This window comes from Rhodococcus pseudokoreensis (assembly GCF_017068395.1).
Lineage (GTDB): Bacteria > Actinomycetota > Actinomycetes > Mycobacteriales > Mycobacteriaceae > Rhodococcus_F > Rhodococcus_F pseudokoreensis.
In genome coordinates, this window is the sequence record NZ_CP070614.1 from 344411 (window position 1) to 401752 (window position 57342).

Below are 57342 nucleotides of genomic sequence, written 5' to 3' on the forward strand. Positions count from 1 at the left end.
GGCATCGGTCAGATCGGACGGATACGGCGTCCGCTTGCGACGTTTCCTGCGAGCAACGACGGACCTAATCATGCCGCCACCGGGCCGGTCCGCCGCGCCCGAATCGAAAACTTTCAAAACACTCTCTGAGTATCGCGAGAGTCCTAGCCGTTGGTATCGAACCGACCTAATCATGGCCGCGAAGGGGCGTGCAAGGCTTGTTCGTATCCAGCAGCTGCTCAAGGGAGTCTCCAGAATCGGACTGTTCGGGCGACCATGACTTCGGCGCAGTTGGTGCCTGACAAGCTGCGGCGCTGATCATGAGTGGGCGCTTCTGACCTCAGGCGCGATCACGACCATATTGGTTGCCGTAAGGAATTCCAGCCGGGTGGGCAGGTCAACAGGCGAGCCCCCACAGATCGTCAAGAAGCGCAGAGAAGATTGGCCGGAGCTGACGCGATCGGCGAGCTCGCGGCTCATCTCGACGATGTGAACAGCGAAGGACACCATCGGCAAGGTCACCGACACGGTCGTCACCTAGGTCCGCCATCGGGTCCTGTGCAGCGGAGTCGGCGCTCCGGGCGCTCGCCCGCAAGGCACTCGAACGCCGACATCGGTACACGCTGGTGGATCTCGCAAACCTGATCCGCCCGACCACGTGGCTGTAGTACGAGCACCCGAACTCGTGTCACAGCACCCCGAATCCGATGTGCTCGCGGCCCCGCATTCCACGCCATCACCTGCATGCGGTGATCACGGCTGCGCACTGTTTCGGCCAGCTGGCTAATGAGTTCGATGATTCGGCGCCGGGCATCCTCCAGTTCCGTTGCCAAGCGCTCTTCCTCCATCGACCTTGCGGCGCGGTTTCTGCCCTACATGGTCGAGCTTCCCAGTCCCACAAGCATTCCGAGGCGTTCATGCGGTCCGCTGACAACTCCTACCGTACGGTCTCGACACCCCCGCCGCGGCAGTGTCCTCGCAGCGGAAACATGGAGCAGGTCCGTCGATCCATCGGACCGGCGGGTTCCGTAGTTTTCCCGGATGTTCGCCGATGAGATCTGGATCACTATGGATGCCAGCGAGTGAGCACGGCGAATGGATCGGAAGTTTTTCCGTCGGGCCGTGGTTCACCGTCGGCGACGTAGCCGAAGGCATTTACGACGCAGACCTGAGTTCCATTGAACGCACTAACGACCGTACAAGTGTGATTTGCCGACGAGAAAGGAAAGCCGCATGACTGACGTGCAATGTGAACCCGCGCTTGCGGGGAGAAAGCCCAAGTGGGCCGACGCGGACATCGCTGAACTCGTAGACGAAAGGACCGGCCGGCTAGACCCGCGGATCTACACCGACGAGGCGCTGTACGAACAGGAACTGGAGCGGATCTTCGGTCGCTCGTGGTTGCTGATGGGCCACGAGACGCAGATTCCGAAGGCCGGCGACTTCATGACGAACTACATGGGCGAGGATCCCGTGATGGTCGTTCGTCAGAAGAACGGGGAGATCCGCGTCTTCCTCAACCAGTGTCGCCACCGCGGAATGCGGATCTGCCGCGCGGACGGGGGCAATGCCAAGTCATTCACCTGCAGCTATCACGGCTGGGCCTACGATACGGGCGGCAACTTGGTGAGTGTGCCTTTCGAGGAGCAGGCCTTCCCCGGGCTGAGGAAAGAAGATTGGGGCCCGCTACAGGCTCGCGTCGAGACCTACAAGGGCCTGATTTTCGCAAACTGGGACGCTGACGCCCCGGACCTGGACACCTATCTGGGTGAAGCGAAGTTCTACATGGACCACATGTTGGATAGAACCGAAGCGGGCACCGAAGCGATCCCGGGGATTCAGAAGTGGGTCATTCCCTGCAACTGGAAGTTCGCAGCGGAGCAATTCTGCAGCGACATGTACCACGCGGGCACCACATCCCATCTTTCCGGCATTCTCGCGGGCCTGCCTGATGGCGTCGATCTGTCGGAGCTCGCGCCCCCCACGGAAGGCATCCAGTACCGCGCAACCTGGGGCGGGCACGGTAGCGGCTTCTACATCGGCGATCCCAACCTGTTGCTCGCCATCATGGGGCCGAAGGTCACCGAGTACTGGACTCAGGGCACTGCCGCAGAGAAGGCTTCCGAGCGCCTGGGAAGCACAGAGCGTGGCCAGCAACTAATGGCGCAGCACATGACCATCTTCCCAACCTGTTCGTTCCTGCCAGGCATCAACACCATCCGAGCGTGGCACCCTCGCGGGCCGAACGAGATCGAGGTCTGGGCCTTCACCGTCGTTGATGCCGACGCACCCGAGGAGATGAAAGAGGAATACCGCCAGCAGACACTGCGAACCTTCTCGGCAGGTGGTGTCTTCGAGCAGGACGACGGCGAGAACTGGGTTGAGATCCAGCAGGTGCTGCGCGGACACAAGGCCCGCAGTCGGCCGTTCAACGCGGAGATGGGACTCGGCCAGACCGACACGGACAATCCCGATTACCCCGGCACGATCAGCTACGTCTACAGCGAAGAAGCGGCGCGTGGGCTGTATACGCAATGGGTCCGGATGATGACTTCGCCGGACTGGGCTGCACTGGACGCCACCCGACCCGCAGTGTCCGAGTCGACCCACACGTGACCGCGGCGGGGCGAGCGGACCGCGGTGGAACCATCGCCGGGTCTCCACCTGAACAGAACTCCCGACTGATTAGGAAGAATTATGATTGACGCCGAATCGCCAACCACGGCATTTCGAACAAAACCCGCACCAGTAGACCCCAGCCTGCAGCACGAGATCGAGCAGTTCTACTACTGGGAGGCGAAACTTCTCAATGACCGCCGCTTCCAAGAATGGTTCGATCTGTTGGCCGAAGATATTCATTACTTCATGCCAATCCGAACCACGCGTATCATGCGAGAAGCCGAACAGGAGTATTCCGGCGCCCATGAATACGCACATTTCGACGACAATGCGCAGATGATGCGAGGGCGCCTGCGCAAGATCACTTCCGATGTGAGCTGGTCAGAGAACCCGGCCTCGCGCACGCGGCACGTGATTTCCAACGTCATGATCGTCGACGGTGATAACCCTGGTGAATACCACGTCTCGAACGTCTTCATCGTGTACAGAAATCGGCTCGAGCGGCAGCTCGATATCTTCGCTGGGGAGCGGAAGGACATTCTGCGTCGAACTGGTAGCGAAGCGGGTTTCGAACTCGCGAAGCGAACGATCCTGATCGACCAGAGCACAATTCTCGCCAACAACCTCAGCTTCTTCTTCTAGGAGTGACGATGGCCCTCACAAAGATATGCAGCTCCGGCGATTTGGCGCCGGGTGAGATGCTTCGCTTCGAGGAAGGTCCAGAGCCGATTCTGGTCTGTAACGTGGGCGGAGAGTTCTTCGCGACTCAGGACACCTGCAGCCATGCCGATTGGGCACTCTCAGACGGGTATCTCGAGGACGACGTCGTGGAGTGCACACTCCACTGGGCCAAGTTTTGCGTGCGCACTGGCAAGGCGAAGGCGCTCCCGGCCTGTCTGCCGTTGCGGACCTTTGTGGTCAAACTCGAGGGAGACGACGTTCTCGTGGACCTCGAGGGCGGAGTGACGACATGACTTCCGACATCGTGGTCATCGGGGGCGGGGTCGCTGGCGTGAGTGCCGTGCAGTCGCTGCGTTCGGAAGGCTATGACGGGCGTCTGTTCCTGATCGGCAAGGAACGCGAACTCCCATATGACCGCACCTCGCTTTCCAAAGCGGTCTTGGCCGGGGATCTGGCCGATCCCCCGCCGCTGTCACCGGCTGACTGGTACGACGAGCTACAGGTAGAGACGGTGCTCGACAGGACGGTCCTGCAGGTGGATGTCACCCGCAAGGAGGTTCTGCTCGACGGCGGCCGCTCGCTCGAGGTCGATCGTGTTCTCTTGGCGACCGGGGCCAGCGCGCGCGTTCCCTCCTTTTCCGGCGCCGACCTTCCTGGCGTCACCACCCTGCGAACGGTGGACGACGCGCAGCGGCTGCGCCAAGACTGGGAGCCAGGACAACGGCTCGTCGTCGTCGGCGGAGGCTTGATCGGCTGTGAGGTTGCCACCACCGCTCGGAAGCTCGGGCTCGAGGTCAGCATCCTCGAGGCCTCAGACGAGTTGCTACAGCGCGTTCTGGGCCGCCGGATCGGTGGCTGGTGCCGGGCGCGCCTCGAGGAACTCGGGATTTCGGTCATGGTGAACACGGGAGTCGCCGAGTTCGACGGGGTGGACAGGATCACCGCCGTGATCGGCACCGACGGACGGCGTTTCCCGGCAGATAGTGCAATCGTGTGCGTCGGCGCGGAACCCGAGACGGCGATAGCCGAGCAGGCTGGGCTTGCGTGCAGCCGCGGCATCATCGTGAACGATTCCGGCGGCACCGCCGCTGAGGGGGTCTTCGCGGCCGGCGACGCGGCATCATGGCCGCTACGGACGGGCGGCCGGCGGTCGCTCGAGACCTACATCAACAGTCAGAAAGAGGCGACCGCAGTTGCGTCCGCGATGTTAGGGAAAGCCGTTCATGCGCCGCAACTACCGCTGTCGTGGACCGAGATAGCCGGACATCGCATACAGATGATCGGCGACATCGAAGGTTCAGGGGAGTACGTCATGCGAGGCGCTCCCGACGACGGCCCGGCACTGCTCTTCAGGCTCACCGACGGCAAACTGACTGCGGCCCTTTCGGTGGATGCTCCGCGAGAGTTCGCCATGGCGACCCGCCTTGTCGAGAGCGGTGCTCAGGTGGGCCGGGACGTTCTCGCCGACACAAGCGTGGAGTTGCGCGAACTGAATCGGGCGGCACGCGAGAGAACAACAGCGGCATGACAGAGAGCCCTGATCGCGGAGTGATCAGCGGTGCCGCTAGGGCCGATCACTCATCCGCTCCGCCGCGCCACTGGTTCGGCGACGATATGCACCAACGGTCGCCTGCTCTGCTGGATCGAGAACATGTCGAAGACTGGGTAGGACGCCAACGCAGGCACCGCGATCGAGTCGCATCTCCCAACCAGCGGTCAAGTCGGCTCGGGACGCCGGGTGGCCAATCTCCTTCGGCCATCACACACGGCAACAGGAAAGCCATACCCGAGGTCCCTGGGTGATTCACAGCCTGCGGCCGACGGCGCAAATCACACTCCAAGAAAGGTAAGAAATGAGCGTTCAGAGACTTGGTTACATGGGCTTCGAGGTTGCGGATGTGCCCGCATGGCGCGCCTTCATGACGGAAAAACTGGGGGCCATGGAGGCCTCGAGCAGCGAGAATTCGGCGCGGTTCAGGATTGACTCCCGCAGCTGGCGCCTGATGGTCGAAAAGGGACCGTCGGATGACATCTCGCTCTCGGGCTACGAGGTCGAGAGCGAGGACTCGCTACTCGCGATCAAAAAGCGTCTCGAAGCGCATGGAATCGAGGTGACAACAGAGAGCGGCGAGTTGGCGGACGATCGCGGTGTCCTCGGACTGATTTCGTGCACGGACACGGCAAACACCCGGGTCGAGATCTACTATGGCGCGACGGAGCTGTTCGAGAAGCCGTTCATCTCGCCGACCGGGGTCTCGGGCTTCACGACCGGCGACCAGGGGTTCGGCCACTACGTGCTGGCTGTGCCGGATATAGATGCTGCCCTGGATTTCTATGTCAAGGGCCTGGGCTTCCATCTCTCCGACATCATCGACTGGAAGCTCAACGATGAACTGACGGTCAAACTCCACTTCCTGCACTGCAACGGTCGACACCACACCCTGGCGCTCGCCGGTCTCCCGGGAGCAAAGAAGACTCACCACTTCATGCTCGAGACCAAGCATATGGATGACGTGGGCCTTGCCTACGACAAGTTCGATGCGGACGGGACAGTGGTCATGACGCTTGGCCGCCACACCAATGACCACATGCTCTCATTCTACGGCGCGACCCCCTCCGGATTTGCCGTCGAATACGGCTGGGGCGCTCGCCAGGTCGAACCAGGCTGGTCCGTCGTGCGCTACGACAAGATCAGCATCTGGGGTCACAAATTCGTTGCCGAGCGCGACAGGCAAGTGAGCAGCAACGCAATCGAGGATGAATTGATTGACATCGATGCCACGCTGAGCGCCCCGGCGCAAGCGTAAGACGAACCGAACTCACAAGACGAAGAAAGGGATTCAGATGGGTTGGCTGGAAGACAACGTCATGATCGTCACCGGCGGAGGGTCGGGCCTAGGCCGGGCGCTGGTCGAGCGATTCCTGGGAGAAGGAGCCCGGGTGGGTGTCCTGGAGAAGTCGGCGGAGAAGGCTGAGAAGCTTGCCAACGACTTCGGCGAGGATGTCCTCGTGGTCGAAGGCGACGTGCGCAAGTACGACGACAATGCGCGCGTCGTCCAGGAAACGGTTCGCCAGTTCGGTCGCCTCGACACGTTCGTCGCGAACGCCGCGATCTGGGACTTCTCGACGAAGATGGTCGATATCCCGGTGGACCGACTGGACGCCCTCTTCGACGAAATGTTCCACATCAACGTCAAGGGCTACTTGCACGGTGCACGTGCGGCGGTCGAGGAGCTCGCCGCCACCGGAGGCTCGATCATCTACACCGTGTCGAACGCCGGCTTCTACCCCGGCGGCGGCGGCCCGCTCTACACCGCGTCGAAGCACGCGGTAGTCGGGCTGATCAAGGAACTGGCCTTCGAACTCGGCCCCAAGATCCGCGTCAACGGGGTGGCTCCGGGCGCAATGCCCACCGATCTGAGAGGACCTGGTTCGCTCGGAATGGGCGAAACCACCATCACCTCAGTGCCGCTCGGCGATCTGGTCAAACAGTGCACCGTGCTGCAGGAGCTGCCCGAGGCGGCGGACTACACCGGGCACTACGTTCTGCTGGCTTCGAAGGCGAACTCGAGGACGGCAACCGGCGCGATTATCAACTGTGACGGCGGGATGGGGGTGCGCGGCTTGGCCGAGACGGCCGGCGGAAACGACCTGTAAAAAGCAGCCCTCGGAAAGGAAGAAACAACAGCGAACGACACCAGGCCCACTTTCGGTACCCGACGCCCTCGCCGAAACACTCAACAATGACCACGTTTGGCTGAAGAAGGCCGACAAGATGACCTTCGGGGTGACACATGTGTACACCGGGAAGCTAACCCTCGTCGTCCGCATGGACTTCGGCAGGGGCGTCATGTCCGACGTCGTCGAACATGCCAACGCGGACGACGCGCCACCCAGCGAATTCGTGCTCACCGGTGAACAGCGAGAACTGGCGGCGCATGCTGGTGACAGGCGAGCTCACCGTCAACATCGCGCTGGTCACCAAGCAGATCTCGGTGAAGGGGAAGATGGGACCCCTGCTGAAGGACATCCCACAGTTCAAGTACATCATCGTCAAGTTGAGCGAGCTCGGGCCCCGCGCATTGGATCAAGAGGCCACTTGACCTGGCTACCTTCCGAAGTCTCGGGTAGGTCCTTCCCGAACCTCCGGGATAGCAGTCGGTGACCACGGTGCCGGGATCCCCTCCGGGCCCACATTGTGGTTACCCAGCCGCTCATGGCGCGAGTCTGGTTTGTTGGGGAGACTGGACCGTGACAGCGAAGTCGCTGATCTAGGGAACAACATGGAAATCGACACCGTGAGGGTGCTGCGGCAGAGTCCGGGCATCACGACGACTCTGGCCCTGTCGGGCGAGACCCGTGAACGTGTGGTTGTCCGGCGGGTGGATCTATCCATGACGTTCCCATGGAGTTGGCACTGGCTCGAAGGTGAGCTGGAGGCCATGCGCAGGGCGAGGCTGCCACACGTCATCCCCACCCAGATTGCACACAAAGGACCCGACCACGTCGATCTCGTCCGCCCATTCATAGCTGGTCTCGACATTCGAGAATGGTCTGCGCAGGAGTCACCCCAATCGCTCGACGTCCAGCTCCAGCTGATGTGCAACCTGTTCTACGCACTGGCTCGTCTGCACCGAATGGGAATCGCTCACGGCGGGGTGAAGCCAGCGAATATCATGCTCGCGGAGGGCACCAATCAGCTCGTTCTCCTCGACGCCAGCGTGACGCGGACTCAATTGGCTGCCGTGACCCATCCCGTCGAGGGGCCGGAAGGTCGATATCTGCTTCCGGAAAGTCCCGGACTCGCACACCCGGCGGCGGGCTTCACGGCCGACATCTTCGCAGCGGGGTGGGTACTCCTCGAGTCGACCGCGGAGGGAAATCGGACGGCCAGCGCGTTGCGTAGGGCGAACCCTCGTATCGGTACCCACGCAGAGCTGTCACACCTGGTCGATATCGTCGGCCTCCCGGCTACGCTGCGCCCGATATTTCTCAAGCTGCTGAGCCCACGGGCAGCGATCCGCTACGAAAGCGCCGACGAGGTGCTCGCAGCGCTCGAGGCGGTGGTCGCGACCGGCGGTGGGGAGAGCGCTCTCGCGTCTGCTGTCGCGCCGCCCCGGCAGTGCGGATCGCTCGCCTACGTGGAGCCGCCGTTGGTAGGCAGGCATGACGAACTCGCCACCCTCACCGCATGTGCCGACGGCGCGAGCCGATCGTCCGGCGCGGTCACATGCCTGAGCGGTGAGTCAGGAGTCGGCAAGAGCCGCCTGCTCGACGCCGTCGCCACGCACGCCTCGACGGCCGGGGTGACCGTGATGCGTGCCGGCGCGTTCGACCACGCGGCGGCCCGTCCCCTCGGCCTGTTCGCCGGCCCTTTCCGCGACGTGGTCGCCTACTTGACCGCGCACCCGCGCGAGGCCGAGCGGGTGCGCGGAGAAATGGGTGAGCTGCTCCCGGCAGCACTCGAACAGATACCGGAGCTGACCGCTGCCTTCGGCGATCCACCCGCGGCGAAGAACTCCGACAGCGGATTCGGCGATCACGCGGTAGCCGCCGCCCCGACTGCCGTCGCTCGACTTCTTCGCTCCGTCTTCACCAAGGAACAACCTGGACTGATCGTGGTCGACGACTGTCAGTGGGCCGACGATCTCAGCTGGCAGGTGCTCGCCAAACTAGCTTCGACGATAGCGATGGAGGAAACGCGATCCCAGTCGAACGTGTCGTTGATATGTTCGTGCCGAACGGAAGCTGTTGCGCAAGTGAGGGCCTGGGAAATCAGTGATATCGAGTTTCTCGACCTTCAGCCGTTGTCCGCAGCCGATACGGAGGAATTGATCCGGTCGATCGGTGACCGTATCCCCGACGAGATCATCCCCTATGTCACGAAGTACTCCAAAGGCAATCCGCTCGAAACCATGCTGGTTTTCCAGGCGCTCGTCGACTCGTCGGCGTTGACGCGCGAGTCGGGTCGATGGGTGATGGACGAGAATGGGATGGCGTCACTCCCGCTGCCGTCGCAATCCCGCGATTCCGACGCCGCGTCGGGGAGGGACAGTGTGCTCGTCTCGTCACGGCTGAGTCTATTGTCGCCGGACACACAGCAGGCGATACGTCAGGGCGCGGTGCTGGGACGCCGGTTCTCGTCCAGGCTTCTGTACGCGGCACTGGCGGCGAGCCCCACGGACGTCGATCAGCTCCTCCTGGAGGCAACCCAGCACGGAATCGTGCGCGGCATCGCGGACGGCGGCCACGCCGAGTTCGAATTCACGCACGATCGGCTCCGCGAAGCCGTGCTGAGAACCTTGACCGACGACGCCCGGCGCGAGCTGCATCTGCGCGCCGCACAGGCACTCGAAGGCGTCCCTGCGGTTCGGGCCGACTACGACATCGCGTATCACTTCGACCGCTCCGGCCGAGCCGCATCTGCAGTGCCGTACGCCCTACGTGCGGGCGAGGCGGGACTGAGGCACAATGCGCTCGACGTCGCGGAAGGCAACTTCAAGATCGCTGAAACGGGACTGGCCCTGTGCGAGTCGGCCGACGACACCGCGAGATTCCGTGTTCACGAAGGACTCGGCACAGTCCACATGCTCCTTGGGAACTACGATCTGGCCGCGAAGGAACTGGCGTGGGCATACGAGCTGACCCGTGCGCGCTCGGGACTCGACTCTTCACGGGTTGCCACTCTGCTCGGCGAACTCGCGTTCAAGACAGGCCGATTCGATGATGCCGCGGAGTGGATGCGACAGAGCATGCACGACATCGGGCTTCGCTTGCCCCGGAGTTCCATACTCGCCGCCGTATTCGCGGTCGGCGAGGTGGGTCTGCTTACCCTTGGTTGGCTCTCTCGCCGAATCCGGCCGGGCCGAGCCGGAACAGAGCGTGACCGCCTGGCCGCCCGCATCCACAACCGGCTGCTATACGAATGGTGGTTCGTCAGGTCACCGATCTGGCTGGTATTGGCCATCCTCCGTGGCGTGCGTTTCGCGAATGCCGCAGGAAGCACGCGTGAGCGGGCACAGGCATACTCCACCGCTGCCGTGATTTCCGGTGTAGCCCCCGTCCTTGCGCCGCTGGCGTTGCGCCTCGCCGACCGCTCGCTGCGACTGCGCCAGACGGCGGGCGAAGGCTGGGGCATCGCCCAGTCGCACCATTTCCGGGGATTCGTTCTCTACGCTGCCAACCGGTACGACGAGGCGATCGCGGCGTTCGACACCGCAATCGCCGCCTTCGACACTGTCGGGGATCGTTGGGAACAGGTAGCCGCGATGTGGCAAAAGGCGCTGTGTCTGGCTCGACAAGGGAAACTTCACGATGCGGGAGTGCTTGCGCGTGACACCTACTGGGAGGGCAAGCGCAGAGGCGATCGGATCGGCGCGGGGACCGCCCTCGCGATCTGGGTCTGGTGCCTGCCGGGTGAGGTGAGCATGGAGACGATCTCTCGTGAACTGCGGCAGACGAATTCGGGCGACCGCCACACGATGGCGATGTTGCATGCGGCGCGGGCCTGGCGACTTTTCCACGCGGAGCAGGACGTGCAGGCTGTGGACGCGTTTCGGCAGGCAGACGAGCTGATCCGCGGTTCGGGCATCAGGAATCATTTCCTCGCACCGATCCTGACCGCGCACCTGCAGGTCCTTCGCCTCTCGCACGACGCCGCACCTGCCTGGTGGACGGAGGAACGCCGGCTCCAGGCCACGGCCGCACGACGGCAGCTCACTCGTGCCCGGTGGTCGGCCATCGTCTTCTGGGGCGAGCGGCCCGCGGTTCTGCGGGAATGGGCGTTGATGTCGTTTTCGCGGGGACACAAGTGGCGCGGCCGCATGATCTTGGCCGCAGCATCTCGCAGCGCATTCCGATACTCGGCGCAAGGCGAACTCGCCGCATGCGCTCTGGTCGCTACACTGGTGGGGCTCACACCCCGACGAGGGCCGCTCAGCGCGCTGGCGCCGGTGACCGAACTGTGCCGACCGCTGGGTATCCGGGTGGATCGCGGGATCGTCGAGTCGGCGCACTCGCGAGACGCCCTCGTCGGCAGGGGCTCAGCCCGGCACCAGGCCCTGCTCGACGCTGTGAGCAGCATCGTCGCCTCCGAAGACATCGACGAGGTTCTCGACAAGCTCCGAGACGCAACTTTCGCGACGACCACCGCGCGCCGAGTCGAGATCTCGCGCCATACACCGGTGAGCGTCGATGCGATCAGAGTTCCGAACGCGTCTCCAGCGTCGATGCTCGGGGATTCGGGGGCGGCCGGTGAGGCCCGCGAAATGAAGTTGACGGAGCGCATCATCAAGCCGGTCGTCGGGAACGATGTCACCGAAACCGCGGTCGTCGCGGCCTTTCCCCTCGGTGAGAGCGAGCACCACGGGCCGACCATGGAGGTGCTGGCCGCGCTGGCGGGCGCCGTCATCGAGCGGGAGGGCCTTCGGCGAGCGTCCATGGAACGGATAGTGGAAGTGCAGGAGGCCGAGCGCGGGAGAATCGCACGTGATCTGCACGACGAGTTCGGCCACCTCTTCGCGGGCGTGATGGACGGACTCAGTGCTCTACAGAACTCCGAAGACGCCACCACACGCCAGACTGCGACCGATGTCCGCACGATCGTCCGACAAGGGATACAGGTGGCCCGGACTGTCGCGTGGTCATTGCGGCCCTCGGGGCTCGACGATCTAGGGCTCACCGGCTGCATCGAGCAGTACGTGGAAGATTGCCGGCAGATGTACCCGATCCGGATCGAACTCACCGCAACGGGACAGCCGATATCCGTTCCGCCGGCGGTCACGACCGCAGTCTTTCGTATCGTGCAGGAAGCACTGACCAATATCGGCCGACACAGTCGCGCCGGGGAGGCGAGTGTCATGATCGTGTCCTCGGCAGACACCCTGCGGGCCGTGGTCGAGGACAACGGGACCGGATTCGACCTCGACCTGGTCGGACAGCGCAGGTCGCTGGGATTGATCGGAATGCGGGAACGGGCCCGGCTGGTAGGCGGACGGATGTCCGTCGAGTCCCGACCAGGACAAGGTACGACGATAATGGTGGAGGTGCCGATCAGACGATGATCAGCGTTGTGGTGTGTGACGACCATGGCATTATCCGGTCCGGGATCCAGAGGATCCTCGAGACCACGACGGACTTTCACCTGGTGGCGTCCGCACCGACCGGAGAACTTCTCCTGCAAGCAGTGCGAGACTTCGCGCCGGAACTGGTGGTGCTCGACATCCGACTGTCCGACTGCAACGGCCTCGACCTGTTGGAACAGATTTCAGCCATCTCGCCCGAGACCCGTGTCGTGATGCTCAGCATGTACGGCGCCAGGGGGTACGTCGAGAAGGCGAAGACGCGGGGTGCGCGAGGGTACATCACGAAGGAATGCCTCGACGAGGAGCTCGTGTCTGTCCTCTACGCCGTGATGAAGGATGAAGGATTTGTCTCGTTTCGAGCCGACACCACCGAACCCGGCGGCTCCGAAGGCCTGCTCGAGGCCAATATCGACTCTCTTTCTTCAAGGGAGCTCGAGGTAATGAAGCTGATCGCCTCCGGCCTCACCAACACCGAGATCGCGGAGGAACTGACGGTCTCCCCGCGCACCGTCGAGAGCCACCGAGCCAGCATTCAACGCAAGCTGCTGATCCGCACCCGCGCCGAACTGGCCCGAGTAGCCCGGGACGCAGGCCTTTTGGACTAGAGCGTGTCTGCTTAATGTTCGGGAATTGATGCGTGATGCTGGGTATGTGTTGCGCGCCGACGAGATCCCCGATGACCTGTGGGCTGTGATCGAGCCCGTCCTACCCGCACTGGCGGGCCGAAGGGGGCGTCCGTGGAACGACCACCGGTTGACCCTGGAAGGAATCGCCTGGCGGTTCCGAACCGGATCACCGTGGCGCGATCTGCCCGAATACTTCGGCCCGTGGCAGTCGATCTGGGAACGGCATCGCCGCTGGTCGGACGACGGCACCTACATTCGGATGTTCGCCGCGGTGCGGGCGGCAGCCCCCGAACGAGAGGAACAGCTCGAACGTCTGCTGTCGATCGACTCGACGATTGTCCGCGCACACCAACATTCGGCTGGCGCCCTGACCGATGCGCACACAGGGGGCTCGGTCGAATGACAAGAATCTGGCCAACGAACCCGCAGACCACGCACTCGGCCGCTCCCGCGGCGGGCTGAGCACCAAGATCCACGCCCTCACCGATACCTTCTGCTGCCCGCTGACGCTGATGCTCTCGCCGGGACAGGCCGGCGACAACCCCTACCTGGCGCCGCTGCTCGACGCGCACCGCGCCCACGACACCGCAGCGTTCCGCCTGCTGGCCGACAAGGCGTACTCGCACCCGAGCACCCGAAAGAACCTGAGGGAACGCAGAATCTCGCACACCATCCCCGAACGCTGCGACCAGATCCGACGCCGCAAGACGAAAGGATCGGACGGGGGTCGACCGCCGGCGTTCGACAAGGACCGCTACCGCGAACGCAACACCGTCGAGCGTGGTTTCGGGCGTCTCAAGCAGTGGCGTGGCATCGCCACTCGATACGACAAGTACGCCACCACCTTCCTTGGTGGCGTACTCTTCGCTGCGCTCGTCATTCATCATCGTGTCCGTAAATAGCAGACACGCTCTAGAAACTAGACTGTGCCGGACTGCCTGCGTCAATTCACGCCGCGCGTCGACCCTTCCCAATACGGCGCTCGGAGCTTGAACTTCTGGATCTTGCCCGTCGCGGTATGTGGAATCGAGTCACGAAACTCCACCGAAGTCGGCGCCTTGTAGCCCGCCAGGTGCTGCTTGCAGTGTGCGATGATCTCGGCCTCGGAGACTGTGGAGGGACCCGTGGTGACCACCAGCGCCTTGACGGTCTCGCCCCATTTCTCGTCCGGTACGCCGATCACCGCGACCTGGGTCACACCGGGATGGCTGAAGATGCATTCCTCCACCTCAATCGACGACACATTCTCGCCACCGGTGACGATCACATCCTTCTTTCGGTCGGAAATCGTCAGTTGGCCCTCGCCGTCGATCATCCCGCCGTCTCCCGTGTGGAACCAACCATCACGCAGCGCCTCGTCCGTCGCCTCGGGGTTGTTCCAGTATCCGTTCATCACGACGTTCGAACGCGCCAGAACTTCACCCGAGTTGGAGATATGAAGCCGTGCACCGAGGGCGGGAAGTCCGGCGCGGGTCAGTCTGTGCGCTCGTTCCTCAAGATCAAGACCGTCATCCGCAGGCAGCGACCGGTTGAAAGTCAGCAGCGGCGATGTTTCCGTGAGCCCGTAGATCTGCTGCAGTTCCCACCCCAACTCGCTGCTCAGGCGCGCGATGGTACGGCTGGGCGGAGGAGCGCCGGCGCACACCACCCGCACCCGATCGCGACCAGGAATCTCTCCATGCCAGGACCGGGCAGCATCGAGCACCGCGTTCCACACCGCCGGAGCCCCGCACATCAACGTCACACCGTGTTCCTCCACCCGCCGGAGGATTTCGGTGCCGTCGACCTTGCGCAACACGATCTGCTTCGCGCCCAGTCCCGCCATCCCGAACGGCATCCCCCAACCGTTGCAGTGGAACATCGGCAACGTGTGCATGTACACATCGCGTTCCCACGCACGGGTGTGCATCGCGAGTGTGACGGCATTGACCCAAAGATTACGATGAGTCATCTCGACACCCTTCGGGCGCGCGGTGGTGCCGGAGGTGTAGTTGATTGTTGCCGTCGACTCCTCCGTGGGCGACGCCCAGGGGGCCGGCTCCGTATCGAAGCGCATCAGATCCGCGTCTGTGTGCTTCCCGAGTACGAACCGGTGCCGAACCTTGATACCCGACAACGCCTCTTCCAGCTCGGGATCGACAAGAAGCACTGACGCGCCGCAATCTCCGACGATGTAATCGACCTCCGCCGGAGACAGACGGAAATTGATCGGAACACAAATCCGGCCGCTCGCCGGCACCGCGTACAAGAGCTCGAGCAGTCGGGCCGAATTGTGGCTGACGACGGCGACCCGTTCGCCGACCCTGATGCCCAGACGGTCGAATCCTGCTTGCCAGGCACACACGCGGTGGGCGAGTTCCCGAAAAGTCACCTGCCCGACCGACTCGCCCGGTTGTTCCGGCTCGTCGATCACGGCCACGCTGTCAGGGAAACCGGCCGCTCCCCGCTCCAGAAAGTCTGTAACCGTAAATGGGATGCGCATCGGTCCACCTCCACGACAACGTCAACGTCACTGCCACACCGCGTGGCCACACCACACGGTATCGAGCGGCAGCCGAGTTAACTTCCGTAGTTTTCCCGGATGTTCGTGGGCGGCCGTGGATCGTTGAATGGTGGAACACGATCTGTCGCCGCACTGTTGAGCACGCACACGAAGCCGTGTCGAACAGTGGATCGACAGGAACCGGAGGTTGTGATGGTGGTGCCAAACCTCGTTGCGGCAGAAGAGGACACCTACAGCCGCGTGCTGTGCGATCAGCACGACGGAGTGTTGCGCGTGACGTTGAATCGGACCACTGCGCTCAATGCCATCAATGCGACCATGGCCAAGCGGCTACAGCAGCTGTGGTCGCTGGTTCGGGACGACGCGAGCATCCACTCGATCATCGTGTCCGCGGCTGGTGTCGAAGCATTCTGCATGGGGTTCGACGCAGAAGACCCGCCCCAGCCACTTTCCTGCGGCGGCAACGCCCTGGGATGGGAAGCTTTTGCCATCAGCCCGAAGGAATGCGGCGTCGACAAACACCTGATCGTGACCGTGAACGGCATCGCCTGTCGAGAATCATTCCGATTCTTGCGTGATGCCGATGTCGTCGTCGCGTCCAGCAACGCCTCCTTCTTCGAGCCGCCTCGTTTCACCCCTGCAGATGATGTGAGCAACAGGGAGGGTGGATTGCCAGCAGGACTTCGCACGATCTGCGCCACAAACCCGACCGTGCACAACCCTGTGACGGCATTACAAGCGCACCATGCGGGCCTGGTTCACGAAGTGGTCCCGCTGGCGTCGCTGCGAGGTACCGCCGAACGCCTTGCCCACAGGGCATGACCGTCGACTCCTGACCCCTTACTTCCCCAATGACTGCAATCTTCTACGGAAGACACCGCGCATGACTGTCACGACGATAGGGAGTTCCAGCCACACGATCGACGTAGACGGCATCACGACGCACTATCACAAGGCAGGACCCGGCGATCCCGTGTTGCTGTTGCACGGACCCTGGACCGGGGGTGTCAGCTTGGGCGAACTGGCAGCACACGATCCTGCCACTCGCCGCCAACCATCACGTTTTGGCCCCTGATGTTGTCGGGTCGGCGGCCCGTAGCTGACGGACAAGAACCGGGTGTCAGCGACACCTGGCGACCGACGATCCCGCATATCCGCGCGCTATCACGTTCTGTCCGTGCAGTTTGCAATCAATCCGGCCTACCGCCGGAACGTACTGAGAGGTCCACGTCATGCTCGACCGAATCTTCACAACCCTCCTCACTCTGGCTGGCGTCGCGGCCGACGGCAGGTACATCTCGCTCGTCGACAACGACATCGCCGGTACCGCAGACCTGGACGAGACGCCCACTGGTCGGTTGGCGCAGGCCGGACCGCAGAGCACGTTATCGGACAGATAGCGCCAGGCCTGTTTCACGGCGCTCCGATCGTGAAATATGCTGTACACCACACTATTTAGGGCCCAACACGCGGTGATGAACTGCGCATTCGTTATGACCGGAGTGCTGATTGTCGTCGGAGCGATCGGGCGTGAGAGAGTTTGTTCCCATCGCCGACTACGCATTTCCTGGGGGGACGGCTTGACTGTCTCCGAGATCTGGGAATCCCGGGACGTCCACGACAACCCTTCGACGAGGTGATCCGACCGAAGCTACCTCATCAGATCCCTCCGCCCGCCGTCTTCGAGTTGATCAACACGATCACCCGGTAGGGCGCGGAGCGCCCGACCCACCCACGAACTTTGGAGAAGTCGATGTCCATAGCTCTGACGCACGCTGCCGAGGTCCAGCAGTCCGGCGAGAACGGCCGCATCTCGCTCGAACGCAACCACAAACGAATCCGGGTGTACTTCGCAGGTCACGTGATCGCGGACACCACCCGCGCGGTGTACCTGTTCGAGAAGGGGCACCTGCCGGTCTACTACATCCCCCGCGACGACGTGCGCACCGACTCCCTCGAGCCCCTCGACGCCACCACGTGGTGCCCGTGGAAAGGCAAGGCCAGGTACTGGGATCTCGTCGTCGACGATCGGCGGGCCGAGCGGTCGCTGTGGGGTTACGACGAACCGCTGAAGGACTCCCTCGATCTCAGCTGGTATGTCGCTTTCTACTGGCACAAGATGGACGCCTGGTACGAGGAGGATCAGCAGGTGTTCGTGCACCCGCGCGACCCTTACGTCCGCGTCGACGTCCTGCCGTCCTCCCGGCACGTGGAGGTCTTTATCGGCGACACCCTCGTCGCCGACACCACCCATCCACGCTTGCTGTTCGAGACCTCACTACCAGTTCGCTACTACATCCCTCGCATCGACGTCCGCTCCGAGTTCTTCACCGGCTCCGACGCCAAGACCTCCTGCCCGTACAAGGGCACGGCCTCGTACCTGTCGTTCACCGGATCGGACGACAGCGACCCCGTCGAGGACGCCGCCTGGTACTACCCGTTCACGACCGCGGAGGCTTCGGGCATCGGCGACCACGTGTCGTTCTACCCCGACGGCGCCAGGATCGTCGTCGACGGCGCCCCGGTGGAGGGCTGTCCGACGCCTCTGTGAACTTCGTACCTTGACCGGTGTCGCTGCGGCCGGTTCATGGTCGTTTGCTCTGGTTTCGGTCGGGTGGTGCGGGTTTCGCGATGTAGTCCTGGCCCGGCATGATCCCGGAGTTGCCCCGGGCGTCGTAGAAGTTGAGGTGGCGGTCCCCAGCTCGAGACCTGCCATGTCGTAAGTGTCGGGCGTTCCTCCAAGAACTCCGACAGCAGGGGACCGCCGTGAAGAAGAATAGCCAGAACCAGACCGTGCCCGCGATCCCGGAGCGGGTGAGCGTGGCGATGGCCAAGATCGCCGAAACATGCACGAGGGCCGCCGTCGGCGGCCTGCAGGCGATGCAGGCGATGATGGACGCCGAGGTGACCGCCCCGGCCGGGCCGAGAGGCCGTCGCGACCGGCAGCGCACCGCGGGTGCGCCATGGCCGCGAACGCGGCTCGGTGACCCTCAGCGGGCGTCGGATGCCCGTGACCCGGCCGCGGGTGCGGGCCGCCGACAGCGCCGGGGAACGGCCCACCCCGTCGTACGAGCTGGTCACCTCCACCGAGATCCTGGGGAAGATGGCGATGGAGGAGATGCTCGCCGGGCTCTCGACCCGCCGCTACACAGCCGGTCTCGAACCGGTCGGACGGCGAGCCGCCGAGACATTCTCGGCGACAAGCAAGTCCGCCGTCTCACGCAGGTTCGTGAAGTTGACCGAAGCCGCCCTGACTGAGCTGCTCGCCGCGGACCTGTCCGGGCTGGATCTGGTAGCGTTGATGATCGACGGGGTCCACTACGCCGAGTCGTGCTGCATCGTCGCCCTGGGCATCGATATCGACGGGGACAAGCACCCGTTGGCGCTGGTGGAGAGCTCGACGGAGAACGCGACGCTGGTTGCGTAAGGCGGTGGTCGACGTCCTCGATCACCCGGTGATCCAACATTGTCAGCTACACAAGATACGAGACGTGAAAAATCATCTGCCGCGACGACTTCGGAGCAGTGTCGGGCGGAATATGGCGGACACCAACCATGCCGATTCGGCGCTCGAGGCCGAGGCCGCGCTGCGCGCCCTGGCGAAGGAACTCGACCGTACCCATCTCGCGGCGGCCGCGAGCCTGCGCGAGGGACGCGACGGGACACTCACGGTGCTGCGATTGGGTGTGCCGCCCACTCTCGCCCGTACGCTGCGCTCGACCAACGCGACCGTCATGTATCGGAGTCACGAAGGTCAAGTAGAACTTTTCTCGACTCACCGTTCTCGACTGCTTCGTGAGCTAAAGCGATTTCATCTAGCGGGAACGTGAGATGAGGCAGTGGGGTTAGTGCCTGCTCGGCAAGTGCGTCGGTGATGCTCTGCGCGGCGAGGGAGAGGGCTGAACGACTATGTGTATAAAGAAGGAAGAAACGGAGCCCGAGACCTGCAGCCATGCACTCGCGGATAGGGATCGAGAGTTCGCGACCGTCGGTGGCATAGGTGGCGATGCTTGCACCAGGTGCCGCGACAGCTAGGTCGATGTTCCAGTTGTCCACGATGGCGACTTCTACAAAGATGTCCACGCCGTTGGTGAAGGCTGTGATCTGGTCGGCAACGTCGTCGTCGCGGTAATTTACGACGAAGTCTGCGCCTGCCTGTCGTGCGAGTTTAGCTTTGTCGGGCGTGCTCACTGTAGCGATGACAGTGGCACCCGCCCATCGCGCGAGTTCGATCGCGAAGTGGCCTACAGCGCCGGCGCCACCTGCAATCAAGACTTTCTTGTGCGTCACCGGTCCTGCATGCAGTAGGCACTCGTGGGCGGTCATGGCCGGAATTCCCAGACACGCACCCAGTTCGTCGGAAGCTGAGTCGGGCAACGCCACGGCTTGATTCGCGGGAACGAGGGTATATTCGGCGGCCGTACCCCATCTGCTGCCCAGCGCCGCAAGCCAAAGCCATACACGTTGGCCGATACGGCCTTCATGGACTCCTGGTCCCACTGCAACTATCCGACCGCACCCGTCCATATGAGGAATTTGGAAGTCGTCTATCGGGCGCGGAGTCTTGCCGCTGCGGGTCTTTACATCAGAGGGATTCACTGCGGAAAAGGAGACTCGAACGAGAACCTGCCCGGGACCCGGTTCAGGCTTCTCGCATTGGATGATGGAGAGAACATCGGAAGCCTCTCCGGACTTGTGGTACGTCGCTGCGCGCATCTGCATTTCTTAACTGCCGTTCGATCGGGTAGGGATAGAGCCCCGTGAAGTGGTGTAAATCGTTGTGCGCCGGGAACTGTGATGTTGGGGAGTATGCCGTAAGTGTGGTTGTTTCGTCCAGCACCATCGCCTGGGCGGGTGCGTCAGCCGCGATGACTGTCGGCGCAGGCGGGCGGAGCCCGGCAGTGGATTCCTCGGACAGGTAGCGGCGTTGGGATACCTGTCACTCGTCGTGCGCCTCGATCAACACACACCTCGCCAGACGCAGCAGCGCTGCAGGGTTGGGGAAGATACCGACGACGTCGGTTCGACGTTTGACCTCTTTATTCAGGCGCTCGATGATTTGGTCGACCATATCTTGCGCCAGTGTGCCTCCGGGAGGTCCGCGAACGCCGTGGTCTCCTCCTTTGCATTCGTTTAACATCGCTGCCACCGTGGGGAATTGAGATTCCAACATCACTGCGACGGTAGCGACACGATCACGCACCAGCGGCCCCCGTCGGCTGGCTGAAAATGACGCGTACAGCGGCCGCGACCATCTCGGATTGACACTGTCACCGATTCGCGGAACCCGATTTACACCACCCCATGGGACTCACCCTTGGAGTACTCGGTGGACTGACTTCGATGCGTGGGTATTCCGTAGTTTTTACGGATGTCCGGGATTGGGACCAAGCCCACACTGGTCAAAACAGCGCCACGGCAAGCTCGGGAATTACGTCGGAGGGAAAGTTATGAGCACGGAAGTGCCCCCAGAGGATAATTCAATCGTCGCGAACGGTATCAGGACGAACTACCTCGAGGCTGGTAGCGGTCCTCCTGTCGTGCTGATCCACGGGTCGGGTCCGGGGGTCACTGCCTATGCGAACTGGCGGCTCACGATCCCGGCACTCGCGGAACGGTTCCGCGTGCTTGCCCCCGATATGGTCGGGTTCGGTGGGACCGAACGGCCCCCTGGCGTGGTGTATGACCTCAAGACCTGGGCAGACCAGGTGGTGGGTTTCCTTGACGCGCACGGCATTGAGCGGGCGTCCCTGGTTGGCAACAGCTTCGGCGGGGCAATCGCGCTGCGGGTCGCCACGCAGCACCCGGAGCGTGTCGGGCGGCTGGCGCTCATGGGCAGTGCGGGTGTTTCCTTCCCGCTCACCGATGGCCTCGATGCGGCATGGGGTTACCAGCCATCGATTGAGAACATGCGTCGACTGCTCGACATCTTCGCGTACTCGCGCGAGCTCGTGACCGACGAGCTGGCCGAAGTGCGGTACCGCGCGAGCATCGAACCGGGCATTCAGGAGGCATTTTCCACGATGTTTCCCGAACCGCGGCAGAACGGCGTGGATGCACTGGTCACTCCCGAGGAGGACCTGGCACGCCTGCCTCATGAAACGCTCGTCATTCACGGCCGCGAGGACCGCGTCGTACCACTGTCGAGCTCCATTCGACTCATGGAAGTCATCCCCAAGGCCCAGCTACACGTCTTCGGCCGCTCTGGACACTGGACACAGATCGAATGGGCCGAGAAGTTCAACCAGCTACTCAACGACTTCCTCGCCAACTAGCCCAATATCGCATGCCTTGGGTTGCGTGTTCCCGTTCATTCCCGGCCCCCGGGGAGTGCGTGGGCTAGTACTGCAACGGCACTTATGGCAGGTGACCGCGGGTTCGATAGTGGGAGGTGCGGGCCTGGTGTTGTCGGCGTCTCCGCCAGTGTGACCAGGACCAGGTGTGCTCGTCGGGGTGGGTGTGTCGCAGGATCAGTTGCACGAGTAGGCGGCGGATCTCGGGTAGCGTGTACGCGATCATGCCCTGATCTTCGATCCCGATTCCCCTAATGAGAGTTAGCGGGTCCGGCACATGCGGCAGACTCGTTACCGGTAGCGGCGGGCGGGTGAGCACTCGATTCCCCTGGACCTGGAGTCCTGGTAAAAGACAGTGCCCCTGCCCGTCCGCCGGGAGGATGGAATCGCTGATGGGATGTCGTGCCCCCAGTGGAGCACTGATTCATTAGGGCGCTGATGGTTCTCCCGCACGCTGCCACGTATGGCCGGGTCATCGAGGACGGGAGAGGGACAGGTGTTGCTGTTTATCGGAGACGATTGGGCGGAAGCGCATCACGATGTCGAGCTGATGGACGCAGCCGGGCGCAGGCTGAGCAAGGCCCGACTCCCGGAAGGGGTGGCCGGGATCGCCCGGTTGCACGCGATGATCGGTGATCAGCTCGGCGACGAGGCTGACAAGGCGGAGGTGGCGATCGGAATCGAGACCGACCGAGGCCCGTGGGTGGCGGCGTTGGTGGCCGCCGGGTACACGGTATTCGCGGTGAACCCGTTGCAGGCGGCTCGCTTCCGTGAGCGCAGCAGTGTCTCGGGCGCCAAGAGCGACGCCGCCGACGCGCACATCCTCGCTGACATGGTCCGCACCGATTCGCACCAGCTGCGGCCGGTTGCCGGCGACAGCCCCGAAGCCGAGGCGATCAAAGTCGTTGCCCGGGCGCACAAGACATTGATCTGGGAACGCACCCGACACACACAGCGGCTGCGACACGCACTGCGTGAGTACTTCCCGGCGGCCTTGGAAGCGTTCGAGGATCTCGACGCCGCCGACGCTCTCGAGCTGCTCGGGAAGGCCCCCGATCCGGCCTCGGCGGCACGACTGACGCGGGGCCAGATCGCTGCGGCGCTGCGGAAAGCACGCCGTCGTGACATCGAGGCCAAGACCGCACGAATCCAGGCCGCCCTGCGCGGTGAGCAGCTGGGCCGTGCAGCGGTGATCACGACCGCCTACGCGGCCACCACCCGCTCCGCCGTCGCCGTGCTGATCACTCTCAACCAAGAGGTCAAGGCGTTGCATGGGCAGGTCGATGCGCATTTTGGCCGGCACCCGGACGCTGAGATCATCCTGTCCCAGCCCGGGATGGGACCGTCGCTCGGCCCCCGGGTCCTCGGTGAGTTCGGGGACGACCCCGAACGATATGTCACCGCCAAGGCCCGCAAGAACTATGCCGCCACCAGTCCGATCACCCGAGCCTCCGGCAAGAAGAAGGTGGTTGCAGCCCGGTTCGTCCATAACGATCGGCTCGTCGATGCGCTGAACTCTCAGGCGTTCTCGGCCCTGCAAGCGTCTCCCGGCGCCCGCGCCTACTACGACAAACAACGCGACCGCGGTCTCGACCACGGTCCTGCCCTGCGGCAACTGGCCAACCGGCTCGTCGGCATCCTCCACGGATGCCTCAAGACCCGCACCCGCTACGACGAAACGACCGCGTGGTCACATCAAGCCGAAATGCCTGCTGCTTGACACTCCAGCTCCTGGGATGTCTTTTATGGCTCCGGTTTTCGTGCCTGCGAGCCAGGCGAGGGCGAGCATCGACAAGGTGATGTGGGCGTACCAGGCCCGGTAGGTCCGTACCTGGTACTGGTCGAGGCCGGCCTCGTTCTTGGCCTGTTGGAAGCATTCCTCGACCCGCCACCGGGAGCCGGCGATGGTGGCGAGTTCGGTGAGCGTGGTGCGGCGGGGTCCGGCGCAGATGTAGTACGCGATCTCGGTCGGATCGGAGAGGGATCGGCGGGCGAGGAGCCAGTGCCCGCGCCCGGGTGCCCAGGCGATCCGGATCGGGATCCGCACCCAGGAGTATTCGCGCCGGCCGTGCGCGCCGTCGCCGACGGAGATCCGGCGCCACTGCTTCGCCGGGACCGCGGCGATCATCTCGTCGGCGCGACCGGCGCGGCCGTCCGGGGTGAACACATCGTCGTTGCACCGGGTGGCCAACACATACGAGACATCGCGTTCCTCGAGCCAGACCCGCAGGTACTTCACCTGACCGTAGGCCTCGTCCGCGGTGACCCAGGAGAACGGGACCTGTGCGTCGAGGGCGCGTTCGATCATGTGTTGCGCCAGTCTCGGTTTGGTCGCGAACTCGATGTCGTCAGTGATGCCGGCGGCGCGGCACCGGTCGCGGTCGGAGGTCCAGGATTCGGGCAAGTACAGCTCCCGGTCGATCAAGGCGTGGCCGGCGCCGCTGGCGTAGGCGAGGAAGACCCCGATCTGGCAGTTTTCCACCCGTCCGGCGGTGCCCGAGTACTGGCGTTGCACCCCGGCCGAGCGGGTGCCCTTCTTGAGGAATCCGGTGTCGTCGACGATCAGTACACCGGCCGGATCGCCGAGGCGTTCGACCACGTAGTCACGGACGTCGTCGCGGACGCCGTCGACGTCCCAGTCCGCGCGCCGCAGCAACCGTTGCATCCCGTCCGGGCTGATCTCACCGGCTCGCTCGGCGAGGGTCCACCCGTTCTTGCGTTCCAGACCTGCAACCAAACCCGTCACATATTCACGGACCCGGGACCGCGGCTCCGACCGGGCGAACCGACCGGAGATCCGCTCATGCAACGCTTCCAACTCGGCAGCAACCAGATCGAGGACCACACAACCAGTATCGTCTACCTGTCAAGCAAGTGCCGTTGCAGTACTAGAGCGTGTCTGCTTAATGTTTGATGCTTGATGCGTGATGCTGGGTATGTGTTGCGCGCCGATGAGATTTCCGATGACCTGTGGGCTGTGATCGAGCCCGTCCTACCCGCACTGGCGGGCCGAAGGGGGCGTCCGTGGAACGACCACCGGTTGACCCTGGAAGGAATCGCCTGGCGGTTCCGAACCGGATCACCGTGGCGCGATCTGCCCGAATACTTCGGCCCGTGGCAGTCGATCTGGGAACGGCATCGCCGCTGGTCGGACGACGGCACCTACATTCGGATGTTCGCCGCGGTGCGGGCGGCAGCCCCCGAACGAGAGGAACAGCTCGAACGTCTGCTGTCGATCGACTCGACGATTGTCCGCGCACACCAACATTCGGCTGGCGCCCTGACCGATGCGCACACAGGGGGCTCGGTCGAATGACAAGAATCTGGCCAACGAACCCGCAGACCACGCACTCGGCCGCTCCCGCGGCGGGCTGAGCACCAAGATCCACGCCCTCACCGATACCTTCTGCTGCCCGCTGACGCTGATGCTCTCGCCGGGACAGGCCGGCGACAACCCCTACCTGGCGCCGCTGCTCGACGCGCACCGCGCCCACGACACCGCAGCGTTCCGCCTGCTGGCCGACAAGGCGTACTCGCACCCGAGCACCCGAAAGAACCTGAGGGAACGCAGAATCTCGCACACCATCCCCGAACGCTGCGACCAGATCCGACGCCGCAAGACGAAAGGATCGGACGGGGGTCGACCGCCGGCGTTCGACAAGGACCGCTACCGCGAACGCAACACCGTCGAGCGTGGTTTCGGGCGTCTCAAGCAGTGGCGTGGCATCGCCACTCGATACGACAAGTACGCCACCACCTTCCTTGGTGGCGTACTCTTCGCTGCGCTCGTCATTCATCATCGTGTCCGTAAATAGCAGACACGCTCTAGTCCGTGGATGGAACCCGGGCGTCGCTCGAACGACGGCTGACCACCGACCCCGAAATCGAGGACCTGCTCGTCGAGATGTCCCTCGTCCAAGGAGTGAGCGAGCTATTCGCGGACGATGTCAGCCAGCTGGAGATGCGAATTTCCGAATGCCTGTCGCGACCCGAGTCGCTTTGGCCCTTCGTGGTGTCCGCGGCAGCCAACGTCGCGTCGTATCAAGCGATCTACGCGTTCGACTTCGCGTCGGCGCGCCGGTGGCAGGAGTGGGCGCTGCCCTATCACCAGCGCACCACCGGCCCGTTCAGTGTGATGTATGGGTACTGCTTCGCCGGCATCGCCGCGATGGAGCAACTCGACGTCACCGCCGCAGAAGATTACTTCCGCAAGGCTCAGCAGCTCGCCCGCACGATCGCCGGCAATTTGTCCCATGCACATCGGCTGGCCGGGGCCATCCTGGGCGATCTGCTCTACGAACAGGGCCATCTCGTCGAGGCGGAACGCCTCCTGGACGAGAGTCATAAACTCGGGTCCGAGGGTGGCGTCGTCGATTTCATGTTAGTACTGCAACGGCACTTGCTTGACAGGTAAGCGATACTGGTTGGGTGGTTGTCGATCTGGTTTCTGCCGAGTTGGAAGCGTTGCACGAGCGGATCTCCGGCCGGTTCGTCCGGTCGGAGCCGCGGACCCGGGTGCGGGAGTACGTCGCGGGTTTGGTTGCGGGTCTGGAACGCAAGAAACGGGTGGACCCTGGCCGAGCGTGCCGGCGAGGTGAGCCCGGACGGGATGCAACGGTTGCTGCGGCGGGCGGACTGGGACGTCGACGGGGTCCGTGACGATGTCCGTGATTATGTGGTCGAACGGCTCGGTGATCCGGCCGGGGTGTTGATCGTCGACCTATGCCGAGTCGGTAACTATGCCGAGGTGCGGGTGGGGTGATGTGAACTGCCGTGCCGTGGTGGGCTTCTGGCTGACATGGGAGGACTGTGGGTCGGCATTATTACAGGCCTTCCAGGAATGCCAGCAGGGCGTCGTTGGGGCGGTAGCGCCCAGGGGGCGTGGCGGTTTGGGCGGTGAGTTCTAGGGCCCGCTGTTTGATGGTCATGTCGGCGTGGAGATAGACGTTCGTCGAGCGGATGTCGCTGTGGCCGAGCCAGAGCGCGATGACCGCGGTATCCACGCCTGCTCGGAGTAGCGACATGGCGCAGCTGTGGCGCAGAACGTGGGGGTGCAGCTTGTCTGCCCGGATCGAGGGGCATTGTTGGGCGGCGGTGACGGCATGTTCGTGGACGAGACGCTGAACGGCGTCAGTGCTCAGGCGTCGTCCCGTGCGGGTAGGGAATAGTGGCTCGTCGGGTCGACCGGCGCGTTCGGCCATCCAGACGCAAACAACGGATTGGGTGGCCGAGGTCAACGGAATGGCCCGGTGCTTGCGGCCTTTGCCGACGCATCGGACATTCGCGCCGGCGCCGAGAGTGATATCGGCGCAGTCCAGGCCGGTCAGCTCGGAGACTCGAAGGCCGGTCTGGAGGGCCACCAGCAGCAGCGCCCGATCGCGGCGACCTTCCCATCGGCCGCGATCGGGCGCGGCGATGACAGCGTCGATCTCTGCTGCGGTGAGGAACGATACCAGCTGCTTGTCGAACCGCTGGGCGGGGATGGCGAGGACCCGTTGGATCAGCGCGGCGTGCTCGGGGTGGCGCAGTGCCGCGTAGGTGAACAGCGACCGGATCGCGGTCAGTCGCAGGTTGCGGGTTCTCGGGCTGTTGTGCCGCTCGGTTTCGAGGTGATCGAGGAACGCGACGATCGTCTCGGTGTCGAGGTCTTCCCAGCTCAAGGCGCTGGGCTTCTTGCCGGTTGTCTCCTGCACGAACACGAACAGCAGCTTGAGCGAGTCTCGATAGGAGGCGATCGTGCGTGGGCTGACCCGGCGTTGTTTGGCCAGGCGGTCGATGAAGAAGCTCTGCAGGGTGGGAGCGATCGGACTCATCGGCTCATCACCTCCCGCGACAGCTCGAGCCGACCGGCGGCCAGTGCGAGCAGTTCGGGCTGCGCGGACATATACCAGTAGGTGGAGCGCGGATCTCGATGCCCCAAGTAGGTCGACAGGGTCTGCATTCGGGCTTCGACGTCCTCGCCCGCTCTATACCACCCGAGAAGGGTGCGCACCGCGAATGTGTGGCGTAGGTCGTGGATTCGTGGTGGGCGTTCGGCTTCGCCGCCGATTCCGGCGTCGTCGCAGAGCCGCCGGAAGTTCTGCTGGACGAGCTGGTAGATCAGTCTGGTTCCGGCCATCGAGACGAAGAAGCTCGGGGCGGTTGTCGGCGGACAGATCCGATCGCGAGTCCGGGCGTAGTTGTCGAGCGCGGTGAGTGTGGACGCGTGCACGGGAACCAGTCTGTTTTTGCCGAACTTCGACTCTCGGATCGTCAATACCGCATCGGCCCAGTCGATATCGCTGCGATCGAGCCGGATCGCTTCCCCGATCCGCATGCCGGTTACCGCCAGTAGCCCGATCAGGGTTTCGTGGGTGGCCGCGGGTAGCGGCCGACGTAAACGCCGGGCCCCGGCCATCAGAGTGTCGATGTCTGTCGGGCTGTAGATGAACGGCGGACGCCACCGTCGCCGATTCGGGAGAAGCCCCGGTGGCGGCACCTCGGTGCCGGCATCGATTCCGGCCATGTAGCGGGCGAATCCGCGGGCGATGGTCATCCGCCGCGGCCCGATAGTGGTGTTCGGGTCGACGTCGGGGCCCTGCGCCCAGGCGAGGGCCGCCGCGATGGTGACCGTGGGGACGCCTGTGGCATCGAGGTAGTCGACGAACCGGGGCAGCTGGCGGTGGTATGCGGCCAGGTCGTGGCCCAGGCTGTTGCGCAGCCGCAGGTAGTCCCCGGCGGCGTCGGCGAGGGCGCTCATCGCGCTGCTCCGGGCCAGGGTGCGGCGATCGTCCGCAAGGTGTCGAAGTCGACCTTGGCGTAGATGGCCGTCGTGGCAAGATCGCGATGCCGCAACACCTGGCTCACGTCGACGAGTTTGGCTCCCCGCCGCAGCATCTCCGTTGCCAGCGAATGCCGTAGCCGGTGTGCGCCCACTCGGGGCAGGCCGGCACGATCACAGGCGCGGTGGGTGACGTCGCTGACCAGGCCCGGTGTGATGGCACGCGTCGGCGCCTTGCATGTCACGAAGATCTGCCGGAGCCTCGTCTCCGGACGTGCCTGTGACAAGTACGCGGCCAAGGCTTCGCCGACGTCCGTTGGCAAAGGCATTCCGTCTTCGCGAGACGCCTTGCCCCTCAGTACGACTTGCCCGGTCCGCCAGTCGATGTCGCTCAGTCCCAGCCGCGCCACTTCCACCGACCGCAAGCCCAGTCGGGCAACCAAAATGAGCATCGCGAAGTCTCGGATGCCCGTGGGGTCGGTCCGGTCGCAGCTGTCGAGTAGCCACTGCACGTCCGCGGCAGCGATTCCTTTGGGGATACCCGTGTCGTGCCAGCCGGCTACCGGCGGCAAGGCCGTGGCAAGCGGTCGGGGCGTCAGGCCGGCCAGATACAGGAACTTCAGCAGCGACCGTAGCTCCGCCACACGCCCCTTGGTCGAGCCGACGCTGAGGCGACCGCTTTCCCGCAAGAGGAACGCGACAACGTCTGCCCCGGTGAGGCTTCCGACCCAGTCACTGTCCTCGGTTACCCGCTGCGACAAGAACGAAAGCGCCAGCTTCGAGTAACGCACAACCGTCGCATCCGCCAACCCTCGATCGGCGACGAGCCAATTGCGGTAGCGCTCGACCAACTCATCGACCGGTGTCGTCGGCGCTGCGGCCCCGACCAGCACACCCACATGTTCCAGATAATCCAGCAGTGGATCCAACCCACGCGGCCCCGGCACGCAGCGCATTCCGGCGGCGCCGCACGCACTGCGGAACTCTGCGGCCACGACCCGGTCGAGGTCTCCGGGCGCGAGGTCTCGCACATTCATCCACCGGCCGAGATCGCCCGCGATGGCCAGCATGTTCACGACCGTGCCTCGCGTGTATCCCAGCCCCACCAGCCACGCTGTATAGCCCTCGATATAGGGCCCCATCCGGCCGGGCTTCCTTCTCGTAGCGGTCATGACCCGCCTCCATTCCCGGAGCACCGTGCTCCGACAAAAGAAGCGTCAACCCGACGGCGAGACTATGTCGACCCGTTCGAGCATTCACCACCAAAAGCCGCCACCACGCCAAGGCAGTTCACATCACCGCACCCGCACCTCGGCATAGTTACCGACTCGGCATAGGTCGAGCTATGCCGAGATCGGCATAGGTCGACGACACCGGATTCCTCAAGAAGGGCACCCGCTCGGCCGGGGTGCAGCGCCAGTACTCGGGCACCGCGGGGCGGGTGGAAAATTGTCAGATTGGGGTGTTCCTCGCCTACGCGTCCGGTGCCGGGCACGCGCTCATCGACCGAGAGCTGTACCTGCCCGAATCGTGGACCTCCGACCGAGAACGCTGCCGTGCCGCCAGCATCGGTGACGAGGTCGAGTTCGCGACCAAACCCGTGCTGGCGCAGCACATGATCCAACGCGCCCTCGACGCGCACGTGCCGTTCTCCTGGCTCACCGCCGACGAGGCCTACGGTCAAGTGAAGTACCTACGGGTCTGGCTCGAGGAACGCGATATTTCCTACGTGCTGGCCACCCGCCTGGGCGGCGACGTGTTCACCCCGGACGGGCGCACCGGCCGCGCCGACCAGATGATCGCCGCCGTCCCGCCGAAGCAGTGGCGCCGCATCTCCGCCGGCGACGGCGCACACGGACCGCGGGAATACTCCTGGGTGCGGATCCCGATCCGGATCGCCTGGGCACCCGGCCGTGGGCACTGGCTCCTCGCCCGCCGATCACTGTCGGACCCGACCGAAATCGCGTACTACATCTGCGCCGGCCCCCGCCGAACCACGCTCACCGAACTCGCCGCCGTCGCCGGATCACGGTGGCGGGTCGAGGAATGCTTCCAACAGGCCAAGAACGAGGCCGGCCTGGACCAGTACCAGGTGCGCACCTACCGCGCCTGGTACGCCCACACCACCCTGTCGATGCTCGCCCTCGCCTGGCTCGCCGGAACGAAAACCGAAGCAGTAAAGGGGGAATCGGGATCGACGATCAAGGCATGATCGGCTACACGGTACCCGAGATCCGGCGGCTGCTCGTGCATCTGATCCTGCGACACGCCCGCCCCGGCGAGCACGTCTGGTCCTGGTCACACTGGCGACGACGCCGACAGCACCAGGCCAGATCCTGCCACTACCGAACCCGCGGACACGTCCCATAAGTGCCGTTGCAGTACTACCGGGGCTGCGCCCCAGCCCGACGAGTCGTGTGGCGGCGGCTGCGCTCCGGGGGCTCCGGCCGGTCGGGGTGATTGACCCTGGTCGACGACGTCGATCGGGTGTATGAACCGTCGTAGCGGTTGGTTGGCCTACTGGCCGCCCGATCGTCCGGAGCTCATCATGACCATACCGCGCAGCGTCGCCGACGTGTTGACCACGCACACGCTCTTCGAGGTCGAGTGCATCGACCGGATGTACCTCAATGTCTACGTCCCCGGTTTGCAGTACGCCCCAGGTCTGGTCGCCTACGTGCACCAACAGCTCGGGATGCCGGTCGCCTCCACCGCCACCTGCAGCACTTCACCGCGGCCGAGGGAGTGGTGTTCATCGGACGCGCTCAGGAGAAGACCCCGTTGTTCCGCACCGAGAAACGCCGCGACGCCGACGGCAACAGCTACCCGTGGATCGTCAAAACCACCGGCATAGTCAACCACTACTACTTCTACTGCGTCGACGCCGACTTCGGCCCGTTCTTCCTCAAGTTCTGTTCCTACTTCCCCTACAACGCCAAACTCTGCATCAACGGCCACCACTGGGCCCAGCGGCAGGCGGCCAGGGCCGGGCTCGGGTTCACCGCCCTCGACAACGCCTTCGCCGCCGTCGACGACCCCGACGCGCGGCCCAGCGGCAGGCGGCCAGGGCCGGGCTCGGGTTCACCGCCCTCGACAACGCCTTCGCCGCCGTCGACGACCCCGACGCGCTGCAAGCGATCTGCGATCGGCTCACCGGTCCACGGATCGATGCCCTGCTCCGGAAGTGGCTGGCGATTCTGCCGGATCCGTTCACCGACGCCGACCGGGACGCCGGCTACCGCTACGACCTGTCGGTGTTGCAGGCCGAGTTCTCCCTGACTCAGATGCTCGACGCGCCGGTCTCGGGGCGGGTGTTCTTCGAGCAGGTCATCCGCGACAACCTCGACCTCGGTCGCCCCGATCAGGTCACGCTGGTGTTCGACCGGCGGTTGATGCGCCGAGGGCCGCGTGCCACCCCGGGACGATTCCGCACCCGAGTGATCACCGAAGGCGTCGTCCCCAGCCTGCACGTCGACTACAAGCACACCACCATAAAGCAGTACCACAAACAGGGACGCGCCCTGCGCACCGAGACCACCATCAACGACACCCGCGATTTCCACCTCGGGAAACGACTGACACATCTGCCCGCACTGCGGGAGATCGGCTTTCACGCCAACCGACGCCTGCTGCGCGTCCAACGACTCAGCCACGACCCGATCACCGGCGCCGACGCCCTCGCCGCCATCACCGGCCCGGTCACCACCGCCACCGGCACCCACGTCCCGGGCTTGCGGTTCGCCGACCAGCGCAGCCACGCCCTGCTCTCCGCACTGCTGGTCTTCCGGCTGCACCCGAACGGCTTCACCAACAAGGACCTGCGCACCCTCACCGGCGAGCTGCGCGGACTCGACCCGGACACGGTGTCCGCCGGCCAGATGACCTACGACCTGCGCCGGCTGAAAACTCGCAACCTCATCGTCCGGATCGAGGGCACCCACCGGTACCAGGTCACCGACCACGGACTCGACACCGCGAAGTTCCTCACCTGTGTCCACGACCGGGTCTTGCGCACCGGCCTCGCCGAACTCGCCACCCCGACAACCACTCCCGGCCGCCTACGATCGGCCGCCACCACGTATCGCAACGCTGTCGATACCCTCACCGGCACAGCGCAACTCGCAGCATGAAACACCAAGCCGTCGAACGTGACCCGAACACCACAAACTTGACTCCAAAAACCGGCTACGCCATCTCTAGCTACCTAGCCACGTAGGGCACCGGGGCGCCGATCAAAGCCTTACGGGGTGATGTCGAGTCGGCCGAACAGCTACTGCGTGAGGGCGCTGAGATCGCGACCACCTTGTCTCTTGGACGGTTGGCCGCACGAATCGAGAACGAACGCGTCCGCGCCGGACTGATCGGGGAACGCTACCTCGGTGCACAGCGCCCTGCGGCGGATCGTGAGGACGGCGTCGTGATCATCACCGCGGGGTGGGAGACGGAATCGACGATCCGGTTGATCCTCGCGAAAGCCGACTCCGGGGCCGCCGATCCCCGACCCAACCTCGATCTCCCGCGCAACGATTCGCCGACAAGATGACTGACATCGATACCGATCCGTGCTTCAGCCGCCCCCCGGCCATCGAGTTGGAGCACAAGCAGGACTTTTGAGAATTCATACAAGCCCAAGGGCTTACCAGCCGAGCACGAAGTTGGTCGCCGACAGCCGCGCACCCAAACCCTGCCGCAGGGTGCGCACCGCGACGGGCGAGACGAAACCTACTGATGGGGGCGTCCGGCCACTTCGACCCAGCATGCAACCGGTCGATTCCTCCGCTGCGACGCCGTACAGCCTGAAGACTCCAGGACCACCGGTCACCTACGCATCCAAGGCGTCCGTATCAGCCTCACCGCGCTCGTCTGTCTGTGTGCCGAGTGTCAGATGACTTTCCGCGCGGTGAACACGACGCCGTCGAGGTAGTCGCCGGCCACGCCGTCATGGCTGCGTTCGGTGACGACGGGGTCCATCGCCGCCTGCAGTTGCTCGGGGGTACCGAACCGTAGGTGACGCAGCGCGGCATCGCGTTTCACCGGTTCGAGCTGTATGCGCAGCCGCGTCGAATAGCCGAGGGTGCCATAGGAGTTGGGGAGCCCCAGAACAGGTCCGAGTGTTCGCCGTCTGGGGTGGCGGTGATGATCTGGCCGTCGCCGGTCAGGACATCGATCTCTGAGCACCGACTCGTACGGCAGGCCGGCACCGGCGGCCCGCCCGCGCACCATCAAGCTGGCCATCGATGCGAAGCACGCCCACCCCGAGGAGCCGTGGACCGTCAGCGGGCTGGCGGAGCTTGTCGGTGTCAGCGTGCGCACCCCTGCAGGACGATGCGGGGTACGTCGGTCTCTCGCTGATGACCTCTCTCCGAGACATCCGGCTCGAGCGCTCCCACGAGGACCTGATTCTGGCTGATCCGCGCCACGACGCGGTCGCCGATGTGGCCTATCGCTGAGGTTTTCGGCACCTCGGCCGATTTGCCGTCGACTACCGAAGGCGGTGCGGGCAGCCGCCGTCGACAACGTTGACCACGGCGTAGTTGACGAAAAACCCTGTGCTCCGAAAGTTTCTGCGTTATCTGGACAATCCCTGCGCCGTGCGGACCGTCGCCACCGTGTGATGCACCTATCGTTGCAGGCGGGGGCCAGCACCTCTGGGACGCAGCTCCATCCCAGAGGCGCTGCCAATGGGAGGCTGAACCTTGCTGCTCCGATGTCACCGACGGACTCGATCGGCGAGTCCCGCGAACATAGGATGCACGTCGCGATACTGGCGCTGTTCGCCCGGCCGGACGGTGTGGAGGCGCCTGAGCCTCCTACCTGATGGAGATCGACGTCGAGCCGAGCGCGGTGCCCTTCCCGCCGCACGGCTTCTGTTGAATAAGGACCAGCCTGTGAGTTCTCTCTTTTCTTGCAACGATTTGCCCGCCGGCGAACAGTTCGATGCCTGGCGTGAGACGGTCTCCAACGCGTTCGTGCCACTGGACGCGAAGTCCTACACCGTCGGCACGTTCACGGGTGAACTTCTGACCGGAGTGGTCGGTTCGCTGCAGGTTTCCGAGGTCAGCGGAGGGGCTGTGGAGGTGTGCCGGATGCCGGATGCGATCCGGCGCTCGGACCCGGGCTACGTGAAGTTGGGGATGCAGATCCGCGGCTACTGTGTCTTGACCCAGGACGATCGGGAGGCAGCCCTGATTCCGGGGGATTTCAGCATCTACGACACCAGACGGCCGTACCAAGTCTCCTTCGAGGGGGACTTCGCGCAGTTGGTGGTGATGTTCCCCCATGAGTTGATCCATCTGCCGCCGGACGCCCTCAACGACATGATGGCCCGGAGAGTATCCGGTAGGCGCGGGATCGGCGGCCTGGTCTCGAAGCTCCTCGTCGGCATAGCCGAACAGCCGCGGGGCGTCGAAGAGCTGTCGGCAAACCAACAGTTGTCCAACGGGGTGCTCAACCTGCTCGCGGCGGCACTGTTCGAGCAACTCGGCTGCGAATCGAATGTGCAGCCCGAGACGAACCGGGCTGCTTTGCTTTTGCAGATCAAAGCCTTCATCGATGCCCGGCTTTACGACCCGGAGCTCAGTTCGCACCTCATCGCCCGCGCCCACAACATCTCGCCCCGCAATCTGCAGAAGATGTTCGAGGGCGAAGGGACCACCGCAACGGAGTGGATCCGCAGACGGCGTCTCGAACACTGTCGCCGCGATCTTGTCGACCCACGGCTTAGCGTGGATCCGTAGTGAGCGTGACGGCGGGTGAATGACGAAAGATCCTCTCGCAGTGAGCGAATCGAGATTACCGAGATCGCGATTGTCCACATGAGGAAAAGCGCTTTCAGTGCAGTCATCGCACACGCTCACGGCTGGGCCGCGGTGTCCGACGAACGCAATCTCGTGCCGGCGGCAGGGTGTGCCGGTCCTCGAACTCGCCGAACAGGCCGGCCTATCGGAGCTGATCCACACCCATGTCGACCCCGCCTCCACGCGGGTGGTATCGGGAGCGGTGAACCCGGTGGGGAAACTCACCCTCGATCATCGGCGGGATGCTCACCGGAGCCGACAGCATCGACGATGTGGACACCATCCGCGCAGGCGGCACCCCGATTCTCTTCGAGCAGGTGTACGCCCCTCGACGCCTAAGGATCTTCCTGCGCGAGTTCACCTACGGCACACCCTGCAGCTCGGGGCGGTGCTGCGACGACACCTGATCGGCCTCGCACCCCGCTGCTGCCCGGCATCGAGGACCGGGCGTTCCTCGACATCGACTCGCTGCTGCGCCCGGTGTACGGGTGAGCTGGCCGGATTCGGTTCGACACAGCTCCGTGGCCAGGCGCAGGCGGACGCGCTGCGGTGGACGGTCCGTTCCCCTCAACTTTCTTTGTGACTCCGGCGTCCCGAATGCGACGCCATGCTTGGACCCTCAGGGGCAGGACGGAATATAGGACTCGTCTTGCGTGATGACAGGCTGTCGACGGGTTCGATCGGTCGCGGCTGCGAAGGCTCGGGGTAGGCACCTCCTCAAACCTCGACTGTAACCGGCCCGTGTCGATGCACGGACGATCGGCTTTGGCCAGGCGGGTCCGATTGCCCCGAGGTCACCAGCATGAGTACACGCCAGGTTACCGACGAGGACACGTCGAGACCGGGCTGGCCGGTCAGGCGCGGTCGTCAGTCGAGGCCTCGGTGCGCGGCCGAAAAGCCACAGTCGCGGCCCTGAACTCAGGGGTCCCTACCCGCTACCCCGACGGCCAAGGCTTCCAGCTCGGCAATGGTCGCAGTCGCCGGGAAAGACTGGCGCAGCAGCGACTTGGTAGCAGCGAACGCGAACGGAGGGAAGGCAGCGAGTACCTCGGCGCGCCGCGTTGCGGCACCCACGACGTCATCCTCGACGACCTCATGGGCCAGGTGCAGCCGGACCGCTTCATCCGCCGGGACCATCCTGCCCGAATGGAACAGGTCCGTCGCGACGGTCCAGCCGGCCCGACGCTGCACCGTCAAGGTGGCCAGCAGGTCCGGCGGCAACCCGATCGTCAGGAAGCCCATCCCGAGCTTGGCCGAGCCGAGAAGGATCACCTCGTCGCAGAGCAGAGCCAGTGAGAAACCGGCACCGACCGCGGCACCGTTGACGGCAGCGACCGTCGGTTTGGGCATCTCGTGCAGTCGCGCGGCAACCTGTAGGAATCGGCGCTGCCGGACGATCGCACCGGGGACGTCGGCACCGGAGTCGGCGGCGATGTCGCCGCCCGCGCAGAACGCAATGCCAGCGCCGGTCACCAGCACGGCCCGGCACCAGCTCGCCGCTGCGACCTGTCGGAGGGCATAGTCGAGGGCGTCGATGAGCGCGTCGTCGAGAGCATTGCGGCGGTCCGGCCGGTTGAGTACCACTCGGGCGAGCGCACCATTGCGCTCGACGAGCACGAGCCGCGTACTCACCGCGCAGAACCGAACGCGCCGCCGTGGGTATTCGTCATGTGTTCTCACACCTTTCGATCGCGCAGTAATCGTGCACTCGACGACCGATGGCAGCTCATGTGTCGTCCCGGCAGTCTTCACTCTGGGGATGGACGCGCGTCACGGATCAGAGGTCCAAGACGAGCAACCCTGACCGGGCCCGGCCTACGCAGATCATCATCGTGTTGCAGGACGCCCGCTCGGCGTCACTGAGGATCGAGTCGTGGTGCTCGGGCACCCCTTCGAGAACTTTGGTCTCGCACGCGCCGCAGAAACCTTCCTCGCAGGAGGACATCACGCCTGGCACCACATCCCGCACCACCTCAAGCAGGGTCCGGTTCGCGGGTACGCGGAGAACCACGCCGGAGCGGTGTAGCTCGACCTCGAAGGTACCGTCGCCCACCGGTTCGACCGGTGGCTGCTCGGCCAGCGAGGGCGCGGTGAACCGTTCGACGTGGAGCCGGTCGAGAGCGGAGCAGCGTGCGCATGCGGCCTCCACTGCCCGGATCATCGGTTCGGGTCCGCAGCAGTAGATGTGCGTGTCCGGCGGCGTCGCGGCGAGGATATCGTCGAGCGGAATGTGGCCGCGCTCATCCTGGGGGACCAGCTCGACCTGACCGCTCGGTAGGTTCTGGAGTTCGTCGACGAACGCCATCGTGGAGCGTGTGCGCCCGCCGTAGACGAGTCGCCACGGGACGCCGCGTCGGCTGACCTCGCGGGCCATCGCGAGAATGGGCGTAATGCCGATGCCGCCGGCGAGGAACAGGTAGCGCGGAGCGGTGGACAGTGCGAAGTGGTTGCGCGGCCCCCGGATGCCCAGCGTGCACCCGAGGAGCGCGCTGTCGTGGATCTCCCGCGAGCCGCCCCGGCCGCGCGCCTCCCGGAGCACAGCGATCCGGTAGCCGGTGTCGTCCTGAGGGTCACCGCACAACGAGTACTGGCGTAGCAGTCCGGACGGCAGCAGGACATCGAGGTGCGCGCCGGGCGTCCAGTCCGGTAGGCGCTGTCCGTCCGGGTGCACCAGCCGCAGGGAAATGACCCCGTCGGACTCGGGTACCACACGATCGACCCGTAGCGGACAAATAACGTTGTCGCCGTTCATGACCCGTCTTTCTCGAGAAGGTCGCGGGCGTGGGCGATCAGTCCTCGGGTGACCACGGCCAGTTGGTGCTCCTCCGCGGCATCGGGGGGTCCGTAGGCGCCGGCCGCCGACCGCCCTGCTACGCCTTCGAAGTCCACGGCGCTGCGCCATGCCGCGTACGCGAGGTTGACCCGTACGTAGTGTGCGAGCAGGTCCTGACGACTGTGGAAACCGGGCAGGATGGTGGGCGGGTCCAGAAACGGCGTCACGGGGTCGTGGGCCTCGGTCCAGTGGTAGAGGAACACACCAAGGTCCACCATCGGGTCGCCGCGGGTGCATAACTCCCAGTCGAGGACCGCCTGCAGCGAACCCTGGTCGTCGACCAGCGCGTCGACCAGCCCCTCGCCGGCCTGCGCGCACGCCTTGCCCAGGAGCGCGGTCGTCGTTGCAACGCCGTCGCGCAGGACCAGTCCGGGCACCTCGCTCATCACGTAGAAGGCGACGTCATGGGCATCCGTGCCCAACCCCACCATCGAGGGGACCGGGACAGCAGTTCCGGCCAGGGCCGACATAACCCGGAACTCCCTGCCGACGTCGTGTGCAGTCGAGAGGACCGCGCCGAGAGGCGGACGGCGCACGACCCACCTGCGTCCGGCCTGATCGGTCAGGAAGAACGTCAGGTTTGACCGGCCACCGGTGATGACGACCTGCGCAGCAAGTGGACCGGTGACTGGCAGGCCGCGCGGCCGCAGCCACCTCTCGAGCGCCCACAGGTCCAATGCCTGCGAAGCCGCGGTGATCGTCATTGTGTCAGCTACCCCGCCTTCGGGAGTTCTCGTGCTCGCAGGACCGGGATTGTGAACGAGTCGACAGATCTCATGACGACCACCGTCGTGTCACTTTTAGTGTCATCTACCCGCCAACACGTCCACAGCCTCCGTTGGAAGATCACCTTCTCCGGACTGGACCGTGTCGAACACACTCTGGATCAGCCGCCAGGTCGCGGTGGGTTCCGAGAGCGGGTCGGCCGGGAGGAGCTGCTCGGGGTCCACCATCTGGGCCCATGAGAGGCGATCTTGTGGGTGTAGCAGCGCCAATTCGGCCTCGACTTGCATAAGGTCGACGGTCGGCGGATCACCGGAGAGCGTCCCGTCGGTCCAGGTGACGTGCACTCGACTACCGTTGCGGCCGCCGCGCACTGTGTAGGTCGTCATAACTGCTCCCTGCTCTGTTGAACCGTCAGCGCTGCACACCGACGGCTTGCCACACCTGCATCAGTGCCTCGTCGCCCTCGAGGTCGTCGCGCCATCCGTACGGCTTGGAGAAGACGAATACCTGCGGTTCGGGGTAGGCGTCCTCACCAGGTTCGAGAGAGGTGATCACCAGCGACTTCGCGCCCACTGCCACGGAGAAGAACTCGTGGTAACCGGACAGGCTCACGTCATACACCGTCATCTTGGGGTGCGGCCGGTGAATATCGACCGTCCACCCTCCCAACGTGCTCTTGTTCATCAGAGGAAGCGGCGATTCGCAGTGTCGGCCGGTACCGCGATGCCGAGCTTCTCCAGCATCGGACGGGTATCGACAATGTATTGCTGCCGGAGTTCCTCATTGTTCTTCTGACGCAGCCCCCACTTGACGTAAACGTCGGAGAAGTCCGAGTCCGAGCGGCCGAACATGTCGAGCGCAGCCGGCCACCAGATTTTCACCTTCTCGTTGGCTTCGGCGAGGCCCTCCGGCGTCGCGACGATTCGGCGAAGGTTGTTCATGCCGAAGGTCGCATGGAACACCTCGTCCTTATGGAGGCGATCGGCGACCTCAAGTAACGGGGCGTAGGGCACGCCGTCCCAGGTTTCGCCGATGTAACAGCCGACCCTGTCGCCGAGGGCGTTGAAGAAGGCCAGGTCACAGAAGGTGTCGATCGGCAGGTGGAACAGATACTGCTTGATCTTCCCGTCGACCGGACCCACCCCGAGGCCGTCCAGGATGCGTGCCGTGATGGCCCCATGCTCGACCTCCTGCTGCATCAGCTTGGCGTAGGTCACCTTGAGTCGCTGATCGGGAATGAGGGTCATTCCCTTGGCCCACAGCGTATTCAGCAGTTCGGTGTAGTTCGGGTTGGTGGAGTTCTCCAAGTGGTGCGTGAGCATGCGCGTCAGCAGCTCAAGGAACTCCTGCGGGATCTCCGGGTCGCCCTCGGCGTAGATCTTTCGGCCCGGCAACTCCACTGTCGAAGCAGTCATAGCGGTCTCCTCACATCCGTGGTCCAGCGTGGTGCCCAGCGTGACACCCCAGCTGTTAAGGTGTCAACCGACTAGTCGAACAAAATAATTTGGATGGTGCGCACCACGCCCTTGAACAGGGCGTGTTGGCGCAGTTTTCGACCGCGTGCACCCTTCGAAAAGCTCGTCGGTTGCGAATCTGTGTAGCGCCTCGGCCCAGGTCTACGACCGCGGCCGGACCGGCGCGGCCTTGTCCCGTTATCGTTTAGTTCAGGTGCTCCCGAGGCGTCGGCCTCGGTCGCCAAGTGCGGTATGACGTCTTGCCCCTGTCTCCGAATGATTCGGAGGTGGTGTCGTCGAATCTGGTGGCGTCGCTGGACCACTGATGGACTTCCGATCAACGTAAGAGTCAAGCCGCCGTCGGTCTGCATTGTCGGTGTAGGTGGGAAATGTCCTGATCTCGTCGTACGGTCTGGTTGTCAGCGTTCACGAAATTCCCCAGGTTGAGGGGTTGTCCGTCACGTAATTCCCACCTGTGGGGCGCGTCGGCTCGCGGTTCGGGCTGCTGCAGGTTCGCTCCTGCTGGGCCACCGACAAGGGTCCGGAAGGGGCCTGACTAACCATCTGGCGATCAACTCCCGCCAGACCATCTCGTCGAACTTCCCACCCTCGCCCAGCGTCAACCCGCCTCCAACGCCGGAGCCAGGCTCTTCAGGATCGTCTTTCGGTCGATCCTCATGGCCGTCGAGATCTGACACATGAGACCGGCCAGCATGCCAATGCCGGAACAACTCCATCAGATCGGTCATCATCCACGTTCTCCTTCCGAACACGACGGATCGCCCGCACCGGCCGGCGCGACGGCGTTCCTGCGCGGCCCGACGCCTTCGACACCGAACGCACCGCCAGAGACGTCGCTGCGTGCAGCGATACCCCCCTGCACGCCAACTACTTCCACCACACCAAGGAGTCGTAAGGCCTATTCACGATTCCAGCCTGCTGGCTGCCCTGAGGACGTTGAACCCTGACCGGAATGCTCAACACCCTCGACGCCCGGCTGGCCCAGACCCGCGACGGGCAAGCGCGGGCACCTCGATTTCCTGCAGGTGCTCTGTGAGGCGAGATCGCCCGCCGCGAAACCGCGGCCCTCGCCCAGCGGCTGCGGCGGGCGAAGTTCGAACAATAGGCCACCTTCGAGGACTTCGACTTAACTGCGAACCCGAAGCTTCCCGCGGCGATGCTGCGGGACCTGGGCGCCCTCCGCTGGCTCGACGCCGGCGAATCGGTCATTCTCTACGGGCCGGATTCGGCAAAACCCATGTGGCACAGGAGCTTGGGCATCATGTCACCCGGCGTGGCGGGGACGTGCGGTTCGTCAAATGCGCCCGCATGCTCGCCGATCTCGCGGGCGGCCACGCCGACCGGACCATCGGCCAGCGCATGCGCGAATACCACCCGGCCGCTGCTGCTGACCCTCTGCGGGCCCTGGCCCGGGAGCGCCTTCGCCGAGCAGGCCGAACAGTACCTGCGCCTGCGTCGGTTGTTGGGACACCGGATCGATGACGCCGCCCGGCTCCTTCCCCGCTTCGTGGCCTACCTCGACGCGGCCGGAGCCTCGGCGATCACCGTCGAGGTGGCTCTCGCGTCGGGGCGCAAGTTAATCAGCTCTGGCGAGCCTCGGGATAAAGGACTTTAGCGAACGAGACCGTGTCGACCTGTACACGGGTCCTGAGGATCAGCTCGACGAAGTCGCCTGCCACCTGGGTCGCATCATCGTGGTCCGAATCGAACCACTTGTAGACCCAACTCGACATGCCCAAGATCGCCTGCGCCCCGAAGCGCGCATCGATTTTCGGAATCACACCTGCGCCGCTGGCGTGCTCGACGGCCGCGACGAAATGGCGGAAATACCGGCGCTCCTTGGTCTTGATCTGCACCTCGTAGTCGTCGTCGAGACGCGGTCGATTCTCGAAGAAGACCGAGAAGAGGCTCCGCTCCTCAGCGACGATGCGCACCTGATGCGCGATGAAGGCCGCCAGGCGCTCCGCTGGGTCGTCGATGGTGGCCAGCTCGTCGAGGCGCTCGAGCGCCAAGGAGATCGCGCGGTCGAAAATCAGGTAGAGCAGCTCCGCCTTGGAGTCGACGTAGTAGTACAGGCTGGGCTTGCGGAGGTCGAGCGCCGCAGCAACGTCGTCGAGCGACCCTGCCTCGTAGCCGCTGACGTGGAAGACTTGGGCCGCTGTCTCGATGATCTCGTCATGGCGGCGAACGTACTCCGGCGACGGTTCGGTAAACCGCGGCCTGCCCCGGGGCCTTTTCGGCTTTCTTCCTTCTCCGGGCACTGTCGCTCCTGTCAGCTTGGCATTAGACCTGCGACACTGAATCTACGTCACCCGCCGAGCGGGTGGAGCAATGATCTTCCCGGAGAATGATCTGCAAGGGGTCCGAATTCTGATCAAGACCGGCGTTGGCGCGCTGGCGGAACAATGACGACTCCTACGAAGACGCCGACTACATCACCCGGCACGCACTGCGGTGAGGTCGACGAGAACGGCCGGCGGCTGATCGTGCACAACGGCTACCACCAGGCGCGCGAGGTGTTGACCTCCGCCGGGGCGGTAACGGGGTCAAGGGCCCGCGGGTCAAACGACAGGCGCCTCGAGCCGGACACGGACGAGCGGAAGCGGTTCTCCTCGGCGATCCTGCCGGCCGGCCTGGGCACGTAAAGTCCACGCAGGTCAGCGAGGCGCTGCCGTCGCTGTATCTGCACGGACTCTCCACCAGCGACTTCGGGGCATTGGAGCAGTTCATCGGCACCGGGGCCGGATTGTCGGCCGCCTCGATCGCCCCGCTGACCGCACAGTGGCAGGACGAGGCCACCGCGCTCGGGAACGAGGATCTCAGTGTATCTGTGGCTGGATGGTATCCACCTGAAAGTGCGCCTCGAGCAGGAGAAACTGTGCCGTGCTGGTGATGCTCGGGGTGCGGCCGGCGGCCGTAAGGAGCTCGTGGCGTTGACCGACGGCTACCGCGAGTCGATCGAGTCGTGGGCGGATCTGCTGCGGGACTGCCACCGCCGTGGGATGCGGGCGCCGGTACTGGCGCTCGGGGACGGAGCACTGGGATTCTGGCGGGCTGCGGGAGGTGTTCCCCGACACCCGGGAGCAGCGCTCCTGGTTCCATGGTGACTGTAAGGAATAAATTGTCGATTCGGGTGTGTCGTCCTCCTGTGGTGATATGGCGGCGAGGAGGGCGGCGGCGGTGCGGTAGCGGGTGGTTGCCGGCACCGGGGTGTAGCCGTCCTGTTCGAGCAGTGGCCGCACGTCGAGCAGGGCATTACCGATGGTGCGCGGACTGACCTGGAACAGTTCGGCAAGGACGGCGCGGGTGCAGAGTTGGCGCAGGTGCAAAACGGTGGCAAGGACGCGTTCGGCATCGGTGATCTTCTGGAGGAAGATGCCGCCGCCGCGTCTGGTGTGGCGGCGCCGTTCGACCAGGGCGGCTTGCCGGACGGCGAGGCGTTCGACGAGTTCGCCCAGTTGCCGGCGGCTCACGCCGGTCAGAGCCGGGTGCGACAATGTTTCGAGGAGCGGCCGATTCGGCGCGGTGTCGGGTGTCGGTCCGTCACGGAGAAATCCCGCGAGGTCGGCGGCGGTGCTGAAGCGCAGTCCGGTGGTCGGGGTGACGTGGTGGCCGTGTTCGTCGAGCAGCATCCGCGTTTCGGCGATGATTTCGCCGATGGAGTTCGGATTCACCCCGAGCAGTTCCGAGAGCACCCGCTGCGGGCAGACCTGCCGCAGGTACACGACGGTGATCAGCAGGGCCGCGGCGTCCGACAGCAGCCGTCGCCCGCCGGCACCCGGGGCATTGCGGCGCCGGCCGCCGCGTTGGTGCCAGCGGCGTTGCTCGGCGCGGGCGGCCTGGGCTGGTGCCAGCCGTGCGGTGATTTCGTTCAGCTCGGCGCTGGTCATGCGGGTCAGGGGCGGGTCGGCGAGCATCGCGACGGCCGTGGCGCGCTCGCGTTCCCGGTCGCGGCCGGGAAGGCGAGGCTGCGTCGGCGTGGGTGGGTTCGATGGTGTAGTTCCATGTTCCGCACTGGGCGTGCGGGTGGATGGGTAACGCGCGCAACTCGTCTCGACCAACCGAGATCCCGATCGGGTAGTCGCCGGTGTCCAGCTCGGCGTCCACGCGCAACCCGGTGCGGGTGCGGGTGGAGGCGATGGTCTTGACCACGACCTCGTGGCTGGTCAGCGGCCGCCCCCGCCAGTTCATGGTGATCTGGGAGAACAACCGGTGCTCGATCTTGTTCCACTTCGAGGTGCCGGGCGGGAAGTGGCAGACCGTGATCGCCAACCCGGTCTCGGATGCCAGCGCAGCCAATTCCGCCTTCCACAACCGGTACCGGTAGCTGTTGGAGCCACCGGCGTCGGCGGTGATCAGCAGCCGGCTCGCGTGCGGGTAGTCGGCGGCGCCGCGCGCCTGCCACCAGCGGCGGATGGAGGCGACCGCGAACGCGGCGGTGTCGTGGTCGACGCCGACATTGACCCAACCGGCGTCGGTGGTCAAGTCGTAGACGCCGTACGGGATGGCCCGGTCCGCATTCGGTCCGGTGAAGAAGCTGTGATCGACCACCCGCACCGGATCGCCCTGCGGGCGCCACTCGCGCCCCGGGGTGGGCAGCTGGCCGAGTTGTTCCTTCTTCTTCGAATCGACACTGATCACCGGCTCGCCCGCGTCCTGGTGCGCCTTGACCTGCTCGTTGATGTAACGGAACTGCACGTCCCGGTCCGGGTGCTGCTCGCCCTCCAACGTCTTGGCGTTGGACTGCAAACTGAATCCGTTGTCCCGCAACAACCTTCCCACCGTAGGCGCGGACACCGGATGGCCCTGCCGGGTCAGCTCCTCGGCCAGGTGTCGCAGCGACTTGGTCGTCCACCGCAACGGAGACTCCGGATCCCCACGCTCATCCGGTTCGACCAGCGCCAACAACGCAGGCACCAGCTGCGGATTCAGCGCGTCCGCGCCCTTGCGGCCCCCACCCGGACGGCGGACCCGACCCGTCGGTGCCGGCTGCTCGCCGGCCTCCAACTCGAACACGCCCCTGCGAACCGTGGTCTCGCTGACGCCGACCGCCCTGGCCACCGCCCGCACCCCGCCATGCCCCAGCGACCGGGCCTCCGCCGCCAACGCCAAACGCCGCTGCCGCTCGTTCAGATGCGGCAGCAATACCTCGAACCGCTCCCGCAACCGGTCCTCGACCTCGCTCACAACCGCCCTACCGCATCAACCCGACTGGAACACAAAACGACACTTTATTATCTTACAGTCACATGAGTAAGCCAATGCGTTTGCTGCACTGCCGAAGTCGGCGCATCCGGGCGCGTTGGCGTTATGAAGGTCATCGTGGGCGCCGAGGATATTGACAAGGCGCAGCGGGCGATCACCCGTTCGAACTGGACTACGGGGGCGAAGTACCCGAAGGCGGTCGCGAAGATCGTCGACGACGCCGATGTGCTGCGAGTGCTTCCGCTACCCGGCGGAGCATTGGGTGCATCTGAGCACCACCAACCCCATCGAATCGACGTTGCGACCGTGCGTTTGCGGACGAAGGTGACGAAGGGCCCGCGTTCGCGGACAGCGGGTAAGTCGATGGCTTACAAGCTGATCGAGACCGCTCGGGCCCGATGGCGGACGGTGAACGCACCACAGTTGGTGGCGTTGTTTGCGGGCCGGCGCGCTGTTCCACAAGGGTAAGGTCCTCGAACGGCCCGTCGGCATCATCCCCGAACCGTCACCGGATGCGCCGGCGTCCGAGGTCGCCTGACTCCACCTCCTCCGCAGGAGTTGACTATCGCTCCTGCTCGTGACGACCTGCGGGCAGATGTCGTCGATCACTCGGGGACACCGCTCCATGTGTTCATATTCTCGACGAGACCACCCTCTCGGCCGGGGTTGCCAGCGTTCTGGCCGAGTACAACTAGTAGTACTTTGTTGCGCGACCAGGGAATGGAGGTGACCTTGTGTAGGTGACCTGTGTTCGTAAGCTCGTCGTCGCTTGCCGGTGTGAGTCCGGTCCGGGTAACTGTCAGGGGGCCCGGTAGCAGACTGGCGGCTTCGTGGGGAAACCTGCGGGGTCGAAGCCCAGTGTCGAGAGCCCTTCAAGGGGGAGCAACCGATCGGTCCGTAGCATGAAGCGAAGCCTGCGGCGTCGTTAACTACCCGCCTTCGGGTGGGCAAAGGGAGTGCCGAGCCGCCAGCATCACGGTGAAGGCCATGGAAGACGCTGAAGACCTGAATGTGCAGGCGTCGAAGAACTCCCCGGCGTATGGGGTGCGGAACGTTCGGATAGTGACGGCGGGAACTGGTGAGGCCCTCCCCGGCCCGGCGACCTGCGGAAATATGTCGCCGGAGGGTGGTGCCCTATAACCGATGACCTCGGGAAATGGGTGGCCTGTCGGGAGGGAGTCGGAGGCGGTCGTAGTACCGATCGAGCCGAGCGGACAACAGAACCGTCGGTGAGGGAAGGGCCGCTGCTTCGTCGATGCGTCATGTTCGTTGAGAGGGGCCTGGTGAGTGCCGATCATGGCTAGTTCCGCCACAGTGGGGTCCGGGTTGGACCCGGTTCGAGATCTTCAGCATGCGCTTTACCGGGCGGCCAAGGCCGATCCCCGGCGACGGTTCCATTCGTTACGGGACAAGGTCTTCCGCAGAGACGTTCTGTGGCGGGCGTGGGTCGCGGTGCGTGCCAACAACGGCGCACCGGGTGTCGACAAGACCACTCTGGCCGAGGTCGAGCAGTACGGGATCGAGCGGCTGCTCGACGAGTTGGCCGCGCAGTTGCGGGAAGGAGCGTATCGGCCGTTGCCGTTGCGTCGGGTGTGGATTCCCAAGCCCGGCTCGGAGGAACAGCGTCCGTTGTCGATTCCCGCTGTGCGGGATCGGATTGTGCAGGCGGCGTGCAAGATCGTGCTTGAGCCGATCTTCGAAGCCGATTTCCTGCCGTGTTCGTTCGGGTTCCGTCCGAAACGCGGTCAGCACGACGCGCTGCAAGTCCTCGTCGATGAGGCGTGGCGCGGTCGTAGGTGGGTGGTCGAAACGGATATCGCCAACTGCTTTTCGGCGATTCCGCAGGAGAAGTTGATACGAGCGGTCGAGGAACGCGTCAGTGACCAGGCTGTGCTCAAGCTGCTGCGTGCGATGCTGCGCGCGGGGGTGATGAGCGACGGTGTGGTGCGGCGTGAGGTGACCGGAACTCCACAGGGTGGTTTATGTTCAGCTGAACATAAACCACCCTATGAGCAGTGCTTGGTTATGCGTAGCGCCCGGCGGTCGGCGCTGGCGGGGACGGTGTCGACGGTCGAACGCTGCGCATAATCCTGGGCGGTTATAGGTTGGCGAGCCAACGGAGCAGATCGGGGTCTTGGTTCCATTCGGTCAGGTCGGCGGTGACGACGTCGGGGTAGACGGCTTCGAGGGCTTTGCGTTTGGCCTCGGTGGAGGCGCGCGCGTAGATCTCGGTGGTGGATAGGTCGACGTGGCCGAGGATGTCACGGATGTAGGGCAGCGGAACACCTGCGTCGTAGAGGTGCATGGCTCGGCTGTGGCGCAGGATGTGTGGACTGAGGTGGGCGTTGGCGAGCGCCGCATCGGTTGCCCGGGCTTGGTATTTGCCGATGATCCAGGCGATTCCGCCGCGACTGAGTTTGTGGCGGTGTTGGTTGAAGAACACCGGATGCTCGTCCCGGCCGGGGCGATCGAGCTGCCGCTCGGTCAGGTAGGCGCTCAGCAGCGCCGTCGTGTTGGCGTCCAGCGGGACGTGGCGGGTCTTGCGGCCCTTTCCGGTCAGGGCGGCCATGGCGGGGTGATCGACACGGATGTCGCGCACGGTGAGGTCGGCGAGTTCTTGGACCCGGGCGGCGGTGTCATACAGGGTGGCCAGCAAGGTCGCGTCTCGTCTGCCGGTGCGGGTGGACCGGTCGGGGAGGGCGAGCAGCTGGCGGGTCTGTTCGACGCTCAGGTGAGCCAAAGCCGGGCGGTCGTGTTTCATGGCGGGAATCGCCAGGATGTCCTGGGAGCACGCCATGCGGGCCGGGTCCTCCGATTGCATCCAGGTGAAAAACGAGTCGATCGCAGCCAGGCGCTGGTTGCTTGTCGAGGCGGTGTTGTGTCGGCTGGTGCGCAGCCAGGTGAGGAACCCTGCGATGGCGGCGGCGTCGATCAGTTCGAGGGTGAGCTTGTCCGGCGGGATGGACCGCTCGTCGCGGAAGTAGCAGATCAGCAGTTTGAACGCGTCTCGGTAGGAGGCGATCGTGTGGGGCGAGCAGCCGCGCAGCCCGGCCAGGTGGGCGGTCAGGAACCGGCGTAGGAACACCGCGAAGTCAGTGGCCATGACGCGGCCCTGCCGTCACGGGAGGGACGACATCGCCGATGGCCTGCTGCACCCGGGCGGTGATGTCCGGATAGGACTCGGCGGTCAGGCGCAGGTAGTAGTCGGTGTCGGCCACCGAGGAATGACCCATGTAGGTTTGCAGCACCGGCAGCAACGCGCCGACGTCGCGCCCCTGCGCGAACCACCGCCGTAAGTTGTTGACCGCGAACGTATGTCGTAGGTCATGCACCCTGGGGCCGTGGCCGCGTCCGCCGTGAGAGATGCGGGCCTGCCACAAGAACCGGCGGAAGTTGCGCTCGACGTTACTGAGGGTCAGGGGCTGGGTGGGCCTGCCGGGGAAGAACCATTCCCCCCGGTCCGGTCGCCCGGCGACCTGGGCGTGGTAGCCGGCGAGACGGGGTGTGCAGCGCCCCGGAGACGGGTACCTGCCGGTCTTTCCCGCCTTTCGCGTCGCGGATTTGCAGCACACCGGTGTCGAGGTCGACGTCGCCGACACGGAGCAGGCGGGCCTCGGAACAGCGCAGGCCGCAGGCGTAGATCGTGCGGAACAGCACCGGCATGACCAGGTGGCGCAGCGGAACCTCCGAGCAGTAGTGGCAGCGGTCGGTCTGGGCGAACAGCGCGGCCAGTTCGGCTTCGGTGTAGATGTGCGGGACATACCGGACGGGTCTGGGCAGCGTGGCCATGGGCAGTAGATAGGCAGCTACGCCGCGGCGGCCCAGCCAGCGGGCCAGTCCCCTGACCGGCGCGGCGAGGCCTTGCAGGGTCGCCGCTTTGACGCCTCGCCGCCGCGCCGCGGCGATCCACGCCTGCACCGACGCCTCGGTGAGCGTGTCCAGCCCCGGGAACTGACCGCGGCTGAACGCCTCGAACCGGGCCAGCACCTGCGCCTCGGCGTCGTATTTGTAGCCGACGGCGCGTTTCTCGGCCACCAGGGCGGCGATCGCCTCGGCGAGTGTCATGCCGGCGGTCATCGTGTCGCCTCCGACGCCGGCGCGTCGGGGTCCAGGGCACACTCGGCCAACAAGCCCAGCGACGATTTCAAGTACACGCCGGTGGCGGTGGTCGACTGGTGGCCGAGGATGTCGGCGATCTGCTCGACCGGTGTGCCCTGCTCCATCAGCCGGGTCGCCAGCGTGTGCCGAAGCGAATGCATGCCGTGGCGGCGTTTCTCACCGACCGCCACGTGCGCGGTCCGGGCGTGTTTGACCAGGATCTGGTGCAGATGATCCTGATCGGAGAACGGGCCTATCGGTGCGGTGTGCCGGAGGAACACCTCCGGGCAGTCGCTGTGCGGGCGGCCGTAGCGGATGTAGTCGATGACCGCCCAGCCGACGTCTTTGAGCAGCGGCAGCTGCACCCGGTGGCCGGTCTTGGCCTGCACCATCGAGAGGCGATTGCCGGGCCAGTCGAAATCGGCGAACCGGAGCCGTTTGACGTCGATGCCGCGCAGCCCGAGCCGGGTGATCAGCAGAATGATGGCGTAATCGCGTTTGCCGCACGGATTGCCGCGGTCGATCGCCTGCAGGATCTTTGTCACGTCGGCCGGGTCCCACACCGACGGGATCCTGGCCTGCCTGGTCGACTTCGCCGCCGGGACCGTCCCCAGCACCGTGTCGCCGACCAGCCCGTCTCCGGCGGCGAACCGCAGGAACGACCGCAGCGCGCACAGTTTCTGCTCCACCGTCTTGGCCTGGTAGCCAGCCAGGGTGGCAACGAACGCGTCGATGCCCCCGGCATCCAGACCGGCCAGGCCGCCACGTGTGCCGGTGAACGCGAGGAACTCGCCTGCCACCGTGTCATAGGTCCGCACCGTCGATGCGGCGCAGCCGGCGGCCCGCAGCCACGCCCGGAACCTGGCCACGATGTCGGCCTGATCGGTCGTCAGCCTGTCCACGGTGCGGGAGTAGCGGCGCAGCACCGCCCCATGAACCGCGAAGTCGTCGAGCATCTGCGCGACGCGGAACAGATACACATCGGTCGGTTTGAGCGTGCCGGCCTGCTCCTTGGCGAAGAAACCGCCGCAGGCCTGGTCGACCCATTCCATCGCCAGATTCACCGAGAACTCCTGGACCCCACGGGATGTGAAGAACCTCTCCAGGCGACGCCAGCAGCCCCGGTACCACACCATCGTCGAGGGCTTATAGCCCAGACGCACCAACTCGGCATCCAACGCGGACACCAGTTCGGACACAGTCACCATGACAGCGACCTCCAATCACGAAGGCCCGGCACCGTGCCGAGCCGTGTGACCAGAATCCCCGGGATTATGCGCAGCGTTCGGTCGTCACGACCGTCCCCGCCGGTGGCAACCCCTGGGCGCTACGCATAACCAAGCACTGCTCATAGGGTGGTGTGATTTCACCGCTGATGTGCAACGTGTTCCTGCATCGGATAGATCGGGTGTGGGATGTGCGTGAGCATGGGGTGCTGGTCCGTTTCGCCGACGACGCCGTCGTGATGTGTCGGACTCGTGAGCAGGCCGAAGCCGCGTTGATGCGGTTGCGGGAACTGCTGGCCGAACTCGGGCTGGAACCGAAGGAGGCCAAGACGAGGATCGTGCACCTGAAACTGGGTGGTGAGGGCCTGGATTTCCTGGGTTTCCACCATCGGTGGGTGCGCGCGCAAGGACGCACCGGCGGCAAGGGTGTGGAATTCCTCGCTCGTTGGCCCTCGGACAAGGCGATGCAGCACGCACGGGACCGTATCCGTGGTCTCACGGGAAGCAACCGGACGTTGCTGTCGGTGGACGGGATCGTGGGGGAGCTCAACAGCTTCCTGCGCGGGTGGGCTGGGTATTTCCGATACGGGAACTCCTCGGCTCGGTTCACCAAGATCCGGCACTACGCGCTGACGCGGGTGGTGGGCATGCTCGCCAAGAAGCACAGGCGCAGCCGCAGGTTCGGGATGTGGGTGGTCTCCCAGTCCTCGGATAACCAGCTCGGATTGATCAGTCTTGATGGGATCGTGTTCGCACCCAGGCCCTTTCGGGCTTGGCGGGTGACGCCGAATGCCGGCGGTGAACGGCGTCGGTAAGCCGTGTGCGGGAGAACCGCATGCACGGATTGACGGGCGGGAGCTGGAAACGGAACCAGATCGGCCACGGTCGAGGAGAAGAACGACCAACGGGAAACCGTATGGGTCACAAGCGGCTCCGCGACCTACCGCCGATCACGGTCACCGCGCCAGCTCTCGACCCTCCATGTCGGGAAAGTGTGGTGGCACAGTGGGCAGGTACCGATCCAACGGGCAAGTGCGCGTTGGAGTTCGCGCACTATGCCGTACAGGGTCAGTCCTGCCCAGTCGCTTTTGGGTCGGTGAGGCGGAGGGTGGTGATGAACAGGTGAGCGGCGGTGACCAGGGTGGCGTGGTGGTGCCAGCCCAGCCAGGAACGGCCCTCGAAATGGTCCAGTCCGAGTCCGGTTTTCAGTTCCCGGTAGTCGTGCTCGATGCGCCAGCGGATCTTGGCGAGGCGCACCAGCTCGGGCAGCGGGGTGTCCTCGGAGAGGGTGGAGAGCCAGTAGTCGGTGGGCTCGTCGGCGCCGGTGGGCCACTCTGCGAGCAACCAGACCTCGGGAAGGGCGCCGTCCTCGGCGCGGGGAATGTCCCGGTTCGCCGGGCGGACCCGCAGCGCGGCGAAGCGCGAGCGCATCGCCGCGGTCGGATTGGCCGGGTCGGCCTTGCTGCCGCGCCGCCAGGTCACGGTCCGCAGGGCCTTGCGTCCGGCCGCCACGACCAGGTCCCTGCAGCTCGCGGCCGGGCCCGGATAGCGCGGGGCCGGTGGGCGCCCGCGGCCGCTGTAGGGCGGCGCCTCGGGGACCGCGTCGCCGGGATAGGCGCTGGTGGCGCCCTTGATGGCGACGACGTAGTCGATGCCGCGTTCGGTCAGCGCGAGCCGGAAGGCGGTGGCGTCGCCGTAGCCGGCGTCCGCGACCGCCGCCGGCGGAATGCGACCCCACTCGATCAGCTCGTCGATCATCTCGATCGCCATCTCCCACTTGGTGCGGTGATGCTCGGTGTCGGGGATCGCGGACCGCTTCCGGCGGGCGGTGATCGCCGCGATCGCGTCGGGGTCGGTGGTGGACCGGTCGTCCCAGCCCTCGGGCAGGAACAGCCGCCAGCCCAACGGCGCCGAGGCCGCATCGGAAGCGGCGTGCACGCTGACCGCGATCTGGCAGTTGCCGACTTTGCCGAGGGTGCCCGAGTACTGCCGGGCCACGCCCGGGGAGCGATCACCGTCCTTGGTGAACCCGGTGTCGTCGATGACCCAGGCATCCGGGGCGATCAGATCACAAGCCCTGCGTGACAGGGTTTTCCGCACCGGCGCCACGTCCCACTTCGAGGTGGTCACGAACTGCTGCAACCGCTGATGATCCACCTGCAGCCGCTGCGCCATCGGCTGCATCGACTTGCGCCGTCCGTCGAGCATCAACCCCCGCACATACACTCCCGCCGTCGCCCGCTGATCCTTGCGCGCCAGCGACGAGAACACCTCGCCGGCAAACGTATCCAACTGTTCCCCGACACGGGCGAGAGCGGCTGTATCCATGCCCGCATACTCTCGAGAAAGTAGCGAAGACTCGAGCCGACACGCCGAGGTAACAAAGTACTACTAGAGCACGGCCTTGCAGGGCCATCGAACCACGGCGTCAGGCAACACCTGACCATTTTCAATTAAGGATGTTTCGGTAATTGAGTGAGTGCCGATCATAGGGAAAGTCCGGTGTGGTCGAGGAAGCTGTGGCACAGGTCGTAGCTCGTGCCGATCCGGGTCAGCCCGGACTCGGTCGCGATGCGGACCTCGTCGAGGATATCGGGGCACAGGTTGGCCAGTTCGGTGGATTTCACATTGCCCCAGACCTGTTCGATCGGATTGAGCTCCGGCGCATAAGCCGGCAGGCGTTCGACGTGGAGCCAGTCGCGTTGAGTGGCCAGCCACGCGGTCATCGCTCGGGACCGGTGGGCCATGAGCCCGTCCCAGATCACGATGACCTTCTCGCCGGCGAAGTGGGTGCGTAGTTCGGTGAGGAAGTCAATGAGCTTGTCGGTGTTGTATGCGCCGTCGGTCATGGAGAACACGAACGCGCTGCGACTGCGGTCGGGTCGATAGGCCAGGACTCCAGCCATGGACATGCGCTTCCAGGAGAATCGGTGATGCAGAACCGGTGTCACGCCTTTCGGCGCCCAGGTTGCGCGGACCACCGGGAGCAGCGACACACCGCTTTCGTCCTGGAAGCAGATCCACGCACCTCGGCGCCGCGCTATTTTTTTATCCGCGGCCACTCGTTCTCGCGCCAGGCGACGATGGCGTCCTCGTCGCGTTCGACTGCCCGACGTGCGGGACGCTGCCGGCTCCAGCCCAGCCGGGTCCGCAGGATCGTCCAGGTCTGGGTGGGTCCGTAGGTCACGCCGGTGAGCCGCTCGATCACGATCGCGACCCGGCCCAGGGTCCACACTCCGGTCGCGAAGCCGTGAGCCTGGGGTCCTTTGAGTAATTCCTCTCGGATCGCGGCGATCTGGGCGTCATCGAGCCGGGGCCGGCGTCCCGCGCGACCGGCACCTTCCAACGCCTCGTTGCCCCCTTCGATCCACTGTCGATGCCAGCGTGAGGCGGTCTGCTGGGAGACCTCCAACTCGACCGCGACATCGATCTGTCGTTGTCCTGCGGCAAACATCTCCGCCGCCCGCATCCGCCGGTCACGCAACGCATCGAGATCACGGCGACCGCCGCGCTGCTTGACTTTCCGGGCATCCGAGCTCTCGCCCGAACCGGTTTCCTTCCCTGCCATTCATCAATGATCAAGCAGCACGGTGCGAATCACGCGCAACGACACACCCTATTACCGAAACATCTTTAAGGATGTTTCGGTAATTGAGTGAGTGCCGATCATAGGGAAAGTCCGGTGTGGTCGAGGAAGCTGTGGCACAGGTCGTAGCTCGTGCCGATCCGGGTCAGCCCGGACTCGGTCGCGATGCGGACCTCGTCGAGGATATCGGGGCACAGGTTGGCCAGTTCGGTGGATTTCACATTGCCCCAGACCTGTTCGATCGGATTGAGCTCCGGCGCATAAGCCGGCAGGCGTTCGACGTGGAGCCAGTCGCGTTGAGTGGCCAGCCACGCGGTCATCGCTCGGGACCGGTGGGCCATGAGCCCGTCCCAGATCACGATGACCTTCTCGCCGGCGAAGTGGGTGCGTAGTTCGGTGAGGAAGTCAATGAGCTTGTCGGTGTTGTATGCGCCGTCGGTCATGGAGAACACGAACGCGCTGCGACTGCGGTCGGGTCGATAGGCCAGGACTCCAGCCATGGACATGCGCTTCCAGGAGAATCGGTGATGCAGAACCGGTGTCACGCCTTTCGGCGCCCAGGTTGCGCGGACCACCGGGAGCAGCGACACACCGCTTTCGTCCTGGAAGCAGATCCACGCACCTCGGCGCCGCGCTATTTTTTTATCCGCGGCCACTCGTTCTCGCGCCAGGCGACGATGGCGTCCTCGTCGCGTTCGACTGCCCGACGTGCGGGACGCTGCCGGCTCCAGCCCAGCCGGGTCCGCAGGATCGTCCAGGTCTGGGTGGGTCCGTAGGTCACGCCGGTGAGCCGCTCGATCACGATCGCGACCCGGCCCAGGGTCCACACTCCGGTCGCGAAGCCGTGAGCCTGGGGTCCTTTGAGTAATTCCTCTCGGATCGCGGCGATCTGGGCGTCATCGAGCCGGGGCCGGCGTCCCGCGCGACCGGCACCTTCCAACGCCTCGTTGCCCCCTTCGATCCACTGTCGATGCCAGCGTGAGGCGGTCTGCTGGGAGACCTCCAACTCGACCGCGACATCGATCTGTCGTTGTCCTGCGGCAAACATCTCCGCCGCCCGCATCCGCCGGTCACGCAACGCATCGAGATCACGGCGACCGCCGCGCTGCTTGACTTTCCGGGCATCCGAGCTCTCGCCCGAACCGGTTTCCTTCCCTGCCATTCATCAATGATCAAGCAGCACGGTGCGAATCACGCGCAACGACACACCCTATTACCGAAACATCTTTAATAGATTCCCGCTGCTGCGTGGCGGTGGTCGACGCACGGCCCCAGCGGGTGAAACTCGAGCGCCTGTAAGAAACGTCGACGCAAATATTATTGACGACCGACGAGTAGGTAGATTACATTCTGTGCCATGAATCACATGACTGGCGGTGGAGGTGGTGCGGCGGCGTGCCCGGTGCCGACTCCGCGGGCGGCGTTCCCGGTGCGGACGTCGCGGTGAGTCCTTCGGAATGTGTGATCGTCAGCGAGGTGGTCGTACGGAGAGCAGCGACCCGGTGCTTCGCTGACGGGCGCCGCAATTGTCTCCGCTGTTGCAGAGCACACCGGACTCTCACAGACCCCAATTAAGCCTGCTGTCAGTAGTGAATATCTCAGCATCTCACCGCTTTGCGCGCGGTGCCGTCGACCAACATCCAATACATCACGAGGAGCGGCATGATCAGCTACACGTCTTTGTTTATCGGTGGCCAGTGGGTAGCGCCGTCCACAGCGGCGACCATCTCCGTCACCTCGGCGAGCACCGAGGAAGTCATCGGCGTCGTTCCTGAGGGTGCGCCCGCGGATGCGGACGCCGCGGTGGCTGCGGCGCGGCGGGCGTTCGACGACCCGACGGGGTGGGCTTCACTCGAGCCCTCGCGCCGCGCCGAGACTCTCGAAAAGTTGGCTGCCGCGATCGGTGAGAGTTCCGAAGACATCGTGCGGTTGGTCAGCGAGCAGAACGGTATGCCGATTTCCACCGCGCGCACCGTTGAAGGCGGGTTCCCGGGGGCGCTTCTCCGCCTGTATGCGGGGATGGTCCGTGACCAGCAGCTCGAGGAGGAGCGCCCCGGTATGTTCGGTGGCCATGTCGTCGTTCGGCGTCAGCCGGTCGGTGTGGTTGCCGCGATCGTGCCGTGGAATTTTCCTCAGACGTTGCTCTTCTCGAAGCTCGCGCCGGCATTAGCGGCAGGGTGCACCGTCGTTATCAAGCCCTCTCCGGAGACCGTTCTCGATGTGTTCCGGCTCGCGGAGCTGCTGGAGCAGGCAGGTTTGCCCCACGGGGTGGTGAACATCGTCCCCGGTGGCCGTGAACTCGGGGCGTATCTCGTCGAGCATCCGGGCGTGGACAAGGTTGCGTTCACGGGTTCGACGCCTGCCGGGCGGAGCATCGCTGAGGCCTGTGGGCGCCTACTGCGCCCTGTCACTCTGGAGCTCGGTGGCAAGTCGGCCGCAATCGTGCTCGATGACGCCGAGTTGGTGAGCAGCGCTCAGGATCTGTTCGGTGCCACGTTGCTCAACAACGGCCAGACCTGCTTCGTCGGCACCCGCATTCTGGCGCCGCGGTCACGTTACGACGAGGTCGTGGATGTGTTCACCGCGATGGCGGCCAGTGCTGTTGTCGGTGATGCGCTGGACGAGGCGACCATGGTCGGTCCCATGGCCAGCAGCACGCATCGGGACCGTGTCGAGGGCTACATCGCCCAAGGCAAGTCGGAAGGCGCTCGTCTGACAACTGGTGGAGGTCGACCTGAACGCGATCGTGGCTGGTTCGTGCAACCGACCATCTTCGCCGATGTCGACAATTCCGCAACGATCGCCCGTGAGGAGATCTTCGGTCCGGTGTTGTCGATCATCCCGTACGGCGA

The 57342-nt window shown here is 64.7% G+C and carries 47 protein-coding genes and 14 pseudogenes (2 of these 61 only partly in view); 32 read left to right on the top strand and 29 right to left on the bottom strand.

From position 1 onward, the window contains the following. Both JWS13_RS01585 and JWS13_RS01590 read right to left on the bottom strand, forming a co-directional pair. Nucleotides 1–72, bottom strand: the 5' portion of a protein-coding gene (locus tag JWS13_RS01585; RefSeq protein WP_012687208.1) for an IS5 family transposase. The gene continues 783 nt to the left of window position 1, outside the view; the window shows 72 of its 855 coding nt (coding positions 1–72); its start codon is at nucleotides 70–72; its stop codon lies beyond the left edge, outside the window. Nucleotides 73–297: 225 nt separating this feature from the next. Continuing rightward, nucleotides 298–516 carry a hypothetical protein gene (locus JWS13_RS01590; RefSeq protein ID WP_005254554.1) on the bottom strand — a complete coding sequence of 73 codons (219 nt, stop codon included), beginning with the start codon at nucleotides 514–516 and terminating at the stop codon, nucleotides 298–300. 26 nt (nucleotides 517–542) lie between these two features. Here JWS13_RS01590 and JWS13_RS01595 point away from each other — a divergent pair. From JWS13_RS01595 to JWS13_RS01645, 11 genes and pseudogenes are all read left to right on the top strand, one after another. Next, nucleotides 543–647, top strand: a pseudogene (locus JWS13_RS01595) (tetratricopeptide repeat protein); the annotation flags it as partial. A 565-nt stretch (nucleotides 648–1212) separates the two neighbouring features. After that, nucleotides 1213–2595, top strand: coding sequence for a biphenyl 2,3-dioxygenase subunit alpha (gene bphA1 / locus JWS13_RS01600; RefSeq protein ID WP_012687209.1), 1383 nt, complete (start codon nucleotides 1213–1215; stop codon nucleotides 2593–2595). Nucleotides 2596–2676: 81 nt separating this feature from the next. Further along, the gene (gene bphA2 / locus JWS13_RS01605) at nucleotides 2677–3240 is read left to right on the top strand and encodes a biphenyl 2,3-dioxygenase subunit beta (RefSeq protein ID WP_005254552.1); all 564 of its coding nucleotides are present in this window, start codon (nucleotides 2677–2679) and stop codon (nucleotides 3238–3240) included. Nucleotides 3241–3248: 8 nt separating this feature from the next. Next, nucleotides 3249–3572 carry a biphenyl 2,3-dioxygenase ferredoxin component gene (gene bphA3 / locus JWS13_RS01610; protein ID WP_005254551.1) on the top strand — a complete coding sequence of 108 codons (324 nt, stop codon included), beginning with the start codon at nucleotides 3249–3251 and terminating at the stop codon, nucleotides 3570–3572. Continuing rightward, on the top strand, nucleotides 3569–4807 hold the full coding sequence (locus tag JWS13_RS01615; RefSeq protein ID WP_005254550.1) for an NAD(P)/FAD-dependent oxidoreductase: 1239 nt from the start codon (nucleotides 3569–3571) through the stop codon (nucleotides 4805–4807). The genes bphA3 and JWS13_RS01615 overlap by 4 nt, the downstream gene beginning before the upstream one ends. A gap of 325 nt (nucleotides 4808–5132) precedes the next feature. Then, the gene (gene bphC, locus JWS13_RS01620; RefSeq protein WP_005254549.1) at nucleotides 5133–6086 is read left to right on the top strand and encodes a biphenyl-2,3-diol 1,2-dioxygenase; all 954 of its coding nucleotides are present in this window, start codon (nucleotides 5133–5135) and stop codon (nucleotides 6084–6086) included. A 37-nt stretch (nucleotides 6087–6123) separates the two neighbouring features. After that, nucleotides 6124–6936 (top strand): 3-(cis-5,6-dihydroxycyclohexa-1,3-dien-1-yl)propanoate dehydrogenase, encoded by an 813-nt coding sequence (hcaB, locus tag JWS13_RS01625; RefSeq protein WP_005254548.1) that lies wholly within the window; start codon nucleotides 6124–6126, stop codon nucleotides 6934–6936. Between the two features lie 281 nt (nucleotides 6937–7217). Continuing rightward, nucleotides 7218–7382 carry a hypothetical protein gene (locus tag JWS13_RS01630; protein WP_005254547.1) on the top strand — a complete coding sequence of 55 codons (165 nt, stop codon included), beginning with the start codon at nucleotides 7218–7220 and terminating at the stop codon, nucleotides 7380–7382. A 180-nt stretch (nucleotides 7383–7562) separates the two neighbouring features. Then, on the top strand, nucleotides 7563–12341 hold the full coding sequence (locus JWS13_RS01635) for an AAA family ATPase (protein WP_005254546.1): 4779 nt from the start codon (nucleotides 7563–7565) through the stop codon (nucleotides 12339–12341). After that, nucleotides 12338–12967, top strand: coding sequence for a response regulator transcription factor (locus tag JWS13_RS01640; protein ID WP_005254545.1), 630 nt, complete (start codon nucleotides 12338–12340; stop codon nucleotides 12965–12967). The genes JWS13_RS01635 and JWS13_RS01640 overlap by 4 nt, the downstream gene beginning before the upstream one ends. A gap of 46 nt (nucleotides 12968–13013) precedes the next feature. Beyond that, nucleotides 13014–13890, top strand: a protein-coding gene (locus JWS13_RS01645) for an IS5 family transposase (RefSeq protein ID WP_394855788.1) whose coding sequence is annotated in 2 segments (ribosomal slippage) — nucleotides 13014–13358 and nucleotides 13360–13890 — 876 coding nt in all. Because the reading frame shifts where the segments join, the coding sequence is not laid out codon by codon here. Nucleotides 13891–13931: 41 nt separating this feature from the next. Here JWS13_RS01645 and JWS13_RS01650 read toward each other — a convergent pair. Beyond that, complete coding sequence (locus JWS13_RS01650; protein WP_206004073.1) at nucleotides 13932–15470, bottom strand: AMP-binding protein; 1539 nt, start codon at nucleotides 15468–15470, stop codon at nucleotides 13932–13934. A 213-nt stretch (nucleotides 15471–15683) separates the two neighbouring features. Here JWS13_RS01650 and JWS13_RS01655 point away from each other — a divergent pair, with 213 nt between their 5' ends. The 4 genes and pseudogenes from JWS13_RS01655 to JWS13_RS01670 form a co-directional block, all read left to right on the top strand. Beyond that, a complete protein-coding gene (locus tag JWS13_RS01655) occupies nucleotides 15684–16313 on the top strand; it encodes an enoyl-CoA hydratase/isomerase family protein (RefSeq protein ID WP_206004075.1) in 630 nt (209 codons plus the stop codon). A gap of 410 nt (nucleotides 16314–16723) precedes the next feature. Next, the gene (locus JWS13_RS01660) at nucleotides 16724–16891 is read left to right on the top strand and encodes a hypothetical protein (RefSeq protein ID WP_157792686.1); all 168 of its coding nucleotides are present in this window, start codon (nucleotides 16724–16726) and stop codon (nucleotides 16889–16891) included. A 353-nt stretch (nucleotides 16892–17244) separates the two neighbouring features. Next, nucleotides 17245–18042: a DUF427 domain-containing protein gene (locus JWS13_RS01665; RefSeq protein WP_206004077.1), complete on the top strand. Its 798-nt coding sequence runs from the start codon at nucleotides 17245–17247 to the stop codon at nucleotides 18040–18042. Nucleotides 18043–18293: 251 nt separating this feature from the next. Continuing rightward, nucleotides 18294–19219, top strand: a pseudogene (locus tag JWS13_RS01670) (transposase); the annotation flags it as partial. A gap of 4 nt (nucleotides 19220–19223) precedes the next feature. On the opposite strand, the gene JWS13_RS46130 reads toward JWS13_RS01670, so the two are convergent. From JWS13_RS46130 to JWS13_RS01680, 3 genes and pseudogenes are all read right to left on the bottom strand, one after another. Next, entirely contained in the window at nucleotides 19224–19817 is a 594-nt protein-coding gene (locus JWS13_RS46130; protein WP_241769506.1) for a zinc-binding dehydrogenase, read from the bottom strand. 54 nt (nucleotides 19818–19871) lie between these two features. Then, nucleotides 19872–20213: pseudogene (locus JWS13_RS46135) on the bottom strand (alcohol dehydrogenase catalytic domain-containing protein); the annotation flags it as partial. Between the two features lie 220 nt (nucleotides 20214–20433). After that, a pseudogene (locus JWS13_RS01680) lies at nucleotides 20434–20752 on the bottom strand (transposase); the annotation flags it as partial. 189 nt (nucleotides 20753–20941) lie between these two features. On the opposite strand from JWS13_RS01680, the gene JWS13_RS01685 reads away from it, so the two are divergent. Next, nucleotides 20942–21766 (top strand): alpha/beta fold hydrolase, encoded by an 825-nt coding sequence (locus tag JWS13_RS01685; RefSeq protein WP_011133506.1) that lies wholly within the window; start codon nucleotides 20942–20944, stop codon nucleotides 21764–21766. A 517-nt stretch (nucleotides 21767–22283) separates the two neighbouring features. Continuing rightward, complete coding sequence (locus tag JWS13_RS01690; protein WP_206004255.1) at nucleotides 22284–23504, top strand: IS110 family RNA-guided transposase; 1221 nt, start codon at nucleotides 22284–22286, stop codon at nucleotides 23502–23504. Here the strand turns inward: JWS13_RS01690 and JWS13_RS01695 are convergent. Further along, nucleotides 23475–24629, bottom strand: a complete 1155-nt coding sequence (locus JWS13_RS01695; RefSeq protein ID WP_206004080.1) for an IS701 family transposase — start codon at nucleotides 24627–24629, stop codon at nucleotides 23475–23477. The genes JWS13_RS01690 and JWS13_RS01695 overlap by 30 nt on opposite strands. A gap of 93 nt (nucleotides 24630–24722) precedes the next feature. Between JWS13_RS01695 and JWS13_RS01700 the strand changes: the two are divergent. The 3 genes and pseudogenes from JWS13_RS01700 to JWS13_RS01710 form a co-directional block, all read left to right on the top strand. Then, a pseudogene (locus JWS13_RS01700) lies at nucleotides 24723–25599 on the top strand (IS5 family transposase). A gap of 17 nt (nucleotides 25600–25616) precedes the next feature. Continuing rightward, a complete protein-coding gene (locus tag JWS13_RS01705; RefSeq protein ID WP_005254529.1) occupies nucleotides 25617–26198 on the top strand; it encodes a tetratricopeptide repeat protein in 582 nt (193 codons plus the stop codon). A 14-nt stretch (nucleotides 26199–26212) separates the two neighbouring features. Next, nucleotides 26213–26504: pseudogene (locus JWS13_RS01710) on the top strand (transposase); the annotation flags it as partial. 103 nt (nucleotides 26505–26607) lie between these two features. Here JWS13_RS01710 and JWS13_RS01715 read toward each other — a convergent pair. Genes JWS13_RS01715 through JWS13_RS01725 form a run of 3 tightly spaced genes read right to left on the bottom strand, consistent with a single transcriptional unit; the run spans nucleotide 26608 to nucleotide 29686 of the window. Continuing rightward, nucleotides 26608–27597, bottom strand: a complete 990-nt coding sequence (locus JWS13_RS01715) for a tyrosine-type recombinase/integrase (protein ID WP_206004082.1) — start codon at nucleotides 27595–27597, stop codon at nucleotides 26608–26610. Then, a complete protein-coding gene (locus tag JWS13_RS01720) occupies nucleotides 27594–28523 on the bottom strand; it encodes a tyrosine-type recombinase/integrase (RefSeq protein WP_206004084.1) in 930 nt (309 codons plus the stop codon). The genes JWS13_RS01715 and JWS13_RS01720 overlap by 4 nt, the downstream gene beginning before the upstream one ends. Continuing rightward, nucleotides 28520–29686, bottom strand: coding sequence for a site-specific integrase (locus tag JWS13_RS01725; RefSeq protein WP_241032000.1), 1167 nt, complete (start codon nucleotides 29684–29686; stop codon nucleotides 28520–28522). The genes JWS13_RS01720 and JWS13_RS01725 overlap by 4 nt, the downstream gene beginning before the upstream one ends. A 221-nt stretch (nucleotides 29687–29907) precedes the next feature. Between JWS13_RS01725 and JWS13_RS01730 the strand changes: the two are divergent. The 4 genes and pseudogenes from JWS13_RS01730 to JWS13_RS01740 form a co-directional block, all read left to right on the top strand. Further along, a pseudogene (locus JWS13_RS01730) lies at nucleotides 29908–30756 on the top strand (IS701 family transposase); the annotation flags it as partial. 536 nt (nucleotides 30757–31292) lie between these two features. After that, the gene (locus tag JWS13_RS45250) at nucleotides 31293–31823 is read left to right on the top strand and encodes a hypothetical protein (protein WP_241032001.1); all 531 of its coding nucleotides are present in this window, start codon (nucleotides 31293–31295) and stop codon (nucleotides 31821–31823) included. Then, a complete protein-coding gene (locus JWS13_RS45255) occupies nucleotides 31799–32674 on the top strand; it encodes a hypothetical protein (RefSeq protein WP_241032002.1) in 876 nt (291 codons plus the stop codon). The genes JWS13_RS45250 and JWS13_RS45255 overlap by 25 nt, the downstream gene beginning before the upstream one ends. Nucleotides 32675–32862: 188 nt before the next feature. Then, nucleotides 32863–33087: a hypothetical protein gene (locus tag JWS13_RS01740; protein ID WP_005254527.1), complete on the top strand. Its 225-nt coding sequence runs from the start codon at nucleotides 32863–32865 to the stop codon at nucleotides 33085–33087. A 93-nt stretch (nucleotides 33088–33180) separates the two neighbouring features. Here the strand turns inward: JWS13_RS01740 and JWS13_RS45905 are convergent, their stop codons facing one another. Together JWS13_RS45905 and JWS13_RS01745 are read right to left on the bottom strand one after the other, a co-directional pair. Next, nucleotides 33181–33303, bottom strand: a complete 123-nt coding sequence (locus tag JWS13_RS45905; RefSeq protein ID WP_259375199.1) for a hypothetical protein — start codon at nucleotides 33301–33303, stop codon at nucleotides 33181–33183. Between the two features lie 93 nt (nucleotides 33304–33396). Next, a pseudogene (locus JWS13_RS01745) lies at nucleotides 33397–33743 on the bottom strand (FAD-binding protein); the annotation flags it as partial. 689 nt (nucleotides 33744–34432) lie between these two features. On the opposite strand from JWS13_RS01745, the gene JWS13_RS01750 reads away from it, so the two are divergent. Together JWS13_RS01750 and JWS13_RS45260 are read left to right on the top strand one after the other, a co-directional pair. Further along, a complete protein-coding gene (locus JWS13_RS01750; RefSeq protein ID WP_206004088.1) occupies nucleotides 34433–35281 on the top strand; it encodes a cupin domain-containing protein in 849 nt (282 codons plus the stop codon). 97 nt (nucleotides 35282–35378) lie between these two features. Beyond that, nucleotides 35379–35830 (top strand): annotated as a pseudogene (locus JWS13_RS45260) (IS1380 family transposase); the annotation flags it as partial. 429 nt (nucleotides 35831–36259) lie between these two features. Here the strand turns inward: JWS13_RS45260 and JWS13_RS01760 are convergent. The 6 genes from JWS13_RS01760 to JWS13_RS01785 form a co-directional block, all read right to left on the bottom strand. Then, on the bottom strand, nucleotides 36260–36973 hold the full coding sequence (locus JWS13_RS01760; protein WP_241032003.1) for an enoyl-CoA hydratase/isomerase family protein: 714 nt from the start codon (nucleotides 36971–36973) through the stop codon (nucleotides 36260–36262). A gap of 145 nt (nucleotides 36974–37118) precedes the next feature. Beyond that, nucleotides 37119–38093, bottom strand: a complete 975-nt coding sequence (locus JWS13_RS01765) for a PDR/VanB family oxidoreductase (RefSeq protein ID WP_037203343.1) — start codon at nucleotides 38091–38093, stop codon at nucleotides 37119–37121. Next, nucleotides 38090–38878 (bottom strand): phosphotransferase family protein, encoded by a 789-nt coding sequence (locus tag JWS13_RS01770; protein WP_005254521.1) that lies wholly within the window; start codon nucleotides 38876–38878, stop codon nucleotides 38090–38092. The genes JWS13_RS01765 and JWS13_RS01770 overlap by 4 nt, the downstream gene beginning before the upstream one ends. 102 nt (nucleotides 38879–38980) lie before the next feature. Further along, nucleotides 38981–39286 (bottom strand): hypothetical protein, encoded by a 306-nt coding sequence (locus JWS13_RS01775; RefSeq protein WP_005254520.1) that lies wholly within the window; start codon nucleotides 39284–39286, stop codon nucleotides 38981–38983. A gap of 25 nt (nucleotides 39287–39311) precedes the next feature. Next, nucleotides 39312–39584: a hypothetical protein gene (locus JWS13_RS01780; protein ID WP_005254519.1), complete on the bottom strand. Its 273-nt coding sequence runs from the start codon at nucleotides 39582–39584 to the stop codon at nucleotides 39312–39314. Continuing rightward, complete coding sequence (locus tag JWS13_RS01785) at nucleotides 39584–40315, bottom strand: Phenylacetic acid catabolic protein (protein WP_005254518.1); 732 nt, start codon at nucleotides 40313–40315, stop codon at nucleotides 39584–39586. Before JWS13_RS01785 ends, JWS13_RS01780 begins: the two co-directional genes overlap by 1 nt. 960 nt (nucleotides 40316–41275) lie before the next feature. Here JWS13_RS01785 and JWS13_RS01790 point away from each other — a divergent pair. Further along, nucleotides 41276–41771, top strand: a pseudogene (locus tag JWS13_RS01790) (ATP-binding protein); the annotation flags it as partial. A 184-nt stretch (nucleotides 41772–41955) separates the two neighbouring features. Here the strand turns inward: JWS13_RS01790 and JWS13_RS01795 are convergent. After that, the gene (locus JWS13_RS01795) at nucleotides 41956–42636 is read right to left on the bottom strand and encodes a TetR/AcrR family transcriptional regulator (protein WP_005254516.1); all 681 of its coding nucleotides are present in this window, start codon (nucleotides 42634–42636) and stop codon (nucleotides 41956–41958) included. Between the two features lie 195 nt (nucleotides 42637–42831). Between JWS13_RS01795 and JWS13_RS01800 the strand changes: the two are divergent. Beyond that, nucleotides 42832–43477: pseudogene (locus JWS13_RS01800) on the top strand (transposase); the annotation flags it as partial. A gap of 17 nt (nucleotides 43478–43494) precedes the next feature. Here the strand turns inward: JWS13_RS01800 and JWS13_RS46330 are convergent. Next, nucleotides 43495–45562, bottom strand: a pseudogene (locus tag JWS13_RS46330) (ISAzo13 family transposase); the annotation flags it as partial. A gap of 70 nt (nucleotides 45563–45632) precedes the next feature. On the opposite strand from JWS13_RS46330, the pseudogene JWS13_RS01810 reads away from it, so the two are divergent. Next, nucleotides 45633–46118: pseudogene (locus JWS13_RS01810) on the top strand (transposase); the annotation flags it as partial. A gap of 758 nt (nucleotides 46119–46876) precedes the next feature. After that, a complete protein-coding gene (locus JWS13_RS01815; protein ID WP_241032004.1) occupies nucleotides 46877–47668 on the top strand; it encodes a reverse transcriptase domain-containing protein in 792 nt (263 codons plus the stop codon). Nucleotides 47669–47678: 10 nt separating this feature from the next. On the opposite strand, the gene JWS13_RS01820 is transcribed toward JWS13_RS01815, so the two are convergent. From JWS13_RS01820 to JWS13_RS01835, 4 genes are read right to left on the bottom strand one after another with little or no spacing between them, the layout of a single operon-like run. Next, a complete protein-coding gene (locus JWS13_RS01820; protein ID WP_206004090.1) occupies nucleotides 47679–48683 on the bottom strand; it encodes a tyrosine-type recombinase/integrase in 1005 nt (334 codons plus the stop codon). Beyond that, nucleotides 48673–48999 (bottom strand): site-specific integrase, encoded by a 327-nt coding sequence (locus JWS13_RS45910; protein ID WP_259375201.1) that lies wholly within the window; start codon nucleotides 48997–48999, stop codon nucleotides 48673–48675. The genes JWS13_RS01820 and JWS13_RS45910 overlap by 11 nt, the downstream gene beginning before the upstream one ends. Then, nucleotides 48986–49657, bottom strand: coding sequence for a tyrosine-type recombinase/integrase (locus JWS13_RS01830; protein ID WP_206004092.1), 672 nt, complete (start codon nucleotides 49655–49657; stop codon nucleotides 48986–48988). Before JWS13_RS01830 ends, JWS13_RS45910 begins: the two co-directional genes overlap by 14 nt. Then, on the bottom strand, nucleotides 49654–50886 hold the full coding sequence (locus tag JWS13_RS01835; protein WP_241032005.1) for a site-specific integrase: 1233 nt from the start codon (nucleotides 50884–50886) through the stop codon (nucleotides 49654–49656). Before JWS13_RS01835 ends, JWS13_RS01830 begins: the two co-directional genes overlap by 4 nt. Nucleotides 50887–51038: 152 nt before the next feature. Between JWS13_RS01835 and JWS13_RS01840 the strand changes: the two genes are divergently transcribed. After that, nucleotides 51039–51719 (top strand): group II intron maturase-specific domain-containing protein, encoded by a 681-nt coding sequence (locus JWS13_RS01840; protein WP_259375200.1) that lies wholly within the window; start codon nucleotides 51039–51041, stop codon nucleotides 51717–51719. Nucleotides 51720–51932: 213 nt separating this feature from the next. Here JWS13_RS01840 and JWS13_RS01845 read toward each other — a convergent pair. From JWS13_RS01845 to JWS13_RS01865, 5 genes and pseudogenes are all read right to left on the bottom strand, one after another. Continuing rightward, nucleotides 51933–53232 (bottom strand): annotated as a pseudogene (locus tag JWS13_RS01845) (IS701 family transposase); the annotation flags it as partial. A 158-nt stretch (nucleotides 53233–53390) separates the two neighbouring features. Beyond that, on the bottom strand, nucleotides 53391–53966 hold the full coding sequence (locus tag JWS13_RS01850; protein ID WP_143548784.1) for an IS630 family transposase: 576 nt from the start codon (nucleotides 53964–53966) through the stop codon (nucleotides 53391–53393). Next, entirely contained in the window at nucleotides 53945–54472 is a 528-nt protein-coding gene (locus JWS13_RS01855) for a winged helix-turn-helix domain-containing protein (protein WP_198602130.1), read from the bottom strand. The genes JWS13_RS01850 and JWS13_RS01855 overlap by 22 nt, the downstream gene beginning before the upstream one ends. A 98-nt stretch (nucleotides 54473–54570) precedes the next feature. Next, on the bottom strand, nucleotides 54571–55146 hold the full coding sequence (locus tag JWS13_RS01860; protein ID WP_143548784.1) for an IS630 family transposase: 576 nt from the start codon (nucleotides 55144–55146) through the stop codon (nucleotides 54571–54573). Then, nucleotides 55125–55652: a winged helix-turn-helix domain-containing protein gene (locus JWS13_RS01865; protein ID WP_198602130.1), complete on the bottom strand. Its 528-nt coding sequence runs from the start codon at nucleotides 55650–55652 to the stop codon at nucleotides 55125–55127. Before JWS13_RS01865 ends, JWS13_RS01860 begins: the two co-directional genes overlap by 22 nt. 500 nt (nucleotides 55653–56152) lie before the next feature. Between JWS13_RS01865 and JWS13_RS01870 the strand changes: the two genes are divergently transcribed. Further along, nucleotides 56153–57342: the 5' portion of an aldehyde dehydrogenase gene (locus JWS13_RS01870; RefSeq protein ID WP_206004096.1), read on the top strand. The gene runs 253 nt beyond the window's last position; only the first 1190 of its 1443 coding nucleotides appear in the window; it begins with the start codon at nucleotides 56153–56155; its stop codon lies off the right edge, out of view.

What these genes read in the sequence shown, in the direction of transcription:
- hcaB (WP_005254548.1), top strand. Translation starts at nt 6,124, where the DNA reads ATGGGTTGGCTGGAAGACAACGTCATGATCGTCACCGGCGGAGGGTCG.
- JWS13_RS01665 (WP_206004077.1), top strand. Translation starts at nt 17,245, where the DNA reads ATGTCCATAGCTCTGACGCACGCTGCCGAGGTCCAGCAGTCCGGCGAG.
- JWS13_RS01635 (WP_005254546.1), top strand. Translation starts at nt 7,563, where the DNA reads ATGGAAATCGACACCGTGAGGGTGCTGCGGCAGAGTCCGGGCATCACG.
- JWS13_RS01815 (WP_241032004.1), top strand. Translation starts at nt 46,877, where the DNA reads ATGGCTAGTTCCGCCACAGTGGGGTCCGGGTTGGACCCGGTTCGAGAT.
- JWS13_RS01765 (WP_037203343.1), bottom strand. Translation starts at nt 38,093, where the DNA reads ATGAACGGCGACAACGTTATTTGTCCGCTACGGGTCGATCGTGTGGTA.
- bphA1 (WP_012687209.1), top strand. Translation starts at nt 1,213, where the DNA reads ATGACTGACGTGCAATGTGAACCCGCGCTTGCGGGGAGAAAGCCCAAG.
- JWS13_RS01855 (WP_198602130.1), bottom strand. Translation starts at nt 54,472, where the DNA reads ATGGCAGGGAAGGAAACCGGTTCGGGCGAGAGCTCGGATGCCCGGAAA.
- JWS13_RS01770 (WP_005254521.1), bottom strand. Translation starts at nt 38,878, where the DNA reads ATGACGATCACCGCGGCTTCGCAGGCATTGGACCTGTGGGCGCTCGAG.
- JWS13_RS01820 (WP_206004090.1), bottom strand. Translation starts at nt 48,683, where the DNA reads ATGGCCACTGACTTCGCGGTGTTCCTACGCCGGTTCCTGACCGCCCAC.
- JWS13_RS01780 (WP_005254519.1), bottom strand. Translation starts at nt 39,584, where the DNA reads ATGAACAAGAGCACGTTGGGAGGGTGGACGGTCGATATTCACCGGCCG.
- JWS13_RS01785 (WP_005254518.1), bottom strand. Translation starts at nt 40,315, where the DNA reads ATGACTGCTTCGACAGTGGAGTTGCCGGGCCGAAAGATCTACGCCGAG.
- JWS13_RS01640 (WP_005254545.1), top strand. Translation starts at nt 12,338, where the DNA reads ATGATCAGCGTTGTGGTGTGTGACGACCATGGCATTATCCGGTCCGGG.
- JWS13_RS01650 (WP_206004073.1), bottom strand. Translation starts at nt 15,470, where the DNA reads ATGCGCATCCCATTTACGGTTACAGACTTTCTGGAGCGGGGAGCGGCC.
- bphA3 (WP_005254551.1), top strand. Translation starts at nt 3,249, where the DNA reads ATGGCCCTCACAAAGATATGCAGCTCCGGCGATTTGGCGCCGGGTGAG.
- JWS13_RS01715 (WP_206004082.1), bottom strand. Translation starts at nt 27,597, where the DNA reads ATGAGTCCGATCGCTCCCACCCTGCAGAGCTTCTTCATCGACCGCCTG.
- JWS13_RS01775 (WP_005254520.1), bottom strand. Translation starts at nt 39,286, where the DNA reads ATGACGACCTACACAGTGCGCGGCGGCCGCAACGGTAGTCGAGTGCAC.
- JWS13_RS01830 (WP_206004092.1), bottom strand. Translation starts at nt 49,657, where the DNA reads ATGACCGCCGGCATGACACTCGCCGAGGCGATCGCCGCCCTGGTGGCC.
- bphC (WP_005254549.1), top strand. Translation starts at nt 5,133, where the DNA reads ATGAGCGTTCAGAGACTTGGTTACATGGGCTTCGAGGTTGCGGATGTG.
- JWS13_RS45905 (WP_259375199.1), bottom strand. Translation starts at nt 33,303, where the DNA reads ATGCTGGGTCGAAGTGGCCGGACGCCCCCATCAGTAGGTTTCGTCTCG.
- JWS13_RS01655 (WP_206004075.1), top strand. Translation starts at nt 15,684, where the DNA reads ATGGTGGTGCCAAACCTCGTTGCGGCAGAAGAGGACACCTACAGCCGC.
- JWS13_RS01865 (WP_198602130.1), bottom strand. Translation starts at nt 55,652, where the DNA reads ATGGCAGGGAAGGAAACCGGTTCGGGCGAGAGCTCGGATGCCCGGAAA.
- JWS13_RS01835 (WP_241032005.1), bottom strand. Translation starts at nt 50,886, where the DNA reads ATGGTGACTGTGTCCGAACTGGTGTCCGCGTTGGATGCCGAGTTGGTG.
- JWS13_RS46130 (WP_241769506.1), bottom strand. Translation starts at nt 19,817, where the DNA reads ATGACCGCCCACGAGTGCCTACTGCATGCAGGACCGGTGACGCACAAG.
- JWS13_RS01660 (WP_157792686.1), top strand. Translation starts at nt 16,724, where the DNA reads ATGCTCGACCGAATCTTCACAACCCTCCTCACTCTGGCTGGCGTCGCG.
- JWS13_RS01725 (WP_241032000.1), bottom strand. Translation starts at nt 29,686, where the DNA reads ATGGGGCCCTATATCGAGGGCTATACAGCGTGGCTGGTGGGGCTGGGA.
- JWS13_RS01630 (WP_005254547.1), top strand. Translation starts at nt 7,218, where the DNA reads ATGCTGGTGACAGGCGAGCTCACCGTCAACATCGCGCTGGTCACCAAG.
- JWS13_RS01720 (WP_206004084.1), bottom strand. Translation starts at nt 28,523, where the DNA reads ATGAGCGCCCTCGCCGACGCCGCCGGGGACTACCTGCGGCTGCGCAAC.
- JWS13_RS01685 (WP_011133506.1), top strand. Translation starts at nt 20,942, where the DNA reads ATGAGCACGGAAGTGCCCCCAGAGGATAATTCAATCGTCGCGAACGGT.
- JWS13_RS01615 (WP_005254550.1), top strand. Translation starts at nt 3,569, where the DNA reads ATGACTTCCGACATCGTGGTCATCGGGGGCGGGGTCGCTGGCGTGAGT.
- bphA2 (WP_005254552.1), top strand. Translation starts at nt 2,677, where the DNA reads ATGATTGACGCCGAATCGCCAACCACGGCATTTCGAACAAAACCCGCA.